Origin of the sequence: Cryobacterium sp. N21 (assembly GCF_002929575.1) — a bacterium.
In the GTDB taxonomy this organism is placed as follows: Bacteria; Actinomycetota; Actinomycetes; order Actinomycetales; family Microbacteriaceae; genus Cryobacterium; species Cryobacterium flavum.
Genome location: NZ_PJJQ01000036.1, coordinates 1 through 57,194 on the forward strand (window position 1 = coordinate 1; position 57,194 = coordinate 57,194).

A 57,194-nucleotide genomic window follows, 5' to 3' on the forward strand; every position below is an offset into this window, starting at 1 on the left:
CGAATACCCCGACACCCCGCCCACAACGTAGACGCTGTGCGAGCTGCGACGTGCTCCAGCCGCGGTAAGAGCGGGCGTCTGGCGGAATGGCGTTGCATCTTGATGGGTAGGTTCTCAGCGGGGTTTTGCGCTAGGGATTAGGCTTGGCCTGTCTGTCGAAATGCCGGACTAATTACACAGGAGATACAAGTGAGCCCTTCAGGACCCCGCGACGGCGATTCCCGTAACAACGGTCAGGATGACCGTCGTTCGAACCAGAGTGGCCGACCCTCGAACGAGCGACCTTCCGGTGGCCGTGATGGTGCCAAGCCTCCCTACCGTGGCAACTCCGACCGCCCCCAGCAGGGTGGAGAACGGCCGCCGTATCGCGGTAACTCTGATCGGCCCGCCTATGGCGGCAATGACCGGGCTCCGTACCGTGGCAATTCGGATCGTCCGGCTCAGGGCGAGCGTACTCCGTACCGGGGAAACTCTGATCGACCTTCCGGCGGCAATGACCGCGCACCGTACCGTGGCAATTCTGATCGTCCGGCTCAGGGCGAGCGTGCTCCGTACCGGGGAAACTCTGATCGACCTTCCGGCGGCAATGACCGCGCTCCGTATCGAGGCAATTCGGATCGGCCCGCGCAAGGCGAGCGTCCTCCGTATCGGGGTAATTCTGATCGTGCGTCTGGTGGAAACGACCGTGCGCCGTATCGGGGTAACTCGGATCGTCCTGCCCAGGGTGACCGTGCCCCGTACCGTGGCAACTCTGACCGACCCTCCGGCGGCAACGAGCGTGCTCCCTACCGTGGCAACTCTGACCGCCCGGCGCAGGGCGAGCGTGCTCCCTACCGTGGCAACTCTGACCGCCCGGCGCAGGGCGAGCGTCCTCCGTATCGGGGTAGCTCTGACCGCCCGGCGCAGGGCGAGCGTCCTCCGTATCGGGGTAGCTCTGACCGCCCTGCCCAGGGTGAGCGTCCTTCGTACCGTGGCAACTCTGATCGTCCGTCCGGCTCCAACGATCGTGCTCCATACCGGGGCAACTCTGATCGCCTTGCCCAGGGCGGGGACCGTAAGCCGTGGGCCAAGGATGGCGCACGGCCCGACCGCAGCGATCGGCCGAGCAACGACCGACCGCGCAGCGACAACGACAGCAAGCCGTGGACCCAGCGCGGCGGTTCACCGAACCGTGCCGGTGCCCCGCGCGTCGACGCCGGCAAGAAGCTGTGGACCCGCGACGGCGCTCCGGCCCGTAACGACCGCGATGCCCGCGTCGTCGAAGAGGAGATGACCGAAGAGCAGCGCATGCAGCGTGAGCTGCGTTCGGTGCGTCCCCGTCACGATGACCCCGAGCTTCCCGACGACATCACGGCCAACGACCTCGACCGCATCGCGCGGAACGAGCTGAAGACCCTGACCAAGGAGAACGCCGAGACCGTTGGCCGCCACCTGGCCATGGCGGCACGCGTCATCGACGAGAACCCGCAGCTCGCCCACCAGCACGTGATGAGCGCCGCCCGCAGGGCCGGCCGCATTGGAGTTGTGCGCGAGAGCCTCGCGATCACCGCTTATGCCACCGGCGACTTCGCCCTGGCCCTGCGCGAACTGCGCACCTACCGTCGCATTTCCGGCTCGAACGACCAGCTGCCCCTCATGGTCGACAGCGAACGTGGCGTGGGCCGTCCCGACCGGGCTCTCGAACTTGGTCGCTCGGTCGACCGCAGCACGCTGTCCCCGTCCGTACAGGTTGGTCTGGCCATCGCCATGTCGGGGGCACGCCTCGACCTCGGTGAAACGGATGCCGCGCTCGTTGAACTCGAAATTCCCCAGCTCAACCCCAACACGGCCTTCTCCTACAGCCCCGAGCTGTTCGCCGCCTACGCAGAGGTTCTGAGCGAACTCGGCCGCGAGGACGAAGCTGACGAGTGGCTCGAACGGGCCTCTCGCGCTGACGCCGCCCTCGGTGCCTCCGGTGACGATGACGAAACCATCGAAATCGAAGAGATGGAAGAGGACGACGATGACGCCCTCGCCGACTTTGCGGCTGACGCCGGCGATGATGACGACGATGACGAATCGGTCGACGCCGGCGAGGCTGCTCGTGCAGTTGCCGCGGCCGGCCTCGGCGATGCTCCGGCGACGGCCGTTGATCCAGCGTCTGCCGTTGAGGTTGACGACGCCGACGACCAGACGAACGCCGAGGACGACGCTGCGGCATCCGTTTCGCAGGATGACGAAACGGAGCCGGATGCTGCATCGCCGAAAGCCTGAGTCGGCGACGCCACTCGATGGCGTTGACGTGCTGCTGGCCGATCTGGACGGTGTGGTTTATGCGGGTCCGGCGGCGATTCCGTTCGCCGTTGAAAGCCTGAACCGTGCCGCTGACACGATGCGCGTGGGCTACATCACCAACAATGCCTCGCGTACCGACCAGTCGGTTGCCGACCACCTCACCCAACTCGGGCTGAGCGTGGCCGCAGGGGATGTCGTCACCTCTCCCCAGGCAGCCGTGCGGCTGCTCGCTGAGCAGGTGGCACCCGGCTCGAGCATCCTCGTGGTGGGTGGCGACGGTCTGGTCGATGAGGTGGTCAAGGGCGGTTTCGTCGTGACGCGCTCGGCCGACGACAAGCCGGCCGCCGTCATCCAGGGTTTCTCACCCGACGTCGGCTGGGTGCACCTGGCCGAAGCGGCGTTCGCATTGAATGCCGACGGCGTGGGCACCGGAATTCCGTGGATCGCGACCAACACCGACTGGACCATTCCGGTGGCCCGCGGCATCGCTCCCGGCAACGGAACGCTTGTTTCCGCCGTGCACACGGCTGTGGGCCGGCTGCCGCTCGTGGCAGGCAAACCCGAAGCGGCCATCTTTCTGGAGGCGACTCGGCGGTTCAACGCGAAGAACGCGCTCTTCATCGGCGACCGGCTCGACACCGACATTCTCGGTGCCAACCGGGCCGGCATCCCCGCCGTACTCGTGCTCACCGGCATCGACCGGGCCAAACAAGCCCTCGCCGCCGACAAGGAGTCGCGGCCGGCGTTCATCATCGAAAACCTGCAGCAACTGCACGAGCCGTACCCGGAAACGGTGTTCTCCAAGGACGGTTCGACCGCGACGGTGAACGGGGCCAGCGTGCGGGTGCATGGCAACGACGTGCAAATTCTCAAGGCAGGCGACGGCGGGGTCAACCTGCTGCGCGCGGCCTGCGCCGCGATCTACCGATCCGGGCGGGCGATTTACGGCCTCAACGTTCCGGAGCGACTGTATCTCGAGCAGTAGCCTAGAGCTGTGAACCCCGAACCAGAATCGGTCGATCTCGCGGCGCAACTCGTCGACATCGAGACCCAGCCGCTCGAAGCGCGCGCTGAGGCCTTTGGGCAGCTGCACGAGCAGCTGCGCGAACAACTCGAGAACGCCGACACCGACCAGGCGGGCCAGGCGTGACCGACGCCTCCGTGCCGAATTTTCGCCGAGACCATGAAACAGACCCATTTATGCCCGAGCACGTGAACGACGCTGACCCGACCGATACCGCCCCGTTTGACGGCCCGCCAGAACGGATGCCCGCCTCCCGCCTCGACGCCGCCCTCGCCGATCGTGGCCTGGTTCGGTCCCGAACGGTCGCTGCCAAACTCATCGCCGACGGCCTCGTCACGGTCAACGGAGTGCCGGTCGTGAAGGCCAGCACCAAAGTAGACGCGGACGCTGTTCTCGAGGTGGCCGCGACCGACCACTACGTCAGCCGGGGCGCCCACAAACTCAATGCAGCTCTCGACGCCTTCAACCTCGACGTCAGCGGCCGCACGGCTCTCGACGCCGGAGCGAGCACCGGTGGGTTCAGCCAGGTACTGCTCGAACGCGGCGCAGCTCAGGTGATCGCCGCCGATGTCGGCCACGGCCAGCTGGCAGCGCAACTGAAGATCGAGCCGCGGCTGTTGTTGGTCGAGGGGTACAACATCCGCTATGCGACCCCGGAAACGCTCGCCGGGGCATCCGGAATCGCGGAACGGCCCGACCTCGTCGTGGCCGACCTGTCGTTTATCTCACTGACCACCGTGTTGCCGGCCCTCGTGGCCACGGCCGCACCCGGCGCCGACTTCGTGCTGCTGATCAAGCCGCAGTTCGAGGTGGGTCGCGGCGGCATTCGCGAGGGCATCGTGCACGATAGGGGCCTGCGCAGCGACTCGGTGGCCGGCGTGCTCTGGGCCGGCTGGGACCTGGGCCTGAAGACCTGCGGCGTCATCGCCTCACCCATCATTGGGGCGGCCGGAAATCACGAGTATCTGTGCTGGATGAGCGCCACGGCCGGCACAAATCCGACAGAATGGATGGACCGGGTCGATTCCGTGGTGGGAGCGTGACGAGATGAGTGACACCCCGCGGTATTTTCTGATTGTGGCGCACACCGGCCGGGCCGACTCGCTCGAGGCCGCCGCGACGGTCTGCGAGCAGCTCATCGCTGCCGGCGCCGTGCCCGTGCTCGCGCTCGATGAGCGGGCCGACCTGCTCGCTTCATCGCCCGAACTGAACGGCCACATTGCCATTCTCGGGGAAACCGTAAAAACCGACGAACTCGAGCTGGTCATCGTGCTCGGCGGCGACGGCACCATCCTGCGATCGGCCGAACTCGTGCGCGGCTGCTCGGCACCGCTGCTCGGTATCAACCTTGGCCACGTGGGTTTTCTCGCCGAGAGCGAGCGTGACGACCTCGGCGAGGCCGTGCGTCGAGCACTCAAGGGCGACTACGAGGTCGAGGAACGCCTCGCCCTCTCGGTGCGGGTCAAGGTCGCCGACGAGGTCGTCTACGAAACCTGGGCGCTCAACGAGGTCACCGTCGAAAAAGCCAGCCGCGAACGCATGATCGAGGTCGTCGTCGAGGTTGACGGTCGTCCGCTGTCGTCGTTCGGCTGCGACGGCGTCGTGCTCTCGACCCCGACCGGCTCAACCGCCTACTCGTTCTCGGCCGGCGGCCCGATCGTCTGGCCCGGCGTCGAAGCGCTGCTGCTGGTGCCGCTCAGCGCCCACGCCCTGTTCGCGCGGCCGCTTGTGGTCGGCCCGGAGTCGTCCCTTGCCGTTGAAGTACTCTCCCGTACCGGCGCCCGCGCCGTGCTCTGCGCCGACGGACGCCGCACCCAGGACCTCCCAACCGGCGCCCGCGTGATCGTGCGCCGTTCCACTGTTCCGGTGCGGCTGGCCCGCCTGCACATCGGGCCATTCACCGACCGCCTGGTCAACAAGTTCGACCTGCCGGTCACCGGCTGGCGCGGCCCGGTCGGCCGCGAGTGATCGACGAGCTGTTCATCCGCGACCTCGGCGTCATCGCCGAGGCCACGCTACCGCTCGGCCCCGGCTTCACCGCCGTCACCGGCGAAACCGGCGCCGGCAAGACCATGGTGGTCACCGCCCTCGGGCTGCTGCTCGGCGATCGAGCGGATGCCGGCACCGTGCGCCAGGGTCAGCCGCAAAGTTTCGTGCAGGGCCGTTGGGTCATCGACCCGGCCAGCGCCGTGGCCGACCGTGTGCGCGACGCCGGGGGAGACCTCGACGGGCCGGAACTGATCCTCGGGCGATCGGTCTCGAGCGAAGGGCGCAGTCGCGCGATGGTCGGCGGCCGTGGCGCTCCGGCGAGCGTACTCGGTGACCTGCGCAACGACCTCGTCGTGGTGCACGGCCAGAGTGATCAGGTGCGCCTGCGCTCCGCCGCCGCCCAGCGCGACGCCCTCGACCGCTTCGCCGGGCCCGATCTCGCCGCCGTTCTCGGCGACTACCAGCACGCCTTCCACCGCTGGCAGGCCAATCAACAGGATCTCGATCGGCTGGTCACGGAGCGCGACCTGCGTGCTCGCGAGGCCGACGACCTGCGCGCTGCACTGGCCGAGATCGAAACGGTCGCCCCGCAGCGCGGAGAGGACGCCGAGCTGGCCGAGCGTGCTGAACGCCTCGGCAACCTCGAAGAGCTGCGCCTGGCCGGCGAGCAGGCCCGTCAGCTCATCTCCGCCGAAGACAACCCCGACGACCTGCCCGACGTCGTTGCCCTGCTCGAAACCGCCAGGCGCGCCCTCGACCGGGTCGCGCCGCACGACGTCGCCCTGCCGTCGTTGGTCGCGGCGATCGCCAACGTCGGTTTCGTCGTCGCCGACATCGCCGCCGAACTGGCCAGGTATCTGGACGGCCTCGACGCCGACGGTGCCCGCGAACTCGAAATCGTGCAGGAACGCCGCGGCGAACTGGGAATCCTCGCCCGCAAGTACCCAGGCGGTCTCGAGGAAGCCATCGAATTTCTGGACACCGGCAGCACGCGGCTGCTCGAGCTCGACTCCGACTCCGAGAGAATCGATGAGCTCAGCGCCGAAGCGGATGCTGACCACACGCTGGTCACCGACCTCGCCGCCGCCCTCACCGCGTTGCGCCTGGCGGCAGCCGTGCAGCTCGGCGCCCGGGTGACCTCAGAACTCGGCGCGCTGGCGATGCCGGACGCCGTGCTACTCGTGGAGGTGGAACCTGGCCCCGAGTTCACGATCACCGGCAGCGACCTCGTACGCCTGCTGCTGCAGCCGCACGCGGGCGCCGAACCCCGGGCGTTGGCGCGCGGGGCATCCGGTGGCGAATTGTCGCGGGTCATGCTCGCCATCGAGGTCGTCATCAACGCGACCGACCCGGTACCCACCTTCGTCTTCGACGAGATCGATGCCGGCGTGGGCGGGGCCGCCGCCATTGAAATCGGACGCCGGCTGGCTCGACTGGCCGAAACCGCCCAGGTGATCGTGGTCACCCACCTCGCCCAGGTCGCAGCGTTCGCCGGTAACCACCTCAGTGTGGTCAAGGACAGTGACGGATCCGTCACCGCCTCGAGCGTGCGCCAGCTGCGCGGCGACGACCGGGCCGCCGAAATGGCGCGCCTGCTCTCGGGGCTGCCCGACTCGAAGAGCGGCCTCGAACATGCCCGCGAACTGCTCGACCTCGCGAAGCCAAAGTGATCGGCGAAATTCAGGTGATAGCATTGAAGCCCGTGGTGGAAAATATACTTACGGATAGATCAGACGGCACGACCAAGCACATCTTCGTGACCGGGGGTGTGGTCTCCTCGCTCGGTAAGGGCTTGACGGCGGCCAGCCTCGGAAACCTTCTCACTGCACGCGGCCTGCGGGTCGTCATGCAGAAGCTTGACCCCTATCTCAACGTCGACCCGGGAACGATGAACCCGTTCCAGCACGGCGAGGTCTTCGTGACCGACGACGGCGCGGAGACCGACCTCGATATCGGGCACTACGAACGTTTTCTCGACATCAACCTCGGCCAGTCGGCCAACGTGACGACCGGGCAGATCTACTCGCAGGTCATCGCCAAGGAACGCCGCGGCGAATATCTCGGCGACACCGTGCAGGTCATCCCGCACATCACCGACGAGATCAAGCGTCGCATGCGCCTGCAGGCCAGTGACGATGTGCGCCCCGACGTGATCATCACCGAGGTCGGCGGCACCGTCGGTGACATCGAAAGCCAGCCGTTCCTCGAGGCCGCCCGCCAGGTGCGCCACGAACTCGGCCGCGGCAACGTTTTCTTCGTGCACGTTTCGCTCGTGCCGTTCCTCGGCGCGGCCGGCGAGCAGAAGACCAAGCCCACTCAGCACTCCGTCGCGACTCTGCGCTCGATCGGTATTCAGCCCGACGCCCTCGTGCTGCGCAGCGACCGGCCGGTCTCTGAGTCAAACAAGCGCAAGATCGCGCTCATGTGCGACGTCGACGAAGACGCCGTCGTCAACGCCGTCGACGTTGCGTCGATTTACGAGATCCCGACCATGCTGCACGACCAGGGTCTCGACAAATACATCGTCAACGCCCTCGGCCTCGTGGCCGACGTCGTCGACTGGTCCGGCTGGGAGAACCTGCTCGAAGCCGTACGCCACCCCAAGCACGAGGTCACGATCGGTCTGGTCGGCAAATACATCGACCTCCCGGATGCCTACCTCTCGGTTACCGAGGCGCTGCGAGCCGGCGGATTCGCCAACCAGAGCAAGGTCAAGATCGTCTGGATCGGCTCCGACGATTGCGAAACCGACGAGGGAGCGGCCCGCCTGCTCGGCGAACTCGACGGCATCTGCGTGCCGGGCGGCTTCGGCATCCGCGGCATCGAGGGCAAGCTCGGCGCCCTCAAGTTCGCCCGCGAAAACGGCATCCCGGTGCTCGGACTGTGCCTCGGCCTGCAGTGCATGGTCATCGAATACGCCCGCAACAAGGCCAACCTGCCCGGAGCATCCTCGAGCGAGTTCGACCCGGAAACCGAGTTTCCGGTCATCGCGACCATGGAAGAGCAGGTCGAGATCATCGCCGGCGGCGACCTCGGCGGCACCATGCGCCTCGGCCTCTACCCGGCTACCCTCGCCGAGGGGTCCCTCGTCGCCGAACTGTACGGCGAAAACTCGGCGTCCGAACGTCACCGTCACCGCTACGAGGTCAACAACGCCTTCCGCGACCAGATCGCCCTGGCCGGCCTGTGGTTCTCCGGAACCAGCCCCGACCGCCACCTGGTCGAATACGTCGAGCTCAAGCGCGAGGAACACCCGTTCTACGTGGGCACGCAGGCCCACCCCGAGCTGCGGTCACGACCGAACCACGCGCATCCGCTGTTTCGCGGCTTGATCAAGGCCGCGCTCGACCGCCAGCAGGCCAGCCGCCTGTTCGAGGTGAAAGAAGAACTCAGTGCCTGAACTGCAGGATGACGTCGCGCCGGTCGAGGTAACCGCGAGCGACATCGTCTATGACGGCGCCATCTGGAACGTGCGTCGCGATAGCTTCGACTACAACGGCGCGAGCATCACCCGCGAGTACCTCGACCACCCCGGCGCGGTCGCCGTACTCGCCCTCGACCAGCAGGACCGGGTGCTGCTGATCAAGCAGTACCGGCACCCGACCGGCCTGCGCGGTTGGGAACTGCCGGCCGGACTGCTCGACGTGAGCGGCGAGAACGCCGTCGTCGGAGCGAAGCGCGAACTGGCCGAAGAAGCGGATGTCGTCGCTTCCGAGTGGGCGCTGCTCACCGAGTTCTACACCTCGCCCGGCGGCAGCAACGAAGCGATTCGGGTCTACCTCGCCCGGGGCATCTCGGCGGTTGCCGCGTTCGCCCGTACCCACGAAGAAGCCGACATCGAACTGCGGTGGGTTCCGCTGGACGAGTGCGTCGACGCCGTGCTGGCCCGTCGCATCTCCAACCCGATCCTGATCGTGGCTGTTCTGGCCGCCCAGGTGGCGCGTTCACGCGGTTGGAGCACGCTGGCGGCGGCAGACCTGCCGTGGCCGCGGCATCCGCTCAGCATTCATTCGCGCAGCAGTCACACCGCCGCCTGAACATGTCGATCGCCACGGCGGTGGATGGGTATCTGCGGCACGTGTCGGTCGAGCGCGGTCTCGCGGCGAACACCGTCGCCGCCTACCGCCGTGATCTCGGGGTGTACACGGCCTGGCTTGGGGCAGATTCGGCTGAGGGTGCGCCGCGGCCGATCACCGACCTGCGCGACGTCACCCGAGCGCACATCTCGGCCTTCGTGCAGTACCTCGGACTGCGCCCGGAATCGCCGCTGACGGCGGCTTCCATCGCCCGCGTTCTCTCGACCGTGCGCGGGTTTCACCGGTTTCTGCAGGGTGAGGGCCTCGTCGAAACGGATGTTGCGCACGACACCAAACCGCCCAAACTGGCCCTGCGCCTGCCCAAGGCGATCTCGATCGACCAGGTCAGCGCGCTGCTCGCGGCCACCGACGGCGACGATGTGCAGCGCCTGCGCGACAAAGCCCTGCTCGAACTGCTCTACGCTACCGGCGCCCGGGTGAGCGAGGTAGTCAACCTCAACGTCGACGACGTGCTCGTGGAGGAGTTCGACTCGGTGCGCCTGACCGGCAAGGGCGACAAACAGCGCATCGTGCCGGTCGGCAGTTTCGCGCGCGCCGCCGTCTCCGATTACCTGGTGCGAGCGCGGCCGATGCTGTCGGCTCGCGGACGCTCGACGCCGGCCCTGTTTCTCGGGCTGCGCGGGCAGAGGGTGAGCCGGCAAAACGCCTGGCTGATCATTCGCGCTGCCGCCGAACGCGCCGGGCTCACCGTGCCCGTCTCGCCGCACACCCTGCGACATTCCTTTGCGACACACCTGCTCGCCGGAGGGGCCGACGTGCGCGTGGTGCAGGAACTCCTCGGCCATTCCTCGGTCGCGACCACCCAGATCTACACGCTGGTCACGGTGGACACCCTCCGCGACATGTACACCCTCGCCCACCCCCGAGCGCGCTGATCAGGGGGCACAGCGGCGATCCTTGCGGTGACGGGCCGAACACTCGCTACAATCGACCAAGTGATGGGTGCAGGACAAATCAAGGACGGGCCAGTGACGCGTAAGTTGAGCGACCGAATTTCGCTACCCGGTTTCGACGATATGCCGGTCGGTCCGACCGGACGAGAAAAACACGAATTCGCCGAACCGGAGCCTCTGAAAAGCCACGGTCCGGCCCGCATCATCTCCCTCTGCAACCAGAAGGGTGGCGTCGGCAAGACCACGACGACCATCAACCTCGGTGCCGCCCTGGCCAGCTACGGCCGCCGCGTGCTGGCCGTCGACTTCGACCCGCAAGGCGCCCTCTCGGCCGGCCTCGGCGTACCCACCCACGACGTCACCACCATCTACGACCTGCTGCTGAACGGCAAGGTCGACCCGAGAGACGCGATCCAGCCGACCTCGGTCGAGGGACTCGACGTTATCCCGGCCAACATCGACCTCTCCGCCGCCGAGGTGCACCTGGTCAACGAGGTCGCCCGCGAGCAGATTCTGGCCCGCGTGCTGCGCAAGGTGTCGGCCGACTACGACGTCATCCTGATCGACTGCCAGCCCTCGCTCGGCATCCTCACCGTGAACGCCCTCACCGCGAGCCACGGCGTGCTGATCCCGCTCGAGTGCGAATTCTTCGCCCTGCGCGGCGTCGCCCTGCTCATCGAAACCATCGACAAGGTGCGCGACCGACTCAACCCGGCCATCGAACTCGACGGAATCCTCGCCACTATGTACGACTCCCGCACCCTGCACTCCCGCGAGGTACTCGAGCGCGTCGTCGACGCCTTCGGCCACAGCGTGCTCGAAACCGTCATCGGCCGCACCGTGAAATTTCCCGATGCGAGCGTCGCCGGGGTTCCCATTACCGACTTCGCGCCCGAGCACGCGGCCGCTAAGGCCTACCTACAGGTGGCCCGCGAACTGATCCACCGTGGCGCAGTCGCCTAGCGCGGCCGAGAAGCCCGCGTTTTCGGTCGCCCTCGGCAACTTCGAAGGCCCGTTCGACCTGCTGTTGAAACTGATCACGCGGCACGAACTCGACATCACCGAGATCTCGCTCAGCCAGGTCACCGACGAGTTCATCTCCTACCTGCGCGGGCCGGGCGCTGCCGACGAACTCGACCAGGCCACCGAGTTTCTCGTCGTCGCCGCAACACTGCTCGACCTCAAGGTGGCCGGACTGTTGCCGCAGGGTGAACTCGTCGACGCCGAAGACGTGGCGCTGCTCGAAGCCCGCGACCTGCTGTTCGCCCGCCTGCTGCAATACCGCGCCTTCAAGGAAGCCGCGGGCTGGTTCACCGGTCAGTTCGACGTGGAGACCCGCCGGCACGTGCGGTCGGTGCGACTCGAGGAGAAGTACCGTCAGAAGACTCCCGAGCTGGTCTGGACACTCTCCCTCGCCGATTTCGCCGCCCTGGCCGCCGTGGCCCTCGCACCGCGCGAGCTGCCCGTTGTGGGCCTCGACCACCTGCACGCGCCGCTGGTCAGCATCCGCGAACAGGCCGCCTACGTCGTCGCCATGCTGCAGTCGGGGGAGCCGGTCTCGTTTCGGCAGCTCATCGCCGGGGCCGACCTGAAGGGCGTCATCATCGCCCGCTTTCTCGCGGTGCTCGAACTGTACCGTCATGGCGCCCTCTCCTTCGATCAGATCGAGCCCCTCGGCGAGCTCACCCTGCGCTGGAGCAGCGACTCTTGGTCCGATGAAAACCTGGCATCCCTCGGAGCCGACTATGACAATTAGAAACCCGACAACCGACACGCGATCGCGCGCCCCGCAAACGGATGCCGCAGCATCCGTTTCGCCAGCGGCCAGCGACCTCGACCGCCAGCTCGAAGCCGTGTTCATGGTCGCCGACGAACCGCAGGGCCTCGTGCACCTCGCGACCGCCGTGGGGCGGCCGGTCGCTGAGGTAGCGGCATCCGTTGCGCGGCTGGTGGCCGATTTCGACGGCATCAGCAGCCCCGACGGTATGAAAGCGGTGCGCCGCGGTTTTGAGCTGCGCGAGGTCGCCGGTGGCTGGCGCATCTACGTGCGTGCAACGCACGATGAGCTCGTGACCGACTTCGTGCTCACCCAGAATCCCAGCCGGCTCAGCCAGGCGGCGCTCGAAACCCTCGCCGTGATCGCCTACAAGCAGCCGATCAGTCGCGGCCAGGTCGCCAGCATTCGCGCCGTCAACGTCGACTCCGTCGTGCGCACCCTGCTCGGTCGCGGCCTCGTCACCGAGGCCTTCACCGACAGTGAAACCGGCGCGATCAACTACGCCACCACAGACTTGCTGCTCACCCAGCTCGGAATCAACTCGCTCGACGAGTTACCCCACATTTCGCCGTTGCTCGACGGCGGCACCGACGGATTCGAGGATCTACTTTGACCGACAACACCCCCCAGGACCAAGCCCCGCGCGACCCCAACTTCAACCCGGAGGCCGCCGCCGACGGCGTGCGCCTGCAGAAGGTGCTCGCCTCAGCCGGCGTCGCCAGCCGCCGCGTCTCCGAAGACCTCATCACCTCCGGCCGTGTGCGCGTGAACGGCAAGGTCGTCACGGAGCTTGGCCGCCGGGTACACCCCGAAAGCGACCAGGTCGCCGTCGACAACGTGGCCGTGCAGCTCGACACCACCCGCCGCTACCTCATGCTCAACAAGCCGGTCGGTGTTGTTTCCTCGATGCAGGACGAGAGCGGACGCCCCGACCTGCGCGAATTCACCGACCAGTTCGACGAACGACTGTTCAACGTTGGGCGCCTCGACGCCCAGACCAGCGGCCTGCTGATTCTCACCAACGACGGTGACCTCGCCCACGTGCTCGCCCACCCCTCTTTCGGCGTCTCCAAGACCTACATCGCCAAGGTCGAGGGCCGCGTCTCGCCGCAGACCATCGGGCAGCTGCAGAGCGGCATCGAACTCGACGACGGCCCCATCCACGCCGACAAGGCGCGCATTCTCACGAGCCCTCCCGGCGGCGGCTACAGCATGGTCGAACTCACCCTGCACTCCGGTCGAAACCGCATCGTACGACGGATGCTCGACGCCGTCGGTCACCCCGTGGTCGACCTGGTACGTCGCCAATTCGGACCGTTGAACCTCGGAACCCTGCAGCAGGGAGCCGTACGCGAACTCACCCGCGAAGAACTCGGCCAGCTGCTCACGGTCTCCCGGCAGGCGCCGAGCGCGCGGCCCGAAGCTGACTAAGGACTGACGCATATGGGGGAAAGCCGCCTCGTCGGCCCGGTGCGCATCGTCGGCGTCGGTCTGCTTGGAACCAGCATCGGCCTCGGACTGCGGGGCCGCAAGATCGAGACGATCCTCGCCGACGCGTCACCGACGAACCTGCGCATCGCGATCGACTACGGTGCCGGCCGCGCCGCGAAGGACGGCGACCTGCCGCAGCTGATCGTGGTCTGCGTGCCGCCCGACGTGACCGCCGAGATCGTCGCCCGCGAACTCGAGGCGCACCCGGGAGCGATCGTGACGGATGTCGCGAGCGTCAAGCTGGCACCTCTCGCCGAGCTGCGCGAGCGTGGCGCGGACATCAGCCGGTACATCGGGTCGCATCCGCTCGCCGGTCGGGAGAAGGGCGGCCCGCTGTCCGGCCGCGCCGACCTGTTCATCGGCCGACCCTGGGTGGTCGCCGCGCACGACGCGATCAGCTACCAGCAGGCCGGCGCGATCGACGACCTCATCCTCGACCTCGGCGCTATCCTGGTCGAAATGACGCCCGAGGAACACGACCTCGGCGTCGCCCTGGTCTCGCACGTACCGCAGGTCATCTCCACCCTGATGGCCCGCCGCCTCACTGGGGCCGCACACTCCTCGCTCAACCTGGCCGGCCAGGGCCTGCGCGACGTGACCCGCGTCGCGGCGAGCGACCCCGACCTGTGGGTGCAGATCCTCGGAGCCAACGCCGGCCCGGTGCGGGACGTCTTGCTGGCTTACCGCGACGACCTCGACCGGTTCATCGATGCCCTCGAAGACCCTGCCGCACCAGGTTCGCAGCGCAAGGTCGCCGAGGAACTCGCCGGCGGCAATGCCGGGGTGGCCCGCCTGCCCGGCAAACACGGCCAGGACCGCCGGTTCTCATCGATGGTCGTCATGGTCAACGACCAGCCCGGCCAGATCGCCCGGCTGCTCAACGACATCGGTGAGCTCGGCGTCAACCTTGAAGACTTACGCTTGGAACACTCGCCGGGCGCCCAGATCGGTCTCGCCGAAATCTCCGTACTGCCCGAGGCCGTCATTTGCCTCACCGAAGAGCTGGCCGCCCGCGGCTGGCGGATTGCTGGTTGACTTTCATGGCCCGTCACACCCTCCCCACCCTCGTCGCCATCGATGGGCCGGCCGGAAGCGGCAAGTCGAGCGTGAGCCGAGCGGTCGCACGTCGCCTCGGTTTCGCCTACCTCGACACCGGCGCCGCCTACCGCGCGCTGGCCTGGCTGGCGCTCGACCGCAAGACCGATCAGACCCAAGCGGATGCCGTCACCGCGCTGCTCAAAGACTTCGACTATTCGATCGGTACCGACCCGGACGAATACTTCGTCACGGTGGGGCAGACCGACGTGACCGACGCCATCCGCTCGCCCGAAGTCAGCGCCGCCGTCAGCGCTGTAGCCCGGGTTCCCGCGGTGCGTGAGGCCCTCACCGAACTGTTTCGGAGCCTCGCCGCGAACGTCGATCGGCCCGGCGTGGTGGTCGAAGGGCGCGACATCACGACCATCGTCGCCCCCGAGGCCGAGGTACGCATTCTACTCACGGCATCCGAGGAGGCTAGAATGGCTAGACGCTCTGCGGAAATAACGACCCAATCGGCCCAAACCGTGGCAGAACAGCTGCGATCACGTGATCGCGCTGACTCACAGGTTGTCGATTTCATGAGCGCTGCAGACGGTGTGATAACCGTCGACTCCACCCACCTCGACTTCGAGCAGACCATTGACGCGGTCATCGACGTCTACCACACACGCACGAAGCGGGCTTTGAATGAGTAACGAATACGACGACACGAGCACAGCGCTCGACACCGAGCTGGCCGAACGACTCGCCAACCTCGATGAGGAACTCGCCACGCGGCGTTCCGCCGCGCTGCGCACGGACCTCGACAACTACGACCTCGACGAGGAAGACCTCGACGTACTGCAGGCCGTCACCGACGACCCCGACGCGATCCAGTACCTGCCGGCCGTGCCGGTCATCGCCATCGTCGGCCGCCCGAACGTGGGCAAGTCGGCGCTGGTCAACCGCATCCTCGGCCGCCGTGAGGCCGTCGTCGAGGACACCCCCGGCGTCACGCGGGACCGCGTGGCCTACAAGGGCGAATGGCACGAGCGCAAGTTCAGCCTCGTCGACACCGGCGGGTGGGAGCCCGACGCCAAGGGAATCGACGCCTCCGTCGCAGCCCAGGCGGAGATCGCCATCGACCTGTCCGACCTGGTCATGTTCGTCGTCGACTCCAACGTGGGTCCAACCTCGACGGACGAGGCCGTCGTGCGCATGCTGCGGAAGTCCGGCAAGCCGGTCTTCCTGATCGCCAACAAGGTCGACGACGTGCGCCAGGAGCCCGAAGCGGCCAGCCTGTGGTCGCTCGGCCTCGGCCAGCCATGGCCGGTCTCCGCCCTGCACGGTCGCGGTGTGGCCGACCTGCTCGACGCGATTCTGCTCGTGCTGCCCGAAATCTCCAACGTCGCCAAGCAAGAGGTCGGCGGCCCGCGCCGCGTCGCCATTCTCGGCCGCCCGAACGTGGGCAAGTCCAGCCTGCTCAACAAGGTCGTGGGCGAGGAGCGCGTTGTTGTCAACGAGCTCGCCGGCACGACCCGCGATCCGGTCGACGAGCAGGTCGAACTCGGCGGCAAGGTCTGGCGTTTCGTCGATACCGCCGGCATCCGCCGTCGTGTGCACCTCTCGCAGGGTGCTGACTTCTACGCCTCGCTGCGCACCAGCGCTGCCCTTGAAAAGGCCGAGGTCGCCGTTGTGCTGCTCGACGTGACCGAGGTCATCAGCGAGCAGGACATTCGCGTCATCGACCTCGTGATCGAGTCGGGCCGCGCACTCGTGCTCGCGTTCAACAAGTGGGACCAGATCGACGACGACCGTCGCCGCTACCTCGAGCGTGAGATCGAGCAGGACCTGGCCCACGTGGCCTGGGCCCCGCGCGTGAACATCTCGGCCAAGACCGGTCGCCACATGGAGAAGCTGGTTCCGGCCCTCGAGCTCGCGCTCGAGTCGTGGGACACCCGCATCGCCACCGGCAAGTTCAACGCCTTCCTGGCCGAGCTCGCCGCAGCCCACCCGCACCCCGTGCGCAGTGGCAAACAGCCGCGCATCCTATTCGGCACCCAGGCTTCGAGCCGCCCGCCGACGTTCGTGGTGTTCACCACCGGGTTCCTCGACCCGGGCTACCGTCGCTACATCCAACGTCGCCTGCGCGAGATCTACGGCTTCGAGGGAAGCCCGATCAACCTCAGCATGCGGGTGCGCGAGAAGCGTAAACGCTAAATTCGCAGAATCCAAGCGGCCGGTCCTGTTAGCGCAGGTCCGGCCGCTTTTTTGGGCGCCGAATGCCCGTCGCGCCAGCGAAGATGAGGTCACTCGATTTGCATGCGAACCCTAAGTGGGCAAAGCTCATTGAGTACATTGTGGCCCTCTACGGCTGATCACCCGCACGTTCCCGGACTTGTGCGCGACAAAGAATATACGTAACCAACTAATGGCATTGAGAAATATCCGCACGTCCATCCTTAAACACAACTCAAGCACAACCACTCGGCCTGTCACCGACGTCCGCCCGCGCCGGGAACCACGATTGGTCATTCTGGCCGCCGTCGCGGTGTCGGCCTTCGCCCTTTCCGGCCTCACCGCTGTTCCGGCCTTTGCCGGGAGCGGAAGCGCCGACTCGACAAGCACCTCGATCGATATCCCGGCTGGCCGGAGCATTACCGCTCAGCTGGGCACAGTGCCCTCCGGCCTGAAATCCGTCGATGTGAAGTTCTTCACGTCCGAGGTCACGGCCAGAAGTCAGGTGAAAATTGCTGTCGGCGCAGAGGACACGCAAACGTATTCGTTCACGGCACCCGTGGGTACCAGTGCAACCAAGACGGTCACGGTTCCCGTGACGACGCAGACATACGGCGCCGTAACCCTGTCCAGTAGCGTCGCCGACGTCAGGTTGAACCTCGAACTGGCCGGTCTTGAACGCGGCGCAACGGAGCCCACGCCCGCACCGACTCCGGAGCCTACGCTGACTCCGGCTCCGACACCGTCACCCGAGCCGACTCCGGCTCCGGCTCCGACACCGTCACCCGAGCCGACTCCGACACCGGGTGGCATACCTGGTGCCTCCAACACGGGTGTTCCGTCCGGAACCACACTGACCGTGCACCATGGCGACATCAATGTCACGACGGCCGGCACAGTTCTCGACGGCCTCGACATTCGTGGTCTGGTCAAGATCAGCGCGGCCAACGTCACCATCAAAAATTCCATCATTCGTGGTCGCACCATGAACGGCCCGGGCGCCCTCATCAACAACCTCGGCGGCTTCAGAAACCTCGTCGTGACCGACACCGAGCTGTCCCCGAGCACCGCTTCGCCCGATGCCAATGGAATCTACGGCTATAACTTCACGGCAACGCGCTTGAACATCAATAACGTCATCGATGGCATTCACATCACGGGAAGCAATGTGAGCCTGCAGGACTCCTGGATCCACGACCACATGCATTACCGCAATGACCCGAATCAGGGCGGTTCGCCCAGTCACGACGACTCCATCCAGGTTCAGTCTGGCAATAACATCACGGTCGCCGGCAACCGCCTGACCGACTCGCACAGCGCCGCCGTGCAAATCACCCAGGACCGCGGAACGGTATCCAACTTCACCTTCGTCGACAACTTCGCCAATGGCGGGGCCTGCACCGTGAACATTGCCGAAAAAGCTTATGGCCCCCTCCACGGCACCATCATCAAGGACAACACCTTCGGCAAAGACACCAAGGTCGCCAACTGCGCCGTGATCGCCAAAACCACCACCAAGATCGACTTCCAACGCAACTACTACACCGACAACACCACCGTCGTCATCAAAAAAGGCTAACAAGCACCGGTAAATCCACTCGAATTCCCTCACAGGACCAGGCGGGCCCCACGCACACAGCGTGAGGCCTGTCCTTGTTGCATGCTCGGCGGCATGCGCGTATTGAGTCCGGTGTATACCTAGGTCATCGATAGAAGGAGCGCCATGACCACGACGAGTGCTGGCCAGAAGCGAGTGCGCCTGGCCGCCGACCCGGCTGATTTCGCTCGGCTCGGCCTCAACCCGCTCAGCACGGCGCAATTCGAAGACGGTCTGCGCACCGACCCGAACCGCCGTGGGTCGTACGAGTGGTGGTATTTCGACGCAAGTCTCGACGATGGTGCCAAGCTCGTCGTGGGCTTCTACACGAAGAACCCCGCGACGCCGGGCACCCGCCTGGCTCCGTTCGTGAACATAAACCTCGACCTGCCCGATGGACGGTCGTTCGAGAGGACTTTCGCGGCCGATCCCGAGCAGTTCAGTGCCTCCACCGACGGCTGCGATGTGCGCATCGGCGACCATCGCTTCAGCGGTGATCTACAGACCTACCGGGTGAGCGCATCCGTCGAGAACGTCACGGTGAACGTGACGCTCAGCGGCACCGTGCCGGCCTGGCGGCCCGCGACCGGCTACGAGATGTTCGCCCGCAACGGCGTGGAGAAGACGTTCGCCTGGTTTGTGGCGGTGCCGAACGGGCGCGTCGACGCCGAGTACTCGGTCGACGGGCAGGTCGTCAAAACCACGGGGGTTGGCTACCACGATCACAACTGGGGCGATGCGCCTCTGCGTGAACTCATGCACAACTGGTATTGGGGACGCGCGCAGGTGGGGCCGTACAGCCTGATCGCCGCGCACATCACTGCCGAAAAGGCCTACGGCTACGAGCCGCTCACCACCCTGCATCTCGCCCGCGATGGTGTTGTCGTGGCCGACGACGGCACCAAAGTGGCGGTCACGACCGACCGTATCGGCATCGACGCTCCCACTGGTAAGCCGGTAGCGGATATCCTCACCTACGACTACCGCGCCGGCCCCGACCGCTTCACCATCGCCTTCGAACGGGAGGAGACGCTGCTGCGCACACGATTCATCGACGTCGTGCCGCCGGCCGCGAAGCTGCTCGCGCGCCTGATGCGGTTCGACGCAGCCTACCTGCGTTTTACCGGAACCCTGGTTCTGCGCCGGTACCTCGACGATGTTCTGGTCGAGGAATACACCGAGACCAAGGCGCTCTGGGAGCTCATGTACCTGGGCAGGACCCGCCTTCCGGTGACCTGAGGGTTGTTCGCACGGCCGCAGCGCGCCCCGCAGGATCTGGGCCAGTGCGCGCGAGTTCCGCCTGGCGCGCAGCGGCGCAACTCCCGCGAAACTCTACGACGGAGTCTGCATCCCAGACGACTTGTGACGCCTTAAAGAATTGTGCCTCCCGCAGCCGGTCGGATTTGCTGAGCGAAGGACAAGGTCGATTTCATGCGAATCGAGACCTGTAGTGCCAAAGTGATTCGCATCACTTGCGAACTACACAGCTGCGGAAATAGATGAGGTTCGCTGCGACCAAACTGCCATCCAGCGAGTCGACCACGTCCGTCCTCGCATGAAATCCTCGCGCCCCTGCCGGACATGCCTCAATATGAGAGTTGTGACCGACACCGAGCGCGAAAAACGGATGCGCAACCTCGTCGCGCTCGTCGGCGACCCTGTGCGCCACTACCTGCACCGCCGCATCGACGCCGCAACGGCCGACGACGTGATCGGCGACACCCTGCTCGTGTGCTGGCGCCGCCTCGACGAGGTTCCCGACGATGCCCTCCCGTGGGCGATCGTCGTCGCTCGACAGTGCCTCAGCAACGCCCAACGCGCCGAGCGTCGTCGCACGCGTCTCATCGGCCGCATCATCGCCATCGACCCGCCGCCGGCCGTTGCGGACGAGAACCCCGCAGCATCCACCGTCGATGAAGGCACCGCCGTGGCGGCCCGCGTGACCGCAGCCCTCGCCGGCTTGCGTCGAGACGATGCCGAGATCCTGCGGCTGTGGGCGTGGGACGAGTTGACGAGCCCGCAGATTGCCGTTGTGCTCGGCGTCAGCGCGAACGCAGCGGCGATCCGGCTGCACCGTGCGAAGGCGCGCCTCAAGCAGGAGCTACTGAAATCCGGCCACTCGACCGGACATATAACTTACGACGAAGGGAGCGAAGATGCACGACGATGACCGTGCGCTGCGCGATCAGCTGCGCGCCGCCGATCCGGCCCGCGCGCTGCCCCCTGCCTCGCCGACGTGGCTCGACCACAGAATGGAGCAGATCATGACCGACCAATCCTCACCCACCACGACCGCCACGCCCGAGACGCCGCGACGCGCGTTCCGGCGGTGGATGCCGATGGCCGGCGTCGCCGCGGGCCTCGCCATCGCCGCTGCAATCGTCGCGCCCCTCGTTCTCGATGGTCCGGAACCCACTGTCGAGTCGCTGCAGCCTTCCATGGGCGGAGGCCTCGCGAGTGGCAGCTGCCTCGTGCTCGAGCCGGCGACCGTCGCGGCGCAGGAGCAGGCGTTCGCCGCGACGGTGCTGCAGATCCAGGGCAACACCGTTGTGCTGGAGGTCACGGAGCGCTTTGTCGGCGAGGTCGCCGACCGCGTGGAGGCGGCGCAGATCGACACGATGACCTCCGACTTCTCAGGCGTGCCCTTCGAGGTCGGCCAGAGCTACCTCGTCGGCGCAATCGATGGAACGATCACGGGATGCGGCGTGACCGGGGCCGACAGTGCCGAGCTTCGCGCGGTCTACGACGCAGCGTTCCCGGGCTGATCCGGGCCCGCGAGAGCGGTCGGGAACGCTGCGTGGAATCGTCCCATCGGCGTCAGACGGTGGGGAGAGGCTCACACAGCATCCGGTTGAACGAGAAATCGCTCCGGGTCGATTCAGGTGGGTACATGATGGGCGTTTGCTTGAGCCTGAACCGCAACGATGGCCATAACTTGTTGTCGCGAGCGTCGGCCGCCACAGCGAGAATCACCTAGCACATAATTTTTCGGGTTCAGGCTTCCTCTGCACCAGTAAGCGCGGTCTACCCACCCGACATCGTTTTACGCCGACCATCGCGAGTTCTGGCACTACATGGACCTGATTGTCGATCCTGTCTTTATGTGCCCGATGAAGGTTAGCTCCTCGTCGAACAACAGTCCCTGCTGTTCACCCTCGCCGACATGGAGACCGAGCTGCAAGCGGCGAGAGGACTGCTTCGACGCGCGGCCTGGCGTCGGCGGCGGACTTCGCGATCGCCGAACCAATTCTTGCCACGATGGGGGCGCGCATCGTGCACTACGGCGACCCGAGCGCCGGACAAGCCGCAAAGATCTGCAACAACATGATCCTCGGAATCTCAATGATCGCCGTCAGCGAAGCATTCGTGCTCGGTGAAAAACTGGGCCTCACCCACCAAGCGCTCTTCGATGTCGCGTCCACGGCATCCGGTCAATGCTGGGTGCTGACCACCAACTGCCCCGTTCCCGGCCCGGTACCCACCAGCCAGGCCAAGCCCGGACGCAGCGGAGCGACTTACCAATCCACGGCTCGTCACTCACGGGAGCTCACATCGCGGGTATCGGAAATTCTCGGACAGCATGGCCCTTGTACTAGCTATGACTACTATCGCAATCATCGGAGCTGGCTCAGGACTCGGGGCCGCCGTCGCGCGGCGATTCGGGGTCGAAGGCTTCACCGTCGCGCTCATCGCCCGCCACCAGGGACGCGTAGATGCCCTCGCCGCCGAACTGCTGGCCGAGGGCATCTCAGCTCACGGCTTCGTCGCCGACGTGCGCGATCCGGCCTCCATCACCCGCACTCTCGAACAGGTCGCAGAGACGCTCGGCCCGATCGAGGTACTGCAATACAGCCCGTTGCCGCAGAAGGACTTCATGCGCCTGGTTCTGGAGACCACTCTTGCCGACCTCGTGGGCCCGATCGAGTTCTCCATCTACGGACCCGTCGCCGCCGTGCACCAGGTCCTCCCCGGCATGCGTTTCCTCGGCGCTAACCGCGGCACCATCCTCTTCGTCAACGGCGGATCCGCCGTGACCCCGGGCCGCAATGTCACCGGCACGTCAATCGCATTCGCTGGACAGGCCGCCTACGCACAGCTGCTCAACGAGGCCCTCGGAGAAGAAGGAATCCAGGTCTCCCAGCTCATCATCGGCGGCCGCATCATCGCCGGCGATCCCGAGAAGGACCCGTCAGCGCTCGCTGAGCACCTCTGGAACCTCCACAGCCGTCGCGATCGCTTCCGCCACCAGATCAGCGCTGACTAGAAAGCGTCGTTCACTGTCAGGACCCGCCAGAGCCGGCACAGGTAGCCGATACGTCGATCGGTTCGGGCGGTCGCAGAATCAGATTGCAGGCGACCTCACCGGTGCCGTTCCAGGCGATCCTGCCACCACGATCGGGGTCACCGCACAAGACGTCGGTGGCGTACAGGGTACGCTGCCGGGCCAGACCGTCAAACGCGGAGTTGATGCTGAGCTCCGCGACGACACAGTCGACCAGCCCGGTTGGTTATGAGTTCAGGACGCGAATTTTCCGGTACCAGGCGGTTGCGTATACTCGTTTTCAGCGACACGGGGTGCCGACTGCATGACGGTCGGCTGAGATGACACCCGTTGAACCTGATCTAGTTCGAACTAGCGAAGGGATGTCACGGAGAATTACGTGCACTGCTTTGGTGCCGGATCTCGTCCTTTCGCCTTACCCAAGGTGAAGAAAATTATGCAAATAGCAAAACAGATTGTCCTGGTCACTGGCGGCGCACGCGGCCTGGGTAAAAGCATCGTGCACGCTTTCGCGGCTCTGGGCGCCCGGGTGGTCATCAACTATCGCAACAGCGCCGCAGCGGCGGAAACCTTGGCTTCCGGCTATGGGCCTGAACACGCTCTCGCCGTACAGGCCGACGTCACCGACCCGGCCCAGGTCGCGGCAATGCTCACGCAGGCGCAGGCACATTTCGGCTCCAGCGTGACAACGGTGGTCAATAACGCGTTGGTCGATTTCAGCTTCAACGGCGACGCCCGCTCCGGCGCTGCCGACATCAGCTGGGACGAATTCCAGGCGCAATTCTCGGGCAGCGTCCGCGGTGCCCTGAACACAACCCAGCAGGCGCTGGCAGGCATGCGCGAGGTCGGGTTTGGCCGCATCATCAACATCGGTACCAACCTGTTTCAGAACCCGGTGGTGCCCTACCACGACGACACGGCCGCCAAGGCCGCCCTGCTCTCCCTGACCCGCACCCTCGCCTCAGACCTCGGCCCGCACAACATCGCCGTAAACATGGTCTCCGGCGGGCTGCTGCGCACCACGGATGCCAGCGCGGCTACCCCCGAGGACGTGTTCGACTTCATCGCCGCCTCCACCCCGCTACGCAGAGTGACAACCCCGGCCGAATTTGCGGATGCGGTACTCTTTTATGCCTCCCCCTGGGCGCGGTCGGTCACCGGGCAGAACCTGGTCGTCGACGGCGGCCTGGTAATGAACTAGGGCAGCGCCGGCCAGGTCAGCCCCACACCAGCTCCACTTCAATGCGTTCCTTATGGGTTGCGGCCACCACGGCGCCGCCTGGCGGCGGCCGCAGTCGCCCATCGAGCAATTGGGAGCTGCCCGGCCCCGTTCGCGGCGTAGGTCCTCGTCCGGCAGGTACTAAAGCCCCGGGGGAGTGACCGACTTGCTAATGCTGAGACCGGGGCGGCGACGGCCGGAAGTCTGCGAGGTTGACCGTGGATCCTGACGCGCGGGCGGTAACCGGCAAGGATTCGGAAATCTCATCGGACGGTAGATCCTTGCGCGCCCAGTAGCTGGCGAGCACCGAACCCGATACGTTATGCCAGACCGAGAAAATTGCCGCTGGCAGCGCGGCTACCGGGTTGAAATGCGCCACGGCTAGGGCGGCAGCCAGGCCGGAGTTCTGCATGCCCACCTCGAAGCTGAGAGCTCGGCGACTGGCGACCGGAAGCCCGAACAGACGCCCAATGTAGTACCCAAGCGTCAGTCCGAGGGAGTTGTGCAGGATCACGGCGACGACCACGAGCACGCCAATCGACAACAGCGTGGAGGCACTGGCGGCGATGACGGCCGCAACCACGACGGTGATGCCGGCTACCGACAGCAGCGGCAAAACATCGAGAAAACGCTCTACCAGGCGCGGCACGATCATGCGCAGCACGAGCCCGAGCACTACCGGAACCAGCACGATCTGCACAATCGACACGAACAAAGCGCCAGCATTGACGGGCAGGGACTCTCCCACGAGTACCAGCACGAGCAGCGGCGTCAGCACGGGGGCCAGCAAAGTCGAAACGGACGTCATCGCCACAGACAACGCGGTATCGCCCTTAGAGAGGTAGACCATCACGTTGGACGCTGTACCTCCGGGCACAGAACCGACCAAAATCATGCCAGCCGTCAGCATGGGCGAAAGCCCCAGCGCGACGGCAATCCCGAAGCCGAGCAACGGCATCACGAAGAACTGGGCCGCAACGCCCAGCAGAAGCGCCCACGGCCGCCTGGCAATAATCGCGAAGTCAACCGGGCGCAGCGTCATACCCATTCCCAGCATGATCACGGCAAGTAGCCATGGGATCGCCACGGTCAGGCCGGAAAATGCGTCGGGGACAGCAAGCGCCAACGCTCCCGCAGCCAAAACAATAACGGCGAACCAACGCCCGACGAATGCGCTGACAGTTCTGATGCGGTCCATGATGAAACCATACCCACAATGGGCAGAAACCTCATGGCCGGCAGGTGCGATTGTGAACAGGAAGCGCGAACAGTTTGCCCACGATTCTGACCGGTTTCAATACGACAAACATGCCGCCTGCGCAACCTCACTTCTCAAAGCTGGCATCTGAACCCCTTGCAGAGCCGCCGGCCTGGTTCGGGTACACGCCGAGCGAGATTAGGTGTGTGCTCCCGTTCGAGGTGGTGAGCTCCACACAGGGATAGTTCTCTTCCGGCGCGATTCCCTCTCGCACAGCGTCAGCGAAGGCGTTTCCTCGATCGAGACAACCGGGTCGAGGTTGATCCAGACGTCGTCGGTCGTGGCACGCACGTAGGGACGGTGCCGGGAGTCATCGCGAGCGGGAAAGCCATTCAGGGCTGCTTGGGCGGCGCGTTCAGCCCGCCTTGCGGCGCGGTGCACGGCGATAGCTGCATACCGTGCTGCGGTGTGTGCACATCCAGTGAACAATAGGCCAAATTTGTGTCATAACGATAGGGTCGAGTAAGTCCCCGCCGTAGCGTGGTGATGTCAATGTCGAAATCACAGGTTTGGCTCGTGGGCGACTTTTTTGGTTGTACCGGGCTCAGAAAAGGACAACCAATTGAATAAGCGCACCATCACCGCGAGCTCCTTCGCGCTCGCCCTGTTGAGCATCGTGGTCTTGACCTCGTGCAGTGCCGCGACCGATACTGCCGCTTCCGGCGAAGCCACTGGAACGCTCATCGTGTACACGAACTCCAACTCTGATGGGCGTGGCGAATGGATCACGGAGCAGGCCGCCGCTGCCGGCCTGGACATCGAGATCGTAGGCCTCGGCGGCGCCGACCTCGCCAACCGGATCGTGGCCGAGAAGAATAATCCCGTGGGTGACGTGGTCTTCGGGTTGAACAACATGTTCTTCGAAACGCTCAAGGCCGAGGAGGCTGTCTCCGCGTACACACCGGCCTGGTCCGGCGAAGTCGACAGCACCGCCGGCGACGCGGAGGACGGCGTATTCTGGCCGTTGGTTGAACAGGCCATCGTTATGGCCTACGACACCAACACGGTCAGCGCAGCCGATGCCCCCACCGAGATCGCCGACCTCTGGGACGGCGACCAGTACACCGGCAACTACGAAGTGAACACTGCCCTCGGCCAGGCGACACCACAGCTGGTGCTCGCGGGCCTTCTCGCTCCCTACGCGGACGAGGACGGCGACCTGGGTATATCCGACGATGGCTGGGACCAGGTGCAGGCATACTTCGGGCACGGTTCCCCTGCCGTCGAGGGCACCGACCTGTATGCCCGGTTGATCCGCGGTGAGGTCGATTTCGGCGTGATTCCGAGCAGCGGTATCACGAGTCGTGATACCGAGTACGGCACGGTCACCGGAGTCATCAGCCCCGAAGACGGTGTTCCGTACGTCACAGAGCAGATCGCCGTAATTAACGGCACTCCGCGCCAGGAGCAGGCCGAAGAGTTCATTGACTGGTTCGGTAGCTCCGACGTGCAGGGCCAGTTTGCGGCCAAATTCGCCGCTTACCCCGTGAACACCGAGGCCCGCGCTCAGGCGCTCCCCGCGGTCGTCGAGCTGATCGAATCACTGCCCAAGCAAGACATTGACTGGGCACTGACCCGGGAGCACATCGGCGAATGGGTCGAGAAGACCGAGCTCGAGTACCTGCCCTAACGGTCATCCGCGCCGACGAGCGCCGACCTCCATCACCCGCCACAAGTCGCCGGGTGCGGCTTCGTCAACAGCCGCACCCGGTGGGAGTTCATATGATTAGATTTGACCACATCGAAGTGCGTTTCGGCGAACACACCGCCATTCCCGATCTCAATTTGGAGGTGAAGCAGGGTGAGTTCTTCACCCTGCTCGGGCCGTCCGGATGCGGGAAAACCACCGCGCTGCGCACACTCGCCGGCTTCATCGAACCGACGAAAGGCGAGATCTATATCGATGGCCAGGCCGCGACGAAGCTTCCGAGCGAGAAGCGCAGCGTGGGAATGGTGTTTCAGAACTACGCCCTGTTCCCGAGTATGAGCGTGTGGGAAAACATCGCCTTCGGCCTGAAGGTGCGCAAGACAAAGAAGATGCAGACGGGTGCCCTCGTCGCGGAAATAGCCGGGCAGGTGGAGCTCACATCGGAGCAGCTCAGCAAGAACGTCTCCGAACTCTCCGGCGGCCAGCAGCAGCGCGTGGCCATCGCGCGCGCGCTCGTGCTCAGGCCGCGCATCCTGCTGCTCGACGAACCCCTCTCCAACCTCGATGCCAAGTTGCGGGTGCAGCTGCGCGAACAGCTCAAAAACCTGCAGCGCGAGCTCGGCATCACGACGGTCTACGTGACCCACGACCAGGAGGAAGCCCTGACGATGAGCGATCGCATCGCCGTGTTCAATCATGGCGTGGTGGAACAGGTGGGAACTCCGGAGGAGATCTACAACCGCTCGAGCACAGAGTTTGTGTGCACGTTCGTGGGTGCCATGAATAAGTTGTCGGGCGAGTTGGTGCAGCGGCTGCAGCGTGGTGGCGGCACCGCTCTGCACCCAAACAAGGCGTCATACCTGAGGCTCGAGAAGGTGTCGCTGCAGCTTCCTGCAATCGTGGCCGGCAGCATCCGTCTTGAGGGAATCGTCGCTGAACGCGCATACCACGGCGCGCACAGCACCTACACGATCGACTGTTCCGGCAGCATGATTCGCGCGCTCGTACCCGAGGGCGGCGCGGCGCCGCTTGCGCCCGGTTCGCGAGCCGAGCTACACATTGACCCCGCGTCGATCCTGCAGTATTAGCATGCGCACCTCCTCTTGGCGTTCCATGCTGCGGTCGCCCCTCGTGCTGATCGTGGCCTTGGTGACGGTGTGGTTCATCGCCACGTTCCTGATCTTTCCCAACGCCACCCTCCTGATCGGCACGTTCTTCCCCGACGGCCAGCTCAGCTTTCGCGCGTTCGAGAAACTGGTCAGCTCAGAGCGGGCCATGAACAGCCTGTGGCACAGCTTTCTGCTGGCCGGCACGCTCGCCGTGACGGTGAACGTGGTGGGTATTTTCATCGTGCTCGTCACCGATTATTTCGCCATTCGGGGTGCCCGGATACTGTGGCTCGGCTACGCGACAACCCTCATTTACGGCGGCATCGTGCTCGCCGCCGGGTACAACTTCATCTACGGTCGTTACGGCTTCGTCACGAACGCGGTGGGCAACTGGTTTCCCGACATCGACCGTGACTGGTTTTCCGGATATTTCGCCGTCGTGGTCGTGATGACTCTCGCCACGACCACCAACCACATGCTTTTTCTTGGTTCGTCACTCGCCAAGATCGATTACCAGACGATCGAGGCGGCCCGGAATATGGGGGCGGGAACCCTGCGCATTCTGTGGCGGATCGTGCTGCCCGCCCTGCGCCCGATGATCTTCGCCGTGACGGTGCTCACGTTCCTCACTGGACTTGGTGCGCTGACCGCTCCGATCGTGCTGGGCGGTACCGACTTTCAGACGGTTGCCCCGATGATTCTGACGTTCTCGAAGAGCAGCAGCTCACAGGATCTGGCCGCACTGCTCGCCATCATCCTGGGCCTGGCCACGATCGTGCTGCTGGCCATGATGAACCGGGCCGAGAAGTCCGGGGTGTATTTTTCTGTCGCCAAGGTGGCCACGCCGCTCCAAAAGCAGAAGATTCCCAATCGGGTCACCAACGGCGTCGTGCACGTGCTTGCCTATGCCTTGTTCGTGGTCTACGCGACGCCGGTACTGCTCATCGTGCTGTTCTCATTTCTCGACTCGACCGCCATCCTGCGCGGGATGATCACCTGGGATGCATTGACCTTCGACAATTACGCAACCGTTTTCGGCACCCCGTCGGTACTGCGCCCATTCATAGTGAGCGTCGTCTACAGCGCACTGGCTTCGGCGATCGTGGTACTGGGCATGTTGTTCGTCGCAAGGGTGTTACAGAAATATCGCAACCCAGTCACCGGGTTGCTCGAATACCTCCTCCATATCCCGTGGATCTTGCCCACGATCCTGATCGCGCTCGCGCTGGTCATGACGTTTGACCGGCCCCAAGCGCTCGTCGGCGGCCAGGTGCTCACCGGCACCACCAGCCTCCTCCTGCTGGCCTACATCATTGTGAAGATCCCCTTCACCCTACGGCTGCTGAAAGCGGCATTCGCGTCGGTGCCAGAGTCGCTGGAAGACGCCGCGCGCATTCTCGGAGCGGGATCAATGTTCACCCTGCGCAAGGTACTCTTTCCCCTCGTAATCCCGACCGCAGCCGCGATCACGGCGCTCAACTTCAACAGCCTGCTCGACGACTACGATGCCGCCGTGTTCTTATACCACCCGCTATACCAACCATTGGGAATCGCCATCAAGGCCAGCACCGAGGGCGAAAACAACCTGGATTCGATGTCGATCACTTTCGTGTACACCGTGCTCCTGATGATCATCATGGGCCTGGCGATGTACCTCGTCTACGGGCGCAGCGGAGCCGCGACGCGACGCGCCCGCCGCCGCGCAAGCCGCAACTGATTCCTCCAACCGATACCTCGGCACATTTCAAGTTGTGCGGCCGAGGTGGCTTGTGAATTCGTCCGACGCCAAGGTCTGTAGCGTGTGATGTTCGGTAACGATCGTTCGCACGACACTCCCAGCGCGCTGCTTTAGTCGGCGCCGTTGGAGTCGGATCGAAGGGTCCGGATCCGTAGCCCGGGCGGTCGCGTGTGTTCCCTGGGGTGGATGGGTGGTCGGAATACTCACCGTGCGCGGGTGCGGTACCTTGGTATTGCTCGACACCTGGTTGTACATTGCGCCGGCGCTGTTCTTCCTCCTTCGAAGCGTATGGTTTGGCGTTTACGTGGGCACAGACGAGATTCGGATCCTGTCATGGCTATGTACACACCGCGTGGCCGGAGCGGACGTCGATGCGGTTTGGGTCCGGATCTACAACGGGTTTTTGATCCGCTGGTCGGCATTGCTTACCCTTTCGATGTCACACATGAGCTGATCACGTTGCTGTCGCGGCTGCCGCAGGAGCTATCGTGCGCAACAGACCAGCCATTCTGACCCGTGCCAGCGAATCCGATGGATCTCGACGTCAGGTGGAACCACGGGGCGCCGCCGTTCCGGCGCTCCACGGACCCGCTCATCCAGACCCACTGGATTGACGCGAACACCATCGTCCTCAGGCAGAGCATGGCCATCAACTACGAAGCCCCCTTCCTCTATCTGATGTTCGGCGAGGCCCGCGCGCTACTGCTCGACACAGGAGCGACGTCCGACCCTGCGTCGTTCCCCCTCCGAGAGCTGGTCGACCGGCTGTGCAATGAATGGCTTGCCCAGCATCCACACGATGACTACGAACTAGTGGTTGCACACAGTCACTCCCATGGCGACCACATCGCCGCCGATGGGCAGTTCGCAGATCGACCACGTACCGTCCTAGTTGGGCACGCGCCGAGCGACGTCGCCGAGTTCTTCGGACTCGTCGGCTGGCCCGCTGGGGAGGCGCATTTCGAACTCGGCGAGAGGCGGCTGGCGGTCCTTGCCATCCCCGGTCACGAAGCCTCGTCGATCGCGATCTGGGACCCCACCACCGAGCTCCTCTTCACGGGTGACACGGTCTACCCCGGCCGGCTCTACGTGCACGACATCGCCGCATTCCAGGACAGCGTCGGCCGGCTCCTTGCCTTCTCAAAGCGCCACCCAGTGAGTCGAGTCATGGGAGCCCACATCGAAATGTCGAACCGCCGGGGCCGCGACTATGCACGCAGCGTCGCCTACCATCCCCACGAAGCGCCGCTCCCGATGACCGTCGACCAGCTACGAGCGGTGGTCACTGCCACCCGCACGGTGGCCACCCGTCCCGGCGCGCATCGCTTCGACGACTTCGCGATCTTTAACGGGCCGTGCAAATCTGAAATGGCACGACAGAAACTGCGCGCCAGAATCCGAAGGCTCTGGCCATTCTGACCCCGACGCGCTGCGGGCGCGGCTTGGGTCTGCGCAATAATGAAACGAAAACGTCCGCTCAGGATTGTGAAGGAATTACGCGGGTTACAATTTTCGCCGATACTTTCTTTATTAAGGTATCCGTAGATTCTTAATCGTGGCGTTTGAGACCGTTGCGGGTCAGGTCATGAGTGGGCCGATGTTGAGTGCAAACCGCTGACGAGGTCTGTTCGAAATGTGCGCACCTCAGCCACTCAGTACAGGCACCCCAAATACGGTGCTGATGGCCTTGTTTAGGCCGCTGTGGGCGTCGGAGATGACGAGCTTAACACCGTCCAGGCCGCGCAATTTCAATGAGTGCACTACGTTGATAATCCAACGAATTAAACCCCGGAAATCACACCACTCAGGGGACGCAACCGTGCGTTGGCGCGTCCCGCCCACTGGTGGGGCCGCGTGGTCAGCGCGCCGAGTACCCGCCATCGACGAGATGGTAGCTGCCGGTGATGAAGCTAGCGTTTTCTGACAGCAGGAATATGACCAGGTCTGCGACCTCATCCGCCGTTCCCAGTCGGCCGATTGGGTGCAGGCCTACCAGCCCGTCGTACGTTTCTTTGGGCAGGGTGCTGAGCAGTGGAGTGTCGATATAACCGGGGCCAACGGCGTTGATGCGGATGCCCTTGGTCGCGTACTCGAGGGCGGCCGCCTTCGTCAGTCCGACTACGGCATGTTTTGCTGCGACGTACGATGAGGCGTTGAGTTCACCGTTGGTGCCGAGGACGGACGACACGTTCACGATGGAGCCACCGCCCGATTTCTCGATGGCGGGGATTTCGTAGCGAAGGCTGTAGAGGACGCCGTTCAGATTGACGTTGATGACCTTGTCCCAATCGGAAAGGTCGAGTTCGCCGACGGGGGCCGGGGCCGGGGCGATTCCCGCGTTGTTCACCGCGAGGTGAAGTGCGCCGTAGGTGTCGATCGCGAACTGTACGGCAGCATCCGCTTGCGCCGGAACGGTCGTGTTCTGCTCGACTGCTGCGGCGGAGTGCCCGGCGGCCGTGATGTCTTCGGCTACCTTCAGCGCGGCGTCGAGCCTGAGGTCACTGACCACGACCGATGCGCCTGCCGCGGCCAGCTTTCGTGAGATGGCCGCCCCGATGCCGGAACCGCCGCCCGTGACGAGTGCCACTTTTCCCTGAAAATCAGTCATCGTGTTGTCTCCTTGTTGCTTGTCTGAGCTATGCACTCGCGACCCTACTCGTGCCAGCTCACCGAGGGCTCCGAGGCGCACGGCCACTGAGCCGCTACAGAGCGGCATCGCTAACGCCTGAAAACCAGCGCCGTTGACACGGGCCCGCCATGCAAGACCCTTAGTAGCACAGTCGGCCAGTTACCTGAGAGGGTCTCCAATAACTGGCCGACACGACTGTGAGCCGGTAGCCGCAGACCTGCCGGGGTCACCCGCAAAACCTGATCGAACTAGGCCGTTACCACGGTGCGGGGGAGTTGCTTACGAGTTGTCTTCGAGGATAAGTTGTGCCGCGTGCCAGGCGAGAGCCTGAGTCGGGGCATTGTTGTTGCCCGATGGCATGTGTGGGAAGACGGACGCGTCAACGACTCGGAGTCCTTCCACCCCGCGAACACGAAGCCGTGCGTCGACGACGTCGTCGTCATTGGGTCCCATCGCGCACGTGCCCAGTGTGTGGTACCCGGTTCCGCCGCGGTTGAGCGCGTTTTCGAGTATCTGCTCATCCGTTGTGTAATCAGTGCCGGGGAGGGTTTCTTCGCGTACGAGTCGGCTGATCGGACTCTGGGCCATGATTTCGCGCCCCTTCCGTGCCCCGAGAACGACCAGGCGGCGGTCGTGCTCGGTTTCGAGGAAATTCGCGGTAACCGTCGGCTTGTTCGACGGCAAGTTGCCGGTGATGTGGATGGATCCGGTACTCGTCGGGCGCAGCGGATACGTCAGGAACATCATTCCCGGGTTCTTGTCGACCTTCACTTTGCCCGACGTCAACGATGCCGCCGCCGTGGAGATGGGTGTGAAAAATCCCTGCGTATCCGGCCGCTCGGATTTCGGATCCGACTTGTAGTACATCAGCACGTTGTAGCCACCGAACGACATGACGCCGTCACGTTGCATCAGATACTTCGTGCCGGTGAGCATCTGCCGGGAGACGTTGGAGAGCTGCTTGTTGTACCCGTCTGCGCCCTGCATCGAGAATTGAAAGCTGGTGCCGTGATGCTCGTGCAACCGTTCTCCGACGTTGGGGCTGTCCACGACTACTTTCACCCCGGCGGAACGTAGCTGATCTAAATCTCCGATGCCGGAGCGTTCGAGGAGAAGCGGAGTGTCGAGCGAACCGCCGGCCAGGAGCACTTCTTTACGGGCGGAGTAGTCGACCGTCACGCCCTTGCGCTCAACGCGCACGCCGGTGGCACGCTTCCCATCGAAGAGGACATATCCAACCTCCGAATGGCTTAGCACCGTCAAGTTGGGGCGCTGCCGAACCGGATGCAGATAGGCTTCCGCAGCGCTGACACGCAAGCCGTTCGCGATGTTCGACGATACGTATCCGACGCGCTCATTGTCGCTCCCGTTCAGGTCGTCTTCCCGGTTCATGCCGAGCTTCCCTGCGGCGTCCATGAAGGCCTCACTGACTTCCTCGGGCGGCGAAGCCACGGAAATCCCAACGGGACCGCCGACGCCTCGAGTATTCGACGCGCCAAGTGCGTGGTCTTCAATGCTCTTGTAGGCACCCACAAAGGTGTCCCACCCCCAACCAGGATTTCCCGCCGCTTCGATCGAGTCGTAATCGGGCTTCCATCCGCGATTCCAGACCATGCCGTTCACCCCGGTGGAACCGCCGATCATACGACCGCGGGACCACTGCTCTCCGGAACCGGTTCCAAACGGTTCGGTGGCGAACTTCTTCGTGTACTTCGGGTCCGTCATCGTGAAATAGAACCCCTTCGGTACGAGAATCACCGGACTACGATCGGAGCCTCCGGCCTCAAGCAGCAAAACTTGATTTGCGGGGTCCTCGCTCAACCGATTGGCCAGGACACATCCCGCCGCTCCGGCACCGACAATAATGTAGTCAAAAATCATGCTGAACTTCCTCTTCCTTGTGGATGATCAACGGACGCACCGATTTATGCGTCGACGACACTCGATTTGTTACACCAAGTGTCCTAATTCAAGTATTGCCAGAGAGTATGGTCGAGTCAATGGCTTCCACCCCTGATACCGGAGAGAGTCGAGGGCGAGGACGTCCCCCGACAGTGTCCGTGGATGCCGTCGCCGAGATCGGCCTCAGCCTGTTCTTGAAAAACGGCTTCGACCAGACAACGATGACCGACATCGCCACTGCCGCAAGCATCGGGCGCAAGACGCTGTTCAACTACTTTCCGAACAAAGCCGACATCGTCTGGAACCGATTCAACCGGCAGCTCAAAGACCTCACCAACGCTCTGGAGAAGGCTCCCGCCGACATCGTCAGCACCGACGCGGTCGTGGCAGCGGTACTGTCCGGCCTACACACCTATCCCGCTGCCCTGCCCATCATGCGCGCCGAAGTCACTCTCATCCAGGCGGTTCCGGCGTTACAGAGTTACGCATATATGCAGGGTCAACCCTGGAGGGATGCCATCACCCACTTCATCGCTGATCGAGAGGGACTCGACCCCAAAGACACGCTGCCGGAAGTTCTCGGCCATGGCTACTGGCACGCCATGTTCGTCGGTTTTCGCAACTGGCTCCACTCGGGCCAAGCGTCCCCCTTGCCGTATGTCGAGACCGCCCTCCGCGACTACTCCCGCGCCCTACAAGCCGCATTCGCACACGAAAAGACTCAATAAAGCTGATCAAATCCTCAGCATCCGTCCTGGTCGTCAGTCAGCTGCGCCTTCGACCATTCGCTATTCGAAGTGATCGCCAATTGTGCAGCGGAATATCCGCCCACTTCAGGTGCTCGTCGACAAGGCGGGTTTCGTCATCACCAGCCGCGTTGTTTCCACTCGGAGAGCTTGCTCCGCTCGGCTCCAATCGTTGTACCTGCTCCATGGCCTGGGTGTACCAGTGTGTCGTCCGGAAGGTAGTCGAAGATTCGGGTGACGATGTCGTTGTACAACGATGCGAAACGCGTGGCATCACCGTCGGTGTTTCCAACTCCGCCTGGGAAGAGCGAATCACCAGTGAACAGATGGGCGGGACCAGATGGGTCGCGGTAGAGCACGGCGACCGACCCGGGGGTGTGTCCGCGCAGGTGGATTACTTCGAGTTCAATGCCTTCGATGGACCTAACTTCTCCGTGGTGCAAGGGTATGTCCGTAGGAACGGCAATGTCCGCGATATCGTCGAGACCCGCCGAAGCTGGTGCCTTCGTTAGTTCCCTGACCTCGCCAAGTGCCCGCACATGATCCCAGTGCGAGTGTGTGGTGATTATGAGGGCCAGCCTGGCGATGGCACTGGTGTCTTTCTGTGCATCTTCGAGCAGGGTGAAGATGGCGGGTGCATCGTCCGCGGCGTCGATCAGGACCTGGGCGCCGTTGGATTTCGAAGTGAGTACGTACACGTTATTGCTCATCTCAGACACTGAGATGCTGCGAACCGTAAGAGCATTGAGATCGTGCATAGTCCTGTTCCTATAACCGGTTGCTGGTCTCGCTCGGTGGCGTCGCGGGGCTAGCGGTAAATAACCTCTGTTCGTCGCGGTGCCTCGAGCTCATGGACCACTGGGTGCGCCTCTTGGCGGCTCGGGTGATCAGATGGATAGCGGGGGTCACGTCGATCAATTCAGCAATCACCCATTTTTTTTGCTACTCGGGCATCGTTATTTCTCCCAATGGGCCCCAACCTTCAGCATCGATACGCTCGCTGATGACCTCTGGAATCTTCACGAGCGCTTGAGGCATAGCCTTCATAGCCGCCGAGAAGTGAGTGCTGTTCACGTGAGCTCCCGCGGCGTCATCGTGGAATGCCTCGACGAGGACGAACACGTGAGGATCGTCAACACTGCGCGACCAGTCGAACCACAGGTTGCCTGGTTCCTGGCGCGTGGCCTCTGTGAAATCTCGTGTGAGGTCCAGCCAGCGATCACTCCAATCTGGTTTCACTGTGAACTTGGCAACGATGAAAATCATGGAATGGTTCCTTTCCTGGATCACGTCCCATTGAATGGTGACGCTTCCTGAAAACCTTACGGTGAGTTGTCCTAGTTTAGGTGGGGTTGTCGATAGCGGCAGTCTCGTGATGGATGCTTCGGCGTCGTGCTCGTCGGGGAGTTCTCCGGCACTGCACGACGACTGTGTCTATGTCTGCGATCACCACCAAAACTATGTGTCCCGGGTACGCCGGCATCACCGGATGAGGACCATCGAACCGGAATCTCAGTGCCGCTCGATTATTTCACCAGAGGTAGCCACAGCGTGCCGCTACTAGACCCCTGGGATAGGCGTCGCGACGAGTGACCTGATGAGCGCAGTTAGTCGGTGCGCTGGGACGCCGCTTAAACCAGAAATCGCTCCTGAGAATCCTCAGGAGCGATTTCTTTTTGTTTCGACCGGGCCGTTTCGTGAACAGTTTCGCGAACGGCCCTTTTGGTCGGGCTGACAGGATTCGAACCTGCGACCCCTTGGAGGTTCTAGCCTGAATTCTGTCATTGCCGACTGTTCCCGAAAACCCGCGGATTGCCTTGTGTTTACAGGGAACCGGGCGGTTCGCTGCCTCCAATTGTACGTCATCGTTTTGGGTCATTCAGTGATGAATGTGATGGATAAATGATGACCTTGTGAACCGCTTTTGGCGGGCGCCCAGTCGTGGAATGACCGCGGCCCTGACGCGGTCCATGACGCTGACCGGCGCACCGCGCGTCACCTCGGCAGCCGCGCTGCAAACACCGCCCACACGTTCGTTGCCGGCCGTGCCGTTTCATGAAAAAGGCCCCGGCTCGCCGCCGCTGGGGAGAACCCCGAGCTCGGGCAACTCGCCATCTAAACTTGGCCGGGTACCAACGGAAGGAACCATCATGAGCATGGAAGGCGCGGCCTGGAGCTCGCTGCACAAGATCTCGAGCGCCAGGGACGGCAAACACGGCTTCTCCCGTGAGTCCGTGCGGCGGATCATGACGTTCGCGGTGCCCTACCGGTCCAAGCTGCTGATCTTCATCACCCTCTCCACCGTGGGAGCTTTCCTGGCGGTCGCGACGCCGGTACTCGCCGGCCAGGTGGTCGACGTCATCGTCGCCCAAGGCGCGGTCACCACGATTGTGTGGCTCGCCGTCGTCATCGCGCTCGTGGCCGTGGCTGACGCCGCCGTGTCACTCGTGACGCGCTGGTACTCGGCGCGGATCGGTGAAGGCGTGATCCTCGACCTCCGCACCGCCGTCTTCAACCACGTGCAGAAGATGCCGATCGCGTTCTTCACCCGCACACGAACGGGCGCCCTCGTGAGCCGCCTCAACAACGATGTGATCGGCGCTCAGCAGGCCTTCAGCGGCACGCTGTCCGGCGTGGTCACGAACGTCGTGGCGCTGATCCTCACCCTGATCGTCATGCTCAGCACGTCCTGGCTCGTGACGGTTCTCGCCGTGATCATGCTCCCCATCTTCCTGGTACCCGCCCGCCGCATGGGAAGCCGCCTCGCAGCGCTCCGCCGTGAGGCCGCCGACCACAATTCCGCCATGAGCACGCAGATGACCGAGCGCTTCTCAGCGCCCGGCGCCACCCTCGTCAAGCTGTTCGGCCGGCCCGACGAGGAGGCCGAGGAGTTCCGCGTCCGCGCCGCCCGTGTCCGCGATATCGGTGTCCGCGCCGCAATGCTGCAGTTCGTCTTCTACACCGCCCTGATGCTCGTCTCCGCTCTCGCCCTCGCGCTCGTGTACGGGCTCGGCGGCGCCCTCGCACTAGCCGGCCAGCTGAATACCGGCGACGTGGTCACCCTGGCGCTTCTCCTCACCCGCCTTTACGCGCCGCTCACCGGCCTCGCAAACGCACGGGTGGAGATCATGAGCGCGGTGGTCAGCTTCGAGCGCGTCTTCGAGGTGCTCGACCTTGACCCGCTCATCAAGGAGAAGCCCGACGCCGTCGTCGTTCCCGAAGGCCCGGTGGCCGTCGAGTTCGACAACGTGCGCTTCGCCTACCCGTCCGCGGACAAGGTGTCTCTCGCCTCTCTCGAGGAGGTTTCCACATTGGATACCCGCGGCGGCGAGGAGGTACTGCACGGCGTGTCGTTCAGGATCGAGCCGGGTCAGACCGTTGCCCTCGTTGGTTCGTCCGGTGCCGGCAAATCCACGATTGCGCAGCTCCTTTCGCGCCTGTACGACGTCGACAGCGGCGCCGTGCGCCTCGCGGGGGCGGATGTCCGCGATGTCACGTTCGCCTCCCTGCGGCACACCCTGGGAATGGTGACGCAAGACGGCCACCTGTTCCACGAGACCATCCTCTCCAATCTGCGCCTCGCGAGGCCGGAAGCGTCCGACGATGAGGTGTGGGACGCCGTCCGGCGTGCGCGGCTCGAGCCGCTCATCCGGTCCCTGCCCGACCAGCTGAACACCATGGTGGGCGAGCGTGGCTACCGATTGTCCGGGGGTGAGCGCCAGCGGATGACCATCGCGAGGCTCCTGCTCGCCCAGCCGCGCGTCGTCATCCTCGACGAGGCGACGGCGGCGCTGGACTCGACGTCTGAGGCCGCCGTGCAGGCGGCGCTCAGCGAGGCGCTCAAGGGACGGACAGCGATGGTGATCGCACACCGCCTCTCTACCATCCGCAGCGCGGACCTGATCCTCGTGGTTGAGGACGGCTCGATCGTGGAGCGCGGTACGCACGAGGAACTGCTGGCTGTGCGTGGGCGGTACGAGGAATTGCACCGGACCCAGTTCGCCGTGCAGAAGAATGTTGCGGCCGATGCGGATGCGGATGCGGAGGCGCTAAGCGGGATCTAGTTACTGAGCACTTCGCCACCATGCGGTCCGGCGCCTGAGCCGGACGACCGACGAGTCGGTGGCGCTGGTAATCACGGCCGCGTAACCGACTCCGGCCCGGTGGCCTCACGTCAAGCGCGGGCGGAGCGCGACGTGAGTTGGCGAAGGGTGGCTTCGATGCCGGCGGCGTTCTGCCGGGGAAAGCCGAGCAGCTCGTAGACCTTTCCCTGAACGGCTGGGACGGTGCTGTAGTCAAACGTCTCGGTAACGCGCGTAGACGTGGGCGTGAGCGGCGTGAGTTCCCAGCGCCACCGGTGTCCCGCGGGGTGACGCCACTCTACAAGCCGACCGTCTTCGATGCGCGTCACAGTGCTGGTGATGCGATACGGGACGCCGAACTGCTTCATCGCTACCGAGAATTTTGCGCCCTGGGGTGAGCCGCCGCGGTCCCGACACCGTACCGCCGACGGTGCCCGAGCCGTCCAGCTCACCGTGACGGTGCGGATCAGCCACCAACGCGAAGATGTCTTCGGCCGAAGCCGGCACCTCAACAGTGCGCGCGATTTGGCGAGGCCCTTGCTCAACCTGTTCGACCGTCATACTGCTCAGCCTAGGTGGGGGCTGTCTCTTAGACGGTGTTTCCGGCCTGACGCGCTGCACGTGGGTCTTTCGGAAGCGGCGTCGATGCAACGAATTGCCGCTACGCGGGGTCGACAAGGGCGCCGTCATCCTCGTCGCCCCAAGACTCAACAAGCGTGATTCGCCCGCGCGAATCGCGAATCGAAAGCACGAGCGCAATGATCGCGGTCGCGATTCCGATAACGCCCAGGGGGTTCGCGATACCAATAGCGATATCCAACGCAGGCTGTGTGGGTCCGCTGATGATTGTCTGCAAACCGCGAGGTGTTGAATCTGGAAGCGTGAGTCCCAACAAGAATCCGATAACGCCTGATGCAAGGAAAAACGCGTATGTTATCGCGCGAGTTTCGAACCCTCGACGTGCCGTGCGTCGTACCGCGAGCCCCGTGAACACCAGCAAGGCGGCAAAAATCACACCCAGCGTCGCCGCGTAGATGATGGTGAGGTCGCCACCGATCCCGAAGAGGTGGCGGCCGAAAGAAATCCACGCGGCCACCGCGATACCAGCAACCACGACCATGCCACCCATGTGCCCTGAGCGCGAGGCACTAGGCGTCGCGCGAACTCGAATTACGCTGTACGTCATCACGCGCTCTCAATCACTGTGCTCGTTACAACCGTAGCCATGGAAGTGCTTGCGCGTGCGCACCTCCACAGATGGACAAGCCCGCGAACCGCGAAATAAATGCGACGCTATCCGACAACACACCCCTGCGCCACTTGGGACTGCGGCCGGTTCGATCGACTCATCTAGCCACATTGTTCGCCGGATGATGGCTCCCGCGACGGGGAATGCGGTCAGCAGCAAGCTGGCCATGTGGCCGCCGACGACACGGACATCCTTGAGGTGCTCGGTGATACGGACCACGTCTTCCAACGCCTGGTAGGCGGCCTCGTCGGCGTTGGAGGTCGCGACCGTCTCCACCGAGCGTCGGACCATCAAGATCCTCCTCGTGCAAGCACCAAATCACGGATCCGTTGAACAGCCTCATCCGCGTCCGGGCCACCCGTCCGACTGACATCCCACGCCGCCATGACCGGATCGACGGTCGGCGTGTTGGTTCGTTGCGAACAAGAGGCTGCGGTTGCCCAAATCGTTTGGTCGGCCGGAACGGTAAACGTGAGCGTGGCACGCGCAGCAGTGGTTTGCGCGAAGCCAAGCTTGCTCAGGGCGATCCCCGACGTGGCGTAGATGACCGCACGCGCAGGCGCCCGCCACGGCGCCAACTGGTCAGCTGCGGAATCTCCAGAGACCAAAACCTGAACTCCAGCGGATGCGCCGGCGGCCACAACCGCATTCGACTGGTCAGTGACAGCATCCAGCCCGTACCAGTGTGTTGTGATTCCACCCGGGCCCGCGTACTCAGCCATGAAGATATCCCAGAGCGCTAAGCGATCTGTCGCCCTCCAACCAGAAGCTGATCTCACAATAAGGCCACCGAGCGCGCTGTTTGACTTGGACACCGCAGACTGTGTCACGCCGGTTTCCTTCGCCAGCTCGACTTGGGATCGAGGCTCCCCGTCGTGGAGGTACGCACGCATGATTGCCCAGCGACCCCACGGGTTGCGTCGTCGGCCAGGCACAGCCACTGACGCATGCGCCGCCACAATCACGTCTGGCGAGTGTATCTCCTCGCGGTCCCAGACAAGGAGTCGATCCCTGAGCGATACAACGCCCAACCGCCGATCGCGCTTCGCGGCGTCGATGAGGCCGCGGCTTGCGACGGGCACGACGACCAAGACACGCTCCTGGGCATACTTAAGCAAATGCAGGGCGTCCCATTCATAGATCGTCTTTTGCCGCACCTTCACTTGCACTGCAGCGGTTTCGCCGCCGCGGCTCACGAGAAGGCCAACGCCCCAACGCTGGTCGGAACGCACGGACACGTCGAAACCGGCCGCGATGAGCACGTCAACTGCGTCAGACTCAGAAATCGCCGAAGCCGGCACTGTGATCCTCATATTCCTTTTAGCGAGTTATTTCACTATAACTACTAGTACGTATTTTCTCTAGACTGAATCCAGCAAGATGCCGCGAGCCTGAGTTTTGATCCTTTCCGTGGTCCAGTTGGCGAGTCGCGCCTGATGGTAGCGAGAGTCCAATGAGTTGGTAGCGCGGTTCTGACGAAGTTTCAGCGGCACGGGCCGGATACCCGCGCCCCCTTGGCGTTGTTTCCAGCCGGCCTCGTGGGCGCGGGCTTGGTCGTTGCGGTGCCTGTGCAGGTAGATCTGGCCGAGGTTGATGATTCGGGCGTCTTTGGGGAGGCGGTTCACGATTGAGTCCGCCGCGCTCGAGCTGGAAAGCACGTTCCGAATACACGCCTTTTGCGTTGCTTCCGCGGCGAAGCAGTAACCGCCAGGCCAGCAGTGTTACATCCAGTCATCGATGGCAATTCGCTCAACATAGGCCTATACCAAGGCAGTTGCCTCCTGGCATGGCTTTGGAACCTCTCGCGATCATGAGGCTGACACCATCCTCTGTTCGTGGCACCTCAATAGGATGAGGGTGTGCCTCTATCCGACGACTACGTCCGCGAAGAACGAATCAAGCGACTCTCGCCTTCGCGGGCTTTGGACGTGGTCAATTCGGATGCCTTCGGACCGTTGACCGCCGAGCTGCGGCGGGCCGAGGCCCACTTCGTCGACGTTGCGAGCCTGCTGCCGCGCGTGGTTGCGGCGCGCGGGCTCGAGGACGCGCAGGATATCGCGGCGGTGCTGTGGGCCCGGGTGGCGGCGGTCGTGTCGCGGGATAGCGGAGCGGGTCGCTCGCGCCGTGCGCCGCGTCTCGTCGCTGGACTCATGCCACGGGCGCTCGGCCCGATGGATGCTGCCATGCACCAGGCATTGGTCGAGCGCGCGGACCTGATCGAATCGAGGGCGAGCGCGGTGCTCGACCATGCATCGCTCGCAGGGGAGCCGCGGACTCGAGCGCTCGGCGTACCGCCGCGAGGATCGGCGTTCGCTGTGTGGCGAAAGTACGCGAGCACGGTCTCGGCGTACCGCGATCGCTACGGCATTACGGGTGCTAAGCCGCTAGGTGCAGTACCGGAGTCGGCGGCGCAGAAACTTGACGCCTCTCGAGCGCGTGCCGCACTCGAGGGCGCGCAGCGGCTGGCGGAAAATCACGCTTACCTTGCGCCCCGATCAGCTGTCGTTCCGCGTCTAATGCTCTAGCTCACCAGATGGTGGCCGACAGATTCGAAACCACGTGATGATGCAGTCACCCGTCGTCGCGCCGAGCGCACCAACTCTGGCTTAGCAACGACGTACGAGGTGCTCGCGGTCTCACCGTCGTCGTTCTTCCGATTAGGTCTGGGCGGGCGCCCCGAGCTGCACCGAGAGCTCCGCCGCGACACGGGCAGCCAGTACCCCGGCCTCATTGAGGTGCGTTCCCAGCCTGGTCTTCGGTGCGCTGACGTTGATAGCGGCAATGATGTTGCGCCGAAAATCGAAGACCGGTGCGGAGACCCCCACGACGCCCTTCTCAAATTCCTCGTCGACGGTGGCGTAGCCACGCTGACGGATGTGCGCCACTTCGCGCTTCAGACTCTCAAAATCGGTGACGAGGGGTACGCCCTGTGATTCGCGTGAGGTTGCTTCGGCTGTGTCGCTGTACATGAGCAGCGGTGTGACTGGACCCAACACCGGTTCATCATGTCCGTGCGCTTCATACCAGCGCCGAAGATCGTCCTCGGCCCAATCGCTCACGAGCACTCGTCCTGACGACGTGCGCCAGGCGGCCGTACTAACACCCTCCCAGCCGAGCCCGCGAAAGGCATACTCGCTGAGTTCACTCGCCAACGTCAGCACGCTCCCCCCGCGCAAGACACACAGGTGGGTGGTCTCATGAGTTGCCGTGACCACCCGTCGAAGGTACGGCACGGATGCGCGCACGAGGCGAGATTCGAGCGTGCGCGCTGCGAGGGCGTAGAGCTGGTAACCCAGACGGTAGTTTTGCGTGACTTCGTCGCGGGAGACCAAACCGACCTCAGCAAGAGTCGCCAAAGTGCGCGACACGAGGCCCTTGTCGCGTCCGGCTAACTGGGCCACACGGAGGACTCCAAGCCCACCAGAGGAGTCAGCTTCTGGAGAACCGAGAATTTCTAGAAGCTCGAGATCCCGGCGTAATCCAGCGGAGTTTCGCCGTGGTACTGCTTTGGCCGCTCCGGAATCCGAGCCGCTCAACATGGTCATCATGGTTGCAGAATAGTTGAATGTTGCCATATGCACAATCATGGTTGTGCAAAAGGGCACGATCTCGTAGTCTCGCTGTATTCCACCGCTATTCAGTTGAATCGCGGTTCACGCAGAGTTGAGTGAAGGAGGACGCGCCCGTGACCTTAGACCTGAACGGACTGTTGACGTTCTGGGCCCGCCGGTGGGACGACATCCTGGAGTTGCTCGGCGAACATCTCGCCGTTGTGGCCGTCGCCCTGGCGATCGCCATGGTGATCGGTGTCGGAGTGGGGATGTTGGTGTGGGACAAGCCCCTTCCACGGTCCGCCGTCATCACTGCTGCAGGCGTGGCCCTCACCATCCCGTCGCTTGCGCTGCTCGCCCTGCTGATTCCCGCAGTTGGCCTGGGCTGGACGCCGACCGTGATCGCCCTCGTTATGTACTCGCTGCTGCCAATCGTGCGCAACACGGTCGTGGGCCTTCGCGAGGTTTCTCCAGCGATCATGGAATCCGCCCTTGGTATGGGCATGACGCCATTCACGGTGCTGCTCCGCGTGCAGCTTCCAATGGCGTGGCCAATCATTCTCACTGGGGTACGCGTGGCCGCCCAACTCACGATCGGCGTCGCTGCGATTGCAGCCTACGTAGCCGGTCCCGGTCTTGGCCAGTTCATCTTTCAGGGTCTCAGCTCGCTCGGTTCTAAGAACGCCCTCAACTTCGCCCTCACCGGAACGCTCGGTGTGGTGCTTCTCGCCCTCGTAGTCGATGCCGCCTTCGTGGGCATCACCCGTTCAACCACCTCAAGGGGACTCCGTGCCTAAGCAACCAAACACCGCCCTGCTGCAGATCGCCGGCAAAACGAGTGGTGCGCTCATCGAGCTCAACAACGTAACCAAGCAGTACGCCAACCAGCCCGTCGCCGCGGTTCAGAACTTCTCGATGACCGCGCAGCCCGGCGAGCTAATCATGTTTGTCGGTCCGAGCGGATGCGGCAAAACCACCACCATGAAGATGATCAATCGCATCATCGAGCCCACCAGCGGCTCGATCTCGATCGACGGCCGCGATGTACTCTCGCTCGACCCGAGTGAACTTCGCCGCCACATCGGCTATGTCATCCAGCAGATCGGGCTGTTTCCGCACATGACCATCGCCGAGAACATCGGCGTTGTGCCCAAGCTCCTAAATTGGAGCAAAGCAAAAACGAACGACCGGGTGCACGAACTCCTCACCACGGTGGGCCTCGAACCCGGCGACTTCGCGCACCGCTACCCCAAGCAGCTCTCCGGCGGACAGCAACAGCGCGTAGGTGTTGCTCGTGCCTTGGCCGCCGACCCACCGGTGATGCTCATGGACGAACCGTTCGGCGCGACCGACCCGATCACCCGTGAGAAACTACAGGCCGAGTTTCTGCGCCTTCAAGCATCGATCGGCAAGACCATCATCTTCGTCACTCACGACTTCGACGAGGCCGTGCGTCTCGGCGACCGCATCGCCGTGCTCAGTAACCGCAGCCAGATTGAACAATTCGATACCCCGGCGAACATTCTCTCGAACCCCGCCAACGACTACGTCTCTTCATTTATCGGTTTGGGCACTGCTATCAAACGCCTCGTCCTCATTCCTGTGACCGCAGCTCGCCTCGGCCCCGCAAACGCCGCGACTGGGGGAGGAACCACGGTGCGCACCACGGATTCTTTGCGTGACGCCCTTAATTCCCTCGTTCTTTCAGGACTCCCGGCACTGGCCGTAGTTGATGAGCTAAACAAGACGGTTGGGTCGATTAGCGTTGACCAAATCTCCGCAGTGCTCGGTGCCGAAGTGCCCGTTCTCGCCCCTACTGCGGAGGCCTGACCATGGTCGTCCCGACGGCTACCAGCGCGACCCCGACTGTGCTGCGCCGCACTGCCCGGCGTAGCGATGAAATCTGGTCGATCAAGCGGTTCCTCACCCCCGCCGCGGTGCTACTCGTGCTCGTCGTGCTCTTTCTCTGGCTGTCGAGCCTGACGCTCGACTCGATCGAGTCCCGCACCCTCAACACGGACTACATCATCGCCCGCGTGCGTGAGCACCTCGGGCTCACAGTAGTTGCGTCCGCGCTCGTGGCCCTTTTAGCCATTCCGACCGGAATCCTGCTCAGCCGCACGCGCTCGCGCCTGATTAAGGCGATCGTGCTGGGCCTCGCCAACGTGGGCCAGGCAACGCCGGCGGTCGGCGTCATCATTCTGCTGGCCATCCTCTGGCAAACCGGCTACGTTACGGCACTCGTCGGGCTCGTCGTTTACTCGTTTCTGCCGGTGCTGCGTAACACCATGATCGGTCTGCAACAGGTCGACGAGAATGTGCGTGAATCGGCCTTCGGAATGGGTATGACCCAGAACCAGGTGCTCTTTCGTATCGAGCTGCCCCTCGCCGTGCCGGTGATCCTCGCCGGGCTGCGCACGTCGCTGGTCTTCTGCGTCGGGGTGGCGACGATCGCCACCTTCATCAACGCCGGTGGCCTGGGAGACATGATCGTTAACGGCCTGAAACTGCAGCGATACCCAGTCCTAGTGACCGGCGCCGTACTCGTCGCCTGTATCGCCCTTCTCATCGACTGGATCGCCGCTACAGCCGAAGACGTGCTCCGCCCCCGTGGCACCTGAACTCTCAATTTTTTCTTCGATCACAGCAGCTCCAACCAACCCCACACCCAAGGAGTAACAATGAAAAAAGCCACTGTCCTTTCTATCCTTGCCCTCACGGCCGTCGGCGCCCTGGCCCTGACCGGCTGTTCGTCGGGCAGTTCGGCTGGGACCGCGTCCAAGGGTGACGAAGTCACCGGCCTCACGGGTACGATCGGCGCCAAGGATTTCTCCGAGCAGTACATCCTCGCCTACCTGACGAGCGGTCTCCTCAATGCTCACGGCGCTAAGACAGATGCCAACACGCAGGTTGTCGGCTCGGCCAACGTTCGCGCCGCCCTCGAAAGTGACGACTTCATGGGGTACTGGGAATACACCGGTACGTCCTGGATCACCTACAACAACAACACCGCTCCCGTACAGGGCGAGGAAGCGCAGTTCGCCGCCACCAAGGAGGCCGACGCCGCCAACGGTATCGCGTGGCTCGACCCAGCACCGCTTAACAACACCTATGCGTTCGCGATTCGCTCCGACAAGGCTAAAGAGCTGGGCGTCACTTCGCTCAGCGACATCGCCAAGCTGCCGGTGGCCGACCAGACCTTCTGCATTGAGAGTGAATTCTCGACCCGCGATGATGGTTGGCCGGGTCTCAAGTCCGCGTATGGTCTCGACGTTCCCGACTCCAATGTGGCCTTGCTCGACACGGGTGTTATCTATACGGCCACCGAAAAGGGCGACGACTGCAACTTCGGTGAGGTTTTCCAGACGGATGGGCGCATCACCGCCCTCGACCTCACGGTAATGAAGGACGACAAGGAATTCTTCCCGGTATACCAGGGCGCGTTCACGCTCAAGCAGACCACACTCGATGAATACCCCGGCATCGCCGAGGTTATGGCGCTGATGAGTGACAAGCTGACGACCGAAGAAATGCAGAAGCTCAACGCGCTGGCCGATGTTGACGGAGACGACCCCGAAGACATCGCCAACGAATGGCTGACCGAACAGGGACTGATCTGATGACGCAAGCCCTCCAGATCGGCGAGAGCTTCATCGGCGAGGGAGTGAACGCCGCCCACGTCAACACGGTCTTCGGTCACCGCGAAGGTCCGGCGGGGGTGGCCTGGGCGACCGCCCTTGCCACCCCGAGCGCGGGTCACGTTCCCTTCGTCACCGTGCTGCGCCCCTCCCTGCCGGTCAAACCGCTCACCCTGTTCGTGACCAAGGCCGCTCCGGCAACGGATGCTCACGGCGTGCTGATCTGGGGACCGGCGCAGGCCGGCATCGCGGCCGGGGTCGCCGAAGCCCTGGCTGACGGCACCATCTCGCGAGAACAGGCTGACAGTCACGTGATCATTGCCGCCGTATGGGTGAACCCGGGCGCCGACGACGCCGAAGCCGTCTACGCCCACAACCGCCTCTCCGTGCACACTGCCCTCGTCAACGGTGCGGCCGGATTGCCAAGCACCGACGCCGTGATCCAAGCCCGCGACAGCCCGTCCAACCCGTTCTTCACGCCCGCGAACACCGCGGCTCCGGCACCAACCCTCTCGGGAACATCCACATGAAGATCACGGCGATCCGTCTCATCCGCTTGAATCTGCCACTCGATCCGCCCTTCTCGGCGGCCTGGGACCCCGTTCCGCGGCGCGACTTTCCCGCCACCCTGGTGCAGGTCGAAACGGATGCCGGTCTGATCGGCGTCGGCTCCGGCGACACCATGGACGGTTTCGAAGCCTACGAAGACCTTTTCATCGGCACCGACCCGCTACAGATCCTCAACCAGGTGCGCCGCATCGAGACGATCAACTTTCACGGCGGCCGTTACTGGCCGCTCGAAGCGGCGCTGTGGGACATCATCGGGCAAGTCGCCGGGTTGCCGGTCAGTGTGCTCTTTGGCGGGGCGCGCGACCGCCTCACCGCGTATGCCTCGTGCGGTGAGCTGAAACCGGCGGCCGCGCGGGCCGAGTCCGCGCTCGCCGCTCGGGAACGCGGCTTCAAGGCGATGAAGATCCGCATTGCCCGCGACAGCATCACCGAGGGCATCGCCGCCGTGCGCGCCACGCGCGAAGCGGTCGGCCCCGACTTCGACATCATGGTCGACCTCAACCAGATGTGGCGCATGAGCGGAGACATCGAGGCCGCCCTGCCGCTGGCCCGGGTACGTCGCATCGCCGCCGAGCTGCAGGAGCTCGGGGTGCTCTGGCTGGAGGAACCGCTGCCGCAGGCCGACGTTGTCGGTGCCCGGCGCATCCGCTCGGAAACCGGCATTCAGATCGCCGCGGGCGAAATGGTGCGCAGTATGGGCGAAATGAGCGCCCTCATTGAAGCGGATGCCTACGACATCTACCAGCCCGACGTCGCCCTCTCGGTGGGCATGTACCGGGCGAGGCAGGTCGCCGAATCTGCCAACCTGCGGCACCGGATGTTCACCCCGCACACCTGGAGCAACGGGCTGGGGCTGCTCGCAAACCTGCACGTCGCCGCCGGGGTGGATGCCGGGCCGTACCTGGAGTTTCCCTACGACCCGCCCGGCTGGACGCCCGAACGCCGCGACTTCTTCATGACCCCGCTCGACATCAACGCGTCCGGCGAACTGGTCGTGCCATCCCTGCCCGGGCTCGGCGCGCAGATCGACTGGGACGCAGTAAAGAGGTACACCGTATGACCACCGTTTTGGGCGAATCTGTCTGGATCTCCAGGGCCGCGGCCCTGAAGCCCGAGACCCGGCTGTTCATCGATGGCGCTTTTCGGCCGGCCCGCGACGGCGCCACCTTCGACAGCTTCTCCCCGCGCGACGGCCGTCTGCTCTGCACGGTCAGCGCTGCAGGCGCTCCGGATGTCGATGACGCGGTTCGCGCTGCGGCCAGCGCTTTCGAGCGCGGCGTCTGGAGCCGAGCCGACCGACGCGAGCGGGCCCGGGTACTCACCCGCCTCAGCGACCTGATGCTCGAAAACCTTGACGAACTCGCCCTGCTCGAATGCATCGATTCCGGGCATCCCATCGGGGACGCCCGCCGTGTTGACGTGCCGCAGGCCGCCCGCACAGTGCGTTGGTACGCAGAAGCCATCGACAAGATCTACGACGAGGTGGCACCCACGCCCCAGTCGGCGCTCGCCCTCGTGACCCGCGAACCGCTCGGCGTCGTCGGCGCAGTGGTTCCGTGGAACTACCCCCTCATCATCACAGCCTGGAAGATCGCGCCCGCGCTTGCAGCCGGCAACTCGGTAGTACTGAAACCGGCCGAACTGACGAGCCTGTCGGCGCTGAAGCTCGCCGAGCTAGCGGCCGAGGCCGGCATCCCCGCGGGTGTCTTCAACGTCGTTCCCGGGCTCGGACCTGTGGCCGGGCAGGCACTGGGGCGGCATCCGCTTGTGGACAAGATCACCTTCACCGGTTCACCCGCCGTCGGACGCGGCTTTCTCACCTACTCCGGCGAGTCCAACGGCAAACAGGTCGCCCTCGAACTCGGCGGCAAGTCCGCGCAGGTCGTTCTTGCCGATACCGAAGACCTCGCCGCGTGCGCTGAATCGGTTGCCTGGGGCATCTTTTACAACGCTGGGCAGACCTGCCACGGCGGCAGTCGCCTCATCGTGGACGAGCGCGTGCACGACGAACTCGTCGACAGGGTGCTCGCGGTGGGGCGATCGCTCGTTCTGGGGGATCCGCTCAACGAGGCCACCCAGATCGGCACCATCGCGAGCGAGAAGCAGCTTGACCGGGTGCTGGGGTACACCGAGATCGCGCGCGCCGAGGGCGTCGACGTTCACGGCGGTGGCCGAGTGCGCCCCGATGGACTCTTCGGAGGCTATTACGTTGAGCCCACGGTTTTTGACGGCGTCGACAACACGGGACGAATCGGGCAGGAAGAAATTTTCGGCCCGGCCCTTGCAGTGACCACGGTGCGCGGCGCGGCCGAGGCCGTGCGCGTGGCCAACGACAGCCCCTATGGCCTCGCCGCGAGCGTCTGGACCAGCAACATCTCCACCGCTCACGCTGCCGCTCGCGAACTGCGCGCCGGCACCGTATGGGTGAACACCTTCGATGCCTCCGACATCATCACTCCCTTCGGCGGCTTCAAAAACTCGGGCAGTGGCCGCGACCGGTCGCTGCACGCCTTCGACGCATATACCGCGCTGAAGACCACCTGGATCAACCTGGGTGATTCCGCCCTTCCCCTCGACTAACCCGACCAGCACAGACTGAATTGAGAGAACTGTTATGACCACTACTCCGTCGACGCGAGTCGGCTTCATCGGCCTAGGCAACATGGGCTCCGGCATGACCCGCAATCTGCAGGAGGCCGGCTACGCACTGGTCGTGAACGACATTCGGCGGGAATCAGCTGCCTCGCTGCTCGCCAACGGCGCCGTCTGGGCCGACACCCCGGCCGAGGTCGCCGCGCAGACCGACGTCGTCATCACCATGCTGCCCACGCCGCGTCACGTCGACACCGTCGTCAACGGCAAGAACGGCATCCTCGCCGGCATAGCGGATGGCGGCTGCTGGATTGACATGTCCACCTCCGTTCCCGACGTGGCCAACGGGGTGCGATTCGAGCACGCCGACCGCGGACTGCGCATCCTGGACGCACCCGTCAGCGGAATGTCGGTCGGCGCTGCCTCGGGCATGCTGCAGATCTTTGTTGGCGGTTCCTCTGACGACTTCGAGGAGTTGCTGCCGATCTTTAAGGCGATGGGAGATCCGGAGCGAATCCTGCACGTCGGTGCCGCCGGAACCGGCTACGCGGTGAAACTCATGATCAACCAGCTCTGGTTCTCGCACCTCGTCGCCACGGCGGAGGTGCTCAGCATCGGCGTTAAAGCCGGAGTCGACCTGGGCGTTCTGCGCGCCTCGCTCATTGCGAGCCCCGCCAACAGCAACTTCGTGCAGCACGACGTCCTGTCCATCCTCGGTGACGGCGACTACGACGAGGGCTTCTCCATCGCCCTCGCCTGTAAAGACCTTGGACTCTCTATCGACCTGGCCCGCTCCGTGGGGGTACCCGCCGAACTCAGTGGCCTGGTCGAACAGATCTACCGCCGCGCCCGCGCCCAATACGGTGATAGCGCGGGGGAGATGAGCCCGGTGCGACTCTATGAGGATCTCAGCGGAATCAACCTGCGCTTGAACGATTCCACCCCGTCGAGCCCGGCCGATGTGGTCGCGGCTGTCGCAGCGGCCGAGGAAGCAGCCGAAGCGTCGGCGAATGCCGCCGTCGCCGCGTCGGTGGCGGCATCCGCCGCCGCATCGGCCGTGGCGTCATCGGTCAACGCCGATCTGGCCTCCGCATGAGCGCCACCCGCCCAACGGATGCGACCGCCGCCGCGACAGGGCTGGCCCCGCTGCCCCGGCCGCTGAGCGACATTTCGCTCGTGCTCGACCCGAAACCGGTCGCCCATTTCGGCCGCGGAACCGTCACCGAGGTGGGCCGCATCACTGCCGCCAGCGGGGTGACGCACGCGTTGGTGGTGACCGATCCCTTCCTCGCCACCAGCCCGGTCGTTGCCGCCGTGCGCGAGGCCCTCGAAACAGCGGGGCTCACCGTCACCGTCTACGGCGGGGTCACGCCGAACCCGACGACAACGTGCGTCGATGAAGGCAGCGACCTCGCGGCATCCGTCGGTGCCGACGGCATCGTGGCCGTGGGCGGAGGATCGTCGATGGACGCCGCGAAGGGCATCGCCCTCGGCGCGCGCAACCCGCAGCGCGGCATCGGCCTCGACTACACGAGCAGCTTCGCGCACCCGGCCCTGCCGATCGTCGCGGTGCCCACCACCGCGGGCACCGGCGCCGAGGTGAACGCCTTCGGCGTGATCACCGACGTGGTCAGCCATCGCAAGTTCTACGTGGGTCACGACAGTGCGCTCGCCCGGGCGGCCGTGCTCGACCCCGACCTCACCGTGGGCCTGCCGGCCGGCGCGACCGCCGCCACCGGCATGGACGCCCTCACCCACGCGCTCGAGTCCTACCTGTCCGTGCGCGCCAACCCGTACAGCGACGGCATCGCCATACAGGTCATCGCCACCGTCGCCGAGTTTCTGCCGCGCGCCGTCGACGACGGAACCGACATTGAGGCCCGCGCGGAACTGCTGCTCGCCAGCCACGTTGCAGGAGTCGGTTTCTCACACACCGGACTCGGTCTCGTGCATGGCATCGCGCATCCGCTCGGAGGACAGTTCAACATTCCGCACGGACTCGCGCTTTGCATCGTGATCGAGGGTGTGCTGCGCTTCAACCTCTCCGCGCGCGAGGCCCGAATCGCTCGGGTGGCCTTCGCTCTCGGCGTCGGGCGCACCGACGTGACCGAAGCCGAGAACGCGCAGCGCGCTATTGAGGCCGTCGCCGCGCTGGCCGTGAGGGTCGGCATGACCGGCCCACTCTCGAAATTCGGAGTAACCGACGGTGATCTGGCATCGCTCGCCGCCGACACGCTCGCCGACAGCGTGACAATCAACAATCCGATCCAGCCCACCGTCGATGACGTGGTGCGCATTCTGAAGGAATCCCTGTGACCACCACGACCGAAACCCGGCAACCTGCCGGTGTCACCCGCGCCGACGAACTAGCGCTCCTCGCGAGCCTGCCCACCGGTCTGTTCATCGGCGGTGAGTGGCGAGCTGCGAGCGATGGAGGTACCTTCGACGTTTGCGACCCCTCGACCGGTGACGTTCTGGTTCAGGTAGCGGATGCGACGCCGCAAGACGGCCTCGCGGCGCTGGCGGCGGCATCCGCTGCCCAAAAGGGGTGGGCAAAGACTCCGCCGCGTGTGCGTGCCGAGATATTGCGGGCTGCATTCGAAGCGGTAACCGCGCGGGCCGACGACTTTGCCCTGCTGATGACGCTCGAGATGGGCAAGCCACTCGCCGAGGCCCGCGGTGAGGTGAGCTACGGCGCCGAATTTCTGCGCTGGTTCTCGGAGGAGACGGCCCGCATTTCGGGACGGTTCGCGGTCGCGCCCGACGGTCGAAGCCGCCTGATGGTGACCAGGCGTGCGGTCGGGCCGTGCCTGTTCATCACACCATGGAATTTTCCCCTGGCCATGGCCACGCGCAAGATCGCTCCGGCTATCGCAGCGGGGTGCACGATGGTGCTGAAGCCAGCAGCGCTGACACCGCTTAGCGCGCTGCTCTTCGCCCAGGTACTGCAGGAGTGCGGGCTGCCGGCCGGGGTGCTCAACGTCGTGCAGACTACGAGTGCCGGTGCCGTGACTGGGCCGCTGATCACCGATTCTCGGCTTCGTAAACTGTCGTTCACCGGATCGACCCCGGTGGGGATCAACCTGTTGAAAGCTGCGGCCGACCAGGTGCTGCGAGTGTCCATGGAGCTAGGCGGTAACGCTCCGCTCATTGTCTTCGCAGACGCCGATCTCGATGCCGCCGTCGACGGCGCGATGGTCGCGAAGCTGCGCAATGGCGGTGAGGCTTGTACCGCAGCGAACCGCCTGCTGGTGCACGAATCCATCGCGGGGGAGTTCACGCAACGCTTGGTAGAGCGGATGCGCGCCCACACCGTCGGCCGCGGCACCGAACCAGGCACGCTGCTCGGCCCGCTCGTCGACGAGGCCACCAGGGCCAAGGTGCACGAGCTCGTGATCGATGCCCAACGCCAGGGTGCAACTCTGGCATTGGGTGGCACGTACATCGACGGCCCAGGGTATTTCTACGCGGCGACCGTGCTGACGGATGTCCCCGCCTCCGCACGCATCATGCGCGAAGAGGTCTTCGGTCCCGTCGCGCCGATCATCACCTTCAAGACCGAAGCGGAGGCGATCGCGTTGGCCAACGACACCGAGTTCGGTCTGGTCGGGTACGTATTCACTCTCGATCTCAACCGTGCCCTGCGATTGTCGGAAGAGCTCGAGGTGGGCATGCTCGGCGTGAATACGGGCATCGTCTCGAATCCGGCCGCACCGTTTGGTGGAGTCAAGCAGTCGGGGCTGGGCCGAGAGGGCGGTTTCGAGGGCATCGAAGAATACTTGGAGACTCGCTACGTCGGCATCGCCGACCCCTTTGCTGCTGTGAACTAGACCTTTGGGCGTATCGACGGCGTCGATGCGCCCATCGGGCACGTCTGGACCTTTATAGCTGGGGGCTTTCCTCCATAAGCATCCAGTTCTAGGGTGTTGGTAGGCAACCTCTATAACGCGCTGTCGCTCGTTGCGATGGTATGACTTTGAGTCCTTCAGGTTCTTGTTGCCGAGCATCTGAAAGGCTGCGCCATGTTCGAACTCATTCTGGCCGCCACCGCCGGCAGCTACTTCTTCTTGCGTCGATTCATGCCGACCGCTCTTGTGATCGACGCGATCAATACGAGGCGCGGGCTGAAGTGGGGCGTGCCGGCGATGCTGCTCGCGGTTCCGTATGCGCTTGCAGCTATCTATTGCCGATCGCAGGTCGACGCCGGTGGGCCAGGTTGGCTGAACCTGCTCGTGATCTTGTGTCTCTGGAACACCCTGAAGATTCTCTTGATCGGGCCAATCAGCCTGCTCAAGTTGATCGCGGTGCGCGTTCGTGAGGCTGTGGCCCGCCGTCGCATGACGCGGGCGGTTCTCCCAGAGGGTGTCGAGCGCTTCGACGAGCCCACGCTCGTATCCAGGCGCAGCTAACTTCACGTCACGGTCGGCGTACCTCCTGGTAGCGGCATGATTAGCTCACACACGACCGCGCACAGGAGGCTTCACTATGACGATCTCACAGGAGCAGTTTGACGATCTGCTCAGCCGCACCGCGCTCGCTGCGCTGTTCTACTATGCGGAGATCGCCTTCGACGATGACGGACCCAACCTGCAGAACGACATCGCCTACTGTCTGGAGCCCGTCGCCGGGATCGCGGACGAGGATGCCGGGACGGTTCACATTGAATCGGCTGGTCGTCGTCGACTCCGTGGATTCGGCGCCGCCCAAATCATCGTCACGATGCTGCTGACAAACTTCAACATACGCAAAATCGCCGCGTTCATGAGCGACAGAATTAAGGAAGACGCCAAGCGCGACGCTCTCGGTGAACCTGCAGTCGCCATCATTCGACGACGTGACCGCGAGTGGAGGAACCCATACACGGACACGTATCCGCCCGGCGTTGAGCGCCCAGATAAAGGGAAACGTGGTGCGCTGACGGATGAAACCGGCGGGCCACCCCTGAGAACTTAACCGGCCCCGCAGCCATCACTATCGCCCGAGAGGGCACGCCTCCCCGCAGATAAGAACAATCCAACGAGCCACGAAACGGAAAGAACCTCCAGCTTGTCGGCTTCGCCCACCGAATCGCCATCACAACCGCGCGCACGTATCGCTTAAACCAGAAATCGCTCCTGAGAATCCTCAGGAGCGATTTCTTTTTGTTCCAACCGGGCCGTTTCGTGAACAGTTTCGCGAACGGCCCTTTTGGTCGGGCTGACAGGATTCGAACCTGCGACCCCTTGACCCCCAGTCAAGTGCGCTACCAAGCTGCGCCACAGCCCGCCGCTTCCGCAAAGCGATTCCAACACTCGAAACCTGCGGAAGACAACTGTAAGAGCTTACCGCTTTATACGAGGACCCAAGAACACATGGAAGGGCACCGACGATCGCCGTTGGAATGAAGAATATTTGGTGTTCCCATGGCCTCCGAGCTGGCAGGGTTTATTGGTTGCGTCGCAAAGGGGCTCACGGCGATACGACATTCGTGATGCGCGGCGGTGCTCACGGCCTCGCGTCTAGATTTACCCACTGTTCGCTTGCCAGCTTTCACCAAGTTGCTACTCTGAGCGTATGGCAGTCATCGTTCGCACCGTGAACCGCATGCAGACAAATCGTGCCCGTCGTGTTTCGGTCCGCTGGTCGCTCGCCGCGGCCGGGCTGTTTCTTGCAGCGGCCGCGCTGCAGCTTGTCGCCTCGTTGGAACGGTGGGTCGTGCTCACCGACTCATGGACGCGCACCGACACCTCCATTGAAGACCACCGTTTCGACTACTCGTACCCCGCGGACCCGTGGGAAAACCTCGGCACGACCGCGCAATTTTTCGGCTTAAGTCTTCTGCTGCTGGCGCTGGGCATCAGGGCCTTGGCACGATCAGTCGCGAGTCGCGACAGTGGCTTTGAGCGGATGCTTACCGTCGCCACCGCAGCATCTTTCGGCATCACCGGCATGCACGCCCTCGTTTCGGGCCTCATGGGTGTTCCGTCTCCGCTGCAATTCCTGCCGGTGCAGATGCTGCTGAGTTTGATCGGGTTCGCTGGTTTGATCGTCTTGAGCGTGCGCTCGCTGCGCGTGTCATGGGCGTCATCCGTCGCGTGCCTGTTGTTGCTCGGCGTCACCTTGCCGGGCACTATCGTCGTCACCTTTCAGATTGCGCCGGCCATCCTGGGCTATCAGTCGCACGACACGACTCCCTTCACCGAGATGATCGTCGCGGTGTCGACGGCCGCGGCAGGCGTGGCGACGCTTGTGGCGGCAGGGGTGGCGGAGCGCGCTCGTCGCCGATCCGCTGCGCAGAGTCGCGTGGCGGCTTAGCGCCTACTTTCTGCTTCGGGGCGCAGCCGGATGAGCCGCTGAGGGCCATCCTCTTTCAGCTCGGCCAAGTCGCCGCGCGAGGAGAGAAAGTCGGTGAAGGACCGAAAGCCGAGCGGCTTCTCGTTGAAGGACGGGTCCATGCGGCGCATTTGGTTCTTGATCGTGCCCGTGTTGAGCCACTCGTCGGCGTCACCCTTGGCGTGACCGATCTGCAGCGCACGCACAAGGAGCTCCGTGGCCAGTGTCTGTGGGTCAATGTCGTCGCCGGCCTCAGGCTCGTCGAACTGCGC

Annotated in this window: 54 protein-coding genes, 1 tRNA gene, 3 pseudogenes and 1 riboswitch (1 of these 59 running past the window's edge); of the genes and pseudogenes, 44 read left to right on the top strand and 14 right to left on the bottom strand. The window is 64.1% G+C overall.

All coding sequences use genetic code 11. The features are described from left to right. The first annotated feature begins 1,269 nt into the window (after positions 1 to 1,269). The 24 genes and pseudogenes from CXY77_RS16640 (at position 1,270) to CXY77_RS16745 (ending at position 23,880) form a co-directional block, all read left to right on the top strand. On the top strand, positions 1,270 to 2,253 hold the full coding sequence (locus tag CXY77_RS16640; RefSeq protein ID WP_233197485.1) for a hypothetical protein: 984 nt from the start codon (positions 1,270 to 1,272) through the stop codon (positions 2,251 to 2,253). Beyond that, entirely contained in the window at positions 2,231 to 3,259 is a 1,029-nt protein-coding gene (locus tag CXY77_RS16645) for an HAD-IIA family hydrolase (protein ID WP_092339526.1), read from the top strand. Before CXY77_RS16640 ends, CXY77_RS16645 begins: the two co-directional genes overlap by 23 nt. A gap of 9 nt (positions 3,260 to 3,268) precedes the next feature. Beyond that, on the top strand, positions 3,269 to 3,424 hold the full coding sequence (locus tag CXY77_RS20365; RefSeq protein ID WP_166789869.1) for a hypothetical protein: 156 nt from the start codon (positions 3,269 to 3,271) through the stop codon (positions 3,422 to 3,424). A gap of 116 nt (positions 3,425 to 3,540) precedes the next feature. After that, positions 3,541 to 4,341 (top strand): TlyA family RNA methyltransferase, encoded by an 801-nt coding sequence (locus CXY77_RS16650; protein WP_104088444.1) that lies wholly within the window; start codon positions 3,541 to 3,543, stop codon positions 4,339 to 4,341. Positions 4,342 to 4,345: 4 nt separating this feature from the next. Next, positions 4,346 to 5,266 (top strand): NAD kinase, encoded by a 921-nt coding sequence (locus CXY77_RS16655; RefSeq protein ID WP_092339527.1) that lies wholly within the window; start codon positions 4,346 to 4,348, stop codon positions 5,264 to 5,266. Next, positions 5,263 to 6,957: a DNA repair protein RecN gene (gene recN, locus CXY77_RS16660; protein WP_092339528.1), complete on the top strand. Its 1,695-nt coding sequence runs from the start codon at positions 5,263 to 5,265 to the stop codon at positions 6,955 to 6,957. Before CXY77_RS16655 ends, recN begins: the two co-directional genes overlap by 4 nt. Positions 6,958 to 6,992: 35 nt before the next feature. Continuing rightward, positions 6,993 to 8,687, top strand: coding sequence for a CTP synthase (locus CXY77_RS16665; RefSeq protein WP_233197486.1), 1,695 nt, complete (start codon positions 6,993 to 6,995; stop codon positions 8,685 to 8,687). Then, positions 8,680 to 9,324 (top strand): NUDIX hydrolase, encoded by a 645-nt coding sequence (locus tag CXY77_RS16670; protein ID WP_092339529.1) that lies wholly within the window; start codon positions 8,680 to 8,682, stop codon positions 9,322 to 9,324. Before CXY77_RS16665 ends, CXY77_RS16670 begins: the two co-directional genes overlap by 8 nt. Positions 9,325 to 9,326: 2 nt before the next feature. Then, complete coding sequence (xerD, locus tag CXY77_RS16675; protein ID WP_104130539.1) at positions 9,327 to 10,259, top strand: site-specific tyrosine recombinase XerD; 933 nt, start codon at positions 9,327 to 9,329, stop codon at positions 10,257 to 10,259. A 141-nt stretch (positions 10,260 to 10,400) separates the two neighbouring features. After that, positions 10,401 to 11,240 (top strand): ParA family protein, encoded by an 840-nt coding sequence (locus CXY77_RS16680; RefSeq protein ID WP_233197536.1) that lies wholly within the window; start codon positions 10,401 to 10,403, stop codon positions 11,238 to 11,240. After that, the gene (locus CXY77_RS16685) at positions 11,224 to 12,033 is read left to right on the top strand and encodes a ScpA family protein (protein ID WP_104130540.1); all 810 of its coding nucleotides are present in this window, start codon (positions 11,224 to 11,226) and stop codon (positions 12,031 to 12,033) included. The genes CXY77_RS16680 and CXY77_RS16685 overlap by 17 nt, the downstream gene beginning before the upstream one ends. Next, complete coding sequence (locus CXY77_RS16690) at positions 12,023 to 12,667, top strand: SMC-Scp complex subunit ScpB (RefSeq protein ID WP_104130541.1); 645 nt, start codon at positions 12,023 to 12,025, stop codon at positions 12,665 to 12,667. Before CXY77_RS16685 ends, CXY77_RS16690 begins: the two co-directional genes overlap by 11 nt. 68 nt (positions 12,668 to 12,735) lie before the next feature. Then, on the top strand, positions 12,736 to 13,485 hold the full coding sequence (locus tag CXY77_RS16695; RefSeq protein WP_233197537.1) for a pseudouridine synthase: 750 nt from the start codon (positions 12,736 to 12,738) through the stop codon (positions 13,483 to 13,485). Between the two features lie 12 nt (positions 13,486 to 13,497). Further along, positions 13,498 to 14,580, top strand: coding sequence for a prephenate dehydrogenase (locus CXY77_RS16700; protein ID WP_104088420.1), 1,083 nt, complete (start codon positions 13,498 to 13,500; stop codon positions 14,578 to 14,580). Between the two features lie 5 nt (positions 14,581 to 14,585). Continuing rightward, positions 14,586 to 15,278, top strand: a complete 693-nt coding sequence (gene cmk / locus CXY77_RS16705; protein WP_092339536.1) for a (d)CMP kinase — start codon at positions 14,586 to 14,588, stop codon at positions 15,276 to 15,278. Next, complete coding sequence (gene der, locus CXY77_RS16710; RefSeq protein WP_092339537.1) at positions 15,271 to 16,782, top strand: ribosome biogenesis GTPase Der; 1,512 nt, start codon at positions 15,271 to 15,273, stop codon at positions 16,780 to 16,782. The genes cmk and der overlap by 8 nt, the downstream gene beginning before the upstream one ends. 307 nt (positions 16,783 to 17,089) lie before the next feature. Continuing rightward, a complete protein-coding gene (locus CXY77_RS16715; RefSeq protein WP_104130542.1) occupies positions 17,090 to 18,379 on the top strand; it encodes a hypothetical protein in 1,290 nt (429 codons plus the stop codon). A 144-nt stretch (positions 18,380 to 18,523) separates the two neighbouring features. Continuing rightward, positions 18,524 to 19,636, top strand: coding sequence for a lipocalin-like domain-containing protein (locus CXY77_RS16720; protein WP_104088419.1), 1,113 nt, complete (start codon positions 18,524 to 18,526; stop codon positions 19,634 to 19,636). A 361-nt stretch (positions 19,637 to 19,997) separates the two neighbouring features. Continuing rightward, a complete protein-coding gene (locus tag CXY77_RS16725) occupies positions 19,998 to 20,567 on the top strand; it encodes an RNA polymerase sigma factor (protein WP_104088443.1) in 570 nt (189 codons plus the stop codon). Further along, the gene (locus CXY77_RS16730; protein ID WP_104130543.1) at positions 20,554 to 21,162 is read left to right on the top strand and encodes a hypothetical protein; all 609 of its coding nucleotides are present in this window, start codon (positions 20,554 to 20,556) and stop codon (positions 21,160 to 21,162) included. The genes CXY77_RS16725 and CXY77_RS16730 overlap by 14 nt, the downstream gene beginning before the upstream one ends. Before the next feature lie 398 nt (positions 21,163 to 21,560). Then, positions 21,561 to 21,629, top strand: a pseudogene (locus tag CXY77_RS21140) (hypothetical protein); the annotation flags it as partial. After that, positions 21,623 to 21,910, top strand: a pseudogene (locus CXY77_RS16735) (NAD-binding protein); the annotation flags it as partial. The pseudogenes CXY77_RS21140 and CXY77_RS16735, both read left to right, overlap by 7 nt. 85 nt (positions 21,911 to 21,995) lie before the next feature. Continuing rightward, entirely contained in the window at positions 21,996 to 22,661 is a 666-nt protein-coding gene (locus CXY77_RS16740) for an SDR family NAD(P)-dependent oxidoreductase (RefSeq protein WP_104130544.1), read from the top strand. A 297-nt stretch (positions 22,662 to 22,958) separates the two neighbouring features. Further along, positions 22,959 to 23,059, top strand: a riboswitch (TPP riboswitch). A gap of 56 nt (positions 23,060 to 23,115) precedes the next feature. After that, positions 23,116 to 23,880, top strand: coding sequence for a 3-oxoacyl-ACP reductase (locus CXY77_RS16745; RefSeq protein ID WP_104130545.1), 765 nt, complete (start codon positions 23,116 to 23,118; stop codon positions 23,878 to 23,880). 187 nt (positions 23,881 to 24,067) lie between these two features. Here CXY77_RS16745 and CXY77_RS16750 read toward each other — a convergent pair whose 3' ends face one another. Next, positions 24,068 to 25,096, bottom strand: a complete 1,029-nt coding sequence (locus tag CXY77_RS16750; RefSeq protein ID WP_104088414.1) for a bile acid:sodium symporter family protein — start codon at positions 25,094 to 25,096, stop codon at positions 24,068 to 24,070. Between the two features lie 673 nt (positions 25,097 to 25,769). On the opposite strand from CXY77_RS16750, the gene CXY77_RS16755 reads away from it, so the two are divergent. From CXY77_RS16755 to CXY77_RS16775, 4 genes are all read left to right on the top strand, one after another. Further along, positions 25,770 to 26,786 carry an extracellular solute-binding protein gene (locus tag CXY77_RS16755; RefSeq protein ID WP_369831320.1) on the top strand — a complete coding sequence of 339 codons (1,017 nt, stop codon included), beginning with the start codon at positions 25,770 to 25,772 and terminating at the stop codon, positions 26,784 to 26,786. Between the two features lie 92 nt (positions 26,787 to 26,878). Then, positions 26,879 to 27,892, top strand: coding sequence for an ABC transporter ATP-binding protein (locus tag CXY77_RS16760; RefSeq protein WP_104130547.1), 1,014 nt, complete (start codon positions 26,879 to 26,881; stop codon positions 27,890 to 27,892). 1 nt (position 27,893) lies between these two features. Continuing rightward, entirely contained in the window at positions 27,894 to 29,630 is a 1,737-nt protein-coding gene (locus tag CXY77_RS16765; RefSeq protein ID WP_104088410.1) for an iron ABC transporter permease, read from the top strand. Between the two features lie 552 nt (positions 29,631 to 30,182). Further along, positions 30,183 to 31,070 carry an MBL fold metallo-hydrolase gene (locus CXY77_RS16775; RefSeq protein ID WP_104088407.1) on the top strand — a complete coding sequence of 296 codons (888 nt, stop codon included), beginning with the start codon at positions 30,183 to 30,185 and terminating at the stop codon, positions 31,068 to 31,070. Between the two features lie 249 nt (positions 31,071 to 31,319). On the opposite strand, the pseudogene CXY77_RS19990 reads toward CXY77_RS16775, so the two are convergent. The 3 genes and pseudogenes from CXY77_RS19990 to CXY77_RS16785 all read right to left on the bottom strand — a co-directional run. Next, positions 31,320 to 31,406 (bottom strand): annotated as a pseudogene (locus CXY77_RS19990) (transposase); the annotation flags it as partial. A gap of 103 nt (positions 31,407 to 31,509) precedes the next feature. Next, positions 31,510 to 32,259 carry an SDR family NAD(P)-dependent oxidoreductase gene (locus tag CXY77_RS16780; protein WP_104088403.1) on the bottom strand — a complete coding sequence of 250 codons (750 nt, stop codon included), beginning with the start codon at positions 32,257 to 32,259 and terminating at the stop codon, positions 31,510 to 31,512. 300 nt (positions 32,260 to 32,559) lie between these two features. Beyond that, on the bottom strand, positions 32,560 to 34,161 hold the full coding sequence (locus tag CXY77_RS16785; RefSeq protein ID WP_104088402.1) for a GMC family oxidoreductase: 1,602 nt from the start codon (positions 34,159 to 34,161) through the stop codon (positions 32,560 to 32,562). A 173-nt stretch (positions 34,162 to 34,334) separates the two neighbouring features. Between CXY77_RS16785 and CXY77_RS16790 the strand changes: the two genes are divergently transcribed. Next, positions 34,335 to 34,910 carry a TetR family transcriptional regulator gene (locus CXY77_RS16790; protein ID WP_158252865.1) on the top strand — a complete coding sequence of 192 codons (576 nt, stop codon included), beginning with the start codon at positions 34,335 to 34,337 and terminating at the stop codon, positions 34,908 to 34,910. Positions 34,911 to 35,047: 137 nt separating this feature from the next. Here CXY77_RS16790 and CXY77_RS16795 read toward each other — a convergent pair whose 3' ends face one another. Continuing rightward, on the bottom strand, positions 35,048 to 35,686 hold the full coding sequence (locus CXY77_RS16795; protein WP_104088399.1) for an MBL fold metallo-hydrolase: 639 nt from the start codon (positions 35,684 to 35,686) through the stop codon (positions 35,048 to 35,050). Between the two features lie 184 nt (positions 35,687 to 35,870). Next, positions 35,871 to 36,194 carry a putative quinol monooxygenase gene (locus CXY77_RS16800; protein WP_104088441.1) on the bottom strand — a complete coding sequence of 108 codons (324 nt, stop codon included), beginning with the start codon at positions 36,192 to 36,194 and terminating at the stop codon, positions 35,871 to 35,873. Positions 36,195 to 37,078: 884 nt separating this feature from the next. Here CXY77_RS16800 and CXY77_RS16810 point away from each other — a divergent pair. Further along, entirely contained in the window at positions 37,079 to 38,992 is a 1,914-nt protein-coding gene (locus CXY77_RS16810) for an ABC transporter ATP-binding protein (protein ID WP_104130549.1), read from the top strand. A 110-nt stretch (positions 38,993 to 39,102) separates the two neighbouring features. On the opposite strand, the gene CXY77_RS16815 is transcribed toward CXY77_RS16810, so the two are convergent. From CXY77_RS16815 to CXY77_RS16835, 5 genes are all read right to left on the bottom strand, one after another. Continuing rightward, the gene (locus tag CXY77_RS16815; RefSeq protein WP_233197487.1) at positions 39,103 to 39,462 is read right to left on the bottom strand and encodes an SRPBCC family protein; all 360 of its coding nucleotides are present in this window, start codon (positions 39,460 to 39,462) and stop codon (positions 39,103 to 39,105) included. Between the two features lie 209 nt (positions 39,463 to 39,671). Then, a complete protein-coding gene (locus CXY77_RS16820) occupies positions 39,672 to 40,130 on the bottom strand; it encodes a hypothetical protein (protein WP_233197488.1) in 459 nt (152 codons plus the stop codon). A 75-nt stretch (positions 40,131 to 40,205) separates the two neighbouring features. Continuing rightward, positions 40,206 to 40,550, bottom strand: a complete 345-nt coding sequence (locus CXY77_RS16825; protein WP_104130550.1) for a hypothetical protein — start codon at positions 40,548 to 40,550, stop codon at positions 40,206 to 40,208. Further along, positions 40,550 to 41,572 carry a MarR family transcriptional regulator gene (locus CXY77_RS16830; RefSeq protein WP_104130551.1) on the bottom strand — a complete coding sequence of 341 codons (1,023 nt, stop codon included), beginning with the start codon at positions 41,570 to 41,572 and terminating at the stop codon, positions 40,550 to 40,552. Before CXY77_RS16830 ends, CXY77_RS16825 begins: the two co-directional genes overlap by 1 nt. 48 nt (positions 41,573 to 41,620) lie before the next feature. Beyond that, complete coding sequence (locus CXY77_RS16835; RefSeq protein WP_140425565.1) at positions 41,621 to 41,884, bottom strand: hypothetical protein; 264 nt, start codon at positions 41,882 to 41,884, stop codon at positions 41,621 to 41,623. Positions 41,885 to 42,118: 234 nt separating this feature from the next. Here CXY77_RS16835 and CXY77_RS16840 point away from each other — a divergent pair, with 234 nt between their 5' ends. After that, the gene (locus CXY77_RS16840) at positions 42,119 to 42,784 is read left to right on the top strand and encodes a hypothetical protein (protein WP_140425566.1); all 666 of its coding nucleotides are present in this window, start codon (positions 42,119 to 42,121) and stop codon (positions 42,782 to 42,784) included. A 132-nt stretch (positions 42,785 to 42,916) separates the two neighbouring features. Here CXY77_RS16840 and CXY77_RS16845 read toward each other — a convergent pair whose 3' ends face one another. Then, complete coding sequence (locus CXY77_RS16845; protein WP_233197489.1) at positions 42,917 to 43,660, bottom strand: IclR family transcriptional regulator; 744 nt, start codon at positions 43,658 to 43,660, stop codon at positions 42,917 to 42,919. A gap of 284 nt (positions 43,661 to 43,944) precedes the next feature. Here CXY77_RS16845 and CXY77_RS16850 point away from each other — a divergent pair, with 284 nt between their 5' ends. The 12 genes from CXY77_RS16850 (at position 43,945) to CXY77_RS16905 (ending at position 55,563) form a co-directional block, all read left to right on the top strand. Then, positions 43,945 to 44,607 (top strand): ABC transporter permease, encoded by a 663-nt coding sequence (locus CXY77_RS16850; RefSeq protein WP_369827252.1) that lies wholly within the window; start codon positions 43,945 to 43,947, stop codon positions 44,605 to 44,607. Continuing rightward, positions 44,600 to 45,640, top strand: a complete 1,041-nt coding sequence (locus CXY77_RS16855) for an ABC transporter ATP-binding protein (RefSeq protein WP_369827251.1) — start codon at positions 44,600 to 44,602, stop codon at positions 45,638 to 45,640. The genes CXY77_RS16850 and CXY77_RS16855 overlap by 8 nt, the downstream gene beginning before the upstream one ends. A 2-nt stretch (positions 45,641 to 45,642) precedes the next feature. Next, entirely contained in the window at positions 45,643 to 46,431 is a 789-nt protein-coding gene (locus CXY77_RS16860; RefSeq protein WP_104088385.1) for an ABC transporter permease, read from the top strand. 60 nt (positions 46,432 to 46,491) lie between these two features. Then, positions 46,492 to 47,430 carry a glycine betaine ABC transporter substrate-binding protein gene (locus CXY77_RS16865; protein ID WP_104088383.1) on the top strand — a complete coding sequence of 313 codons (939 nt, stop codon included), beginning with the start codon at positions 46,492 to 46,494 and terminating at the stop codon, positions 47,428 to 47,430. Further along, positions 47,430 to 47,978: a formaldehyde-activating enzyme gene (gene fae / locus CXY77_RS16870; protein ID WP_104130553.1), complete on the top strand. Its 549-nt coding sequence runs from the start codon at positions 47,430 to 47,432 to the stop codon at positions 47,976 to 47,978. Before CXY77_RS16865 ends, fae begins: the two co-directional genes overlap by 1 nt. Then, positions 47,975 to 49,078 carry a mandelate racemase/muconate lactonizing enzyme family protein gene (locus CXY77_RS16875; RefSeq protein WP_104088380.1) on the top strand — a complete coding sequence of 368 codons (1,104 nt, stop codon included), beginning with the start codon at positions 47,975 to 47,977 and terminating at the stop codon, positions 49,076 to 49,078. Before fae ends, CXY77_RS16875 begins: the two co-directional genes overlap by 4 nt. After that, complete coding sequence (locus tag CXY77_RS16880; protein ID WP_104130554.1) at positions 49,075 to 50,598, top strand: aldehyde dehydrogenase; 1,524 nt, start codon at positions 49,075 to 49,077, stop codon at positions 50,596 to 50,598. Before CXY77_RS16875 ends, CXY77_RS16880 begins: the two co-directional genes overlap by 4 nt. Positions 50,599 to 50,632: 34 nt before the next feature. Further along, positions 50,633 to 51,706 carry an NAD(P)-dependent oxidoreductase gene (locus CXY77_RS16885; protein WP_104130555.1) on the top strand — a complete coding sequence of 358 codons (1,074 nt, stop codon included), beginning with the start codon at positions 50,633 to 50,635 and terminating at the stop codon, positions 51,704 to 51,706. Further along, a complete protein-coding gene (locus CXY77_RS16890) occupies positions 51,703 to 52,926 on the top strand; it encodes an iron-containing alcohol dehydrogenase family protein (RefSeq protein WP_104130556.1) in 1,224 nt (407 codons plus the stop codon). Before CXY77_RS16885 ends, CXY77_RS16890 begins: the two co-directional genes overlap by 4 nt. After that, positions 52,923 to 54,440, top strand: coding sequence for an NAD-dependent succinate-semialdehyde dehydrogenase (locus tag CXY77_RS16895; RefSeq protein WP_104130557.1), 1,518 nt, complete (start codon positions 52,923 to 52,925; stop codon positions 54,438 to 54,440). Before CXY77_RS16890 ends, CXY77_RS16895 begins: the two co-directional genes overlap by 4 nt. Before the next feature lie 192 nt (positions 54,441 to 54,632). Then, positions 54,633 to 55,019, top strand: coding sequence for a sulfate permease (locus CXY77_RS16900; RefSeq protein WP_104130558.1), 387 nt, complete (start codon positions 54,633 to 54,635; stop codon positions 55,017 to 55,019). A gap of 76 nt (positions 55,020 to 55,095) precedes the next feature. Further along, entirely contained in the window at positions 55,096 to 55,563 is a 468-nt protein-coding gene (locus CXY77_RS16905) for a hypothetical protein (RefSeq protein ID WP_104130559.1), read from the top strand. Between the two features lie 235 nt (positions 55,564 to 55,798). Here the strand turns inward: CXY77_RS16905 and CXY77_RS16910 are convergent. Then, positions 55,799 to 55,875: transfer RNA gene (locus tag CXY77_RS16910), tRNA-Pro, on the bottom strand. Between the two features lie 288 nt (positions 55,876 to 56,163). On the opposite strand from CXY77_RS16910, the gene CXY77_RS16915 reads away from it, so the two are divergent. Further along, positions 56,164 to 56,904, top strand: coding sequence for a hypothetical protein (locus tag CXY77_RS16915; RefSeq protein WP_092339552.1), 741 nt, complete (start codon positions 56,164 to 56,166; stop codon positions 56,902 to 56,904). Here the strand turns inward: CXY77_RS16915 and CXY77_RS16920 are convergent. Further along, positions 56,901 to 57,194: the final stretch of an NYN domain-containing protein gene (locus tag CXY77_RS16920; protein WP_104130774.1), read on the bottom strand. The gene runs 714 nt beyond the window's last position; only the last 294 of its 1,008 coding nucleotides appear in the window; the start codon falls outside the window, past its right edge; the stop codon is at positions 56,901 to 56,903. The genes CXY77_RS16915 and CXY77_RS16920 overlap by 4 nt on opposite strands.

What these genes read in the sequence shown, in the direction of transcription:
- CXY77_RS16640 (WP_233197485.1), top strand. Translation starts at nt 1,270, where the DNA reads ATGACCGAAGAGCAGCGCATGCAGCGTGAGCTGCGTTCGGTGCGTCCC.
- CXY77_RS16645 (WP_092339526.1), top strand. Translation starts at nt 2,231, where the DNA reads ATGCTGCATCGCCGAAAGCCTGAGTCGGCGACGCCACTCGATGGCGTT.
- CXY77_RS16650 (WP_104088444.1), top strand. Translation starts at nt 3,541, where the DNA reads ATGCCCGCCTCCCGCCTCGACGCCGCCCTCGCCGATCGTGGCCTGGTT.
- CXY77_RS16655 (WP_092339527.1), top strand. Translation starts at nt 4,346, where the DNA reads ATGAGTGACACCCCGCGGTATTTTCTGATTGTGGCGCACACCGGCCGG.
- xerD (WP_104130539.1), top strand. Translation starts at nt 9,327, where the DNA reads ATGTCGATCGCCACGGCGGTGGATGGGTATCTGCGGCACGTGTCGGTC.
- CXY77_RS16680 (WP_233197536.1), top strand. Translation starts at nt 10,401, where the DNA reads ATGCCGGTCGGTCCGACCGGACGAGAAAAACACGAATTCGCCGAACCG.
- CXY77_RS16690 (WP_104130541.1), top strand. Translation starts at nt 12,023, where the DNA reads ATGACAATTAGAAACCCGACAACCGACACGCGATCGCGCGCCCCGCAA.
- CXY77_RS16700 (WP_104088420.1), top strand. Translation starts at nt 13,498, where the DNA reads ATGGGGGAAAGCCGCCTCGTCGGCCCGGTGCGCATCGTCGGCGTCGGT.
- cmk (WP_092339536.1), top strand. Translation starts at nt 14,586, where the DNA reads ATGGCCCGTCACACCCTCCCCACCCTCGTCGCCATCGATGGGCCGGCC.
- der (WP_092339537.1), top strand. Translation starts at nt 15,271, where the DNA reads ATGAGTAACGAATACGACGACACGAGCACAGCGCTCGACACCGAGCTG.
- CXY77_RS16720 (WP_104088419.1), top strand. Translation starts at nt 18,524, where the DNA reads ATGACCACGACGAGTGCTGGCCAGAAGCGAGTGCGCCTGGCCGCCGAC.
- CXY77_RS16730 (WP_104130543.1), top strand. Translation starts at nt 20,554, where the DNA reads ATGCACGACGATGACCGTGCGCTGCGCGATCAGCTGCGCGCCGCCGAT.
- CXY77_RS16740 (WP_104130544.1), top strand. Translation starts at nt 21,996, where the DNA reads ATGACTACTATCGCAATCATCGGAGCTGGCTCAGGACTCGGGGCCGCC.
- CXY77_RS16745 (WP_104130545.1), top strand. Translation starts at nt 23,116, where the DNA reads ATGCAAATAGCAAAACAGATTGTCCTGGTCACTGGCGGCGCACGCGGC.
- CXY77_RS16750 (WP_104088414.1), bottom strand. Translation starts at nt 25,096, where the DNA reads ATGGACCGCATCAGAACTGTCAGCGCATTCGTCGGGCGTTGGTTCGCC.
- CXY77_RS16760 (WP_104130547.1), top strand. Translation starts at nt 26,879, where the DNA reads ATGATTAGATTTGACCACATCGAAGTGCGTTTCGGCGAACACACCGCC.
- CXY77_RS16765 (WP_104088410.1), top strand. Translation starts at nt 27,894, where the DNA reads ATGCGCACCTCCTCTTGGCGTTCCATGCTGCGGTCGCCCCTCGTGCTG.
- CXY77_RS16775 (WP_104088407.1), top strand. Translation starts at nt 30,183, where the DNA reads ATGGATCTCGACGTCAGGTGGAACCACGGGGCGCCGCCGTTCCGGCGC.
- CXY77_RS16780 (WP_104088403.1), bottom strand. Translation starts at nt 32,259, where the DNA reads ATGACTGATTTTCAGGGAAAAGTGGCACTCGTCACGGGCGGCGGTTCC.
- CXY77_RS16785 (WP_104088402.1), bottom strand. Translation starts at nt 34,161, where the DNA reads ATGATTTTTGACTACATTATTGTCGGTGCCGGAGCGGCGGGATGTGTC.
- CXY77_RS16795 (WP_104088399.1), bottom strand. Translation starts at nt 35,686, where the DNA reads ATGCACGATCTCAATGCTCTTACGGTTCGCAGCATCTCAGTGTCTGAG.
- CXY77_RS16800 (WP_104088441.1), bottom strand. Translation starts at nt 36,194, where the DNA reads ATGATTTTCATCGTTGCCAAGTTCACAGTGAAACCAGATTGGAGTGAT.
- CXY77_RS16810 (WP_104130549.1), top strand. Translation starts at nt 37,079, where the DNA reads ATGAGCATGGAAGGCGCGGCCTGGAGCTCGCTGCACAAGATCTCGAGC.
- CXY77_RS16820 (WP_233197488.1), bottom strand. Translation starts at nt 40,130, where the DNA reads ATGGTCGTGGTTGCTGGTATCGCGGTGGCCGCGTGGATTTCTTTCGGC.
- CXY77_RS16825 (WP_104130550.1), bottom strand. Translation starts at nt 40,550, where the DNA reads ATGGTCCGACGCTCGGTGGAGACGGTCGCGACCTCCAACGCCGACGAG.
- CXY77_RS16830 (WP_104130551.1), bottom strand. Translation starts at nt 41,572, where the DNA reads ATGAGGATCACAGTGCCGGCTTCGGCGATTTCTGAGTCTGACGCAGTT.
- CXY77_RS16860 (WP_104088385.1), top strand. Translation starts at nt 45,643, where the DNA reads ATGGTCGTCCCGACGGCTACCAGCGCGACCCCGACTGTGCTGCGCCGC.
- CXY77_RS16865 (WP_104088383.1), top strand. Translation starts at nt 46,492, where the DNA reads ATGAAAAAAGCCACTGTCCTTTCTATCCTTGCCCTCACGGCCGTCGGC.
- fae (WP_104130553.1), top strand. Translation starts at nt 47,430, where the DNA reads ATGACGCAAGCCCTCCAGATCGGCGAGAGCTTCATCGGCGAGGGAGTG.
- CXY77_RS16875 (WP_104088380.1), top strand. Translation starts at nt 47,975, where the DNA reads ATGAAGATCACGGCGATCCGTCTCATCCGCTTGAATCTGCCACTCGAT.
- CXY77_RS16880 (WP_104130554.1), top strand. Translation starts at nt 49,075, where the DNA reads ATGACCACCGTTTTGGGCGAATCTGTCTGGATCTCCAGGGCCGCGGCC.
- CXY77_RS16885 (WP_104130555.1), top strand. Translation starts at nt 50,633, where the DNA reads ATGACCACTACTCCGTCGACGCGAGTCGGCTTCATCGGCCTAGGCAAC.
- CXY77_RS16890 (WP_104130556.1), top strand. Translation starts at nt 51,703, where the DNA reads ATGAGCGCCACCCGCCCAACGGATGCGACCGCCGCCGCGACAGGGCTG.
- CXY77_RS16900 (WP_104130558.1), top strand. Translation starts at nt 54,633, where the DNA reads ATGTTCGAACTCATTCTGGCCGCCACCGCCGGCAGCTACTTCTTCTTG.
- CXY77_RS16905 (WP_104130559.1), top strand. Translation starts at nt 55,096, where the DNA reads ATGACGATCTCACAGGAGCAGTTTGACGATCTGCTCAGCCGCACCGCG.
- CXY77_RS16915 (WP_092339552.1), top strand. Translation starts at nt 56,164, where the DNA reads ATGGCAGTCATCGTTCGCACCGTGAACCGCATGCAGACAAATCGTGCC.